Here is a 56,775-nt window from a genome sequence, read left to right on the forward strand (position 1 = left end):
ACCGCCGCCGGTTCCCGGGGGACCGCGGTTCCCGGCCCGGGGGCCTCGGCCGGATCGACGTCCCCCACGGCGACCCGGTCGCGCGGCGGGGGGGGGGGCCCCCCCCCGGCCGCCCCCCCCCCCCCCCCGCCGGGGCGGCCGGGCGCCCCGGCGCCCCCCCCCCCCCCCCCCCCCCCCCCCCCCCCCCCCCCCCCCCCCCCCGCCCCCCGCCCCCCCCGCCCCCCCCCCCCCCCCCCCCCCCCCCGCCCCGCCCCTCCACGGCGTCGGCGCGGCCGTCGGCCCCGGACGCCTCCCGGACCACGACCACGACGGCCTCGCTGGCGGGACGGATCCGCCCGGGGGTCGGCTACCGGGGAGTGGCGACCATGTACGACGCCGGAACCGGCGACGGCTCCTGCTCCTACGGTCCGAGCGGCGATCTCCTGACGGCGGCGATGAACCACACGGACTACGAGACGTCCAAGGCGTGCGGGGCCTACGTACTGGTGCGCGCGGCCGGCGGCGCGACCGTCACGGTCCGGATCACCAACGAATGCCCGACGGGCTGCGCCCCCGGGCAGCTCGACCTCAGCGCACAGGCGTTCGCCCGGCTCGCGAACCCGGTGGCCGGCCGGATCCCGGTCACGTGGAAACTGCTGAGCCCCGGCGGTTCCGCCACGGTCGCGCTCCGCTACAAGACCGGGTCCAGCCGCTATTGGTGCGCGGTCCAGGTGATCGGCCACCGGAATCCGGTGGCCCGGCTGGAACTGCGGGCCGGCGACGGATGGCGGCGGCTGCCTCGCACCGACTACAACTACTTCCTCGCCGAGGACGGCCGCGGGTGCGGGGGCACGGTCAGGATCACCGACATCTACGGTGAACGCCTGACCGTCGACGGCATCGCGGTGCGCCCCGGCACCGCGCAGACGACCCGGCTCCAGTTCGCCCGGCACTGAGGAGTGCGCCCCGGCGCACGCCGGGGCGCATCCGAGGCGAAGGCGTCCTCGCCGGGACGGCCTACTTCGCGCCCCCGCCGCAGCGCACACCCGCGGCGGGCGGCCGGGGCGGGGAGGGAACGGTGACGGAGCCGGCACCCGCGGCCACCACCGGCGCCGGCTCCGGCTCGGCGGAGGCCGGCATGCGGAGCAGCAGCAGGGCCGCGTCGTCGTGCAGCCGGCCGCCCACATGGGCCTGGAGCTCGGCGTCGAGCGCGGCGAGCGTGGAGGCCGGCTCGTCGGACACGTGCCGTGCCAGCCCTTCCGCGAGGGCGTAGAACTCCCGGCCGTGGTCGCGGGCCTCGGTGACCCCGTCGGTGTACAGCAGGAGCTGGTCGCCGTCGGCGAGCGGCAGTACCTGGAGGCTCGGGGTCTCCCCCGTCAGGGCCCGCAGCCCGAGCGGTGGTGCGGGATTGACGGGGTCGACCGACGCGACGCTCCCGGACGCGCGGACATGCAGCGGAGGCGCGTGACCGCAGTTGACGACCTCCAGCCGGCCCGGTTCCGGGTACCCGGCGACCACGGCGGTCACGAAGTCGTCGTAGCCCAGGTTGCGCGCCAGGCTCCGTTCGATCCGGGCCACGACGGTGAGGAGATCGGGCTCGTCGTAGGCCGCCTCGCGGAAGACACCGAGCACGAGCGCGGCCGTGCCCACGGCCGGCAGTCCCTTGCCCCGGACATCACCGATGATCATGCGGACCCCGTACGGCGTGGGCACCAGCGCGTAGAGGTCCCCGCCGATCCGGGCCTCGGCCGCGGCGGCGCTGTAGCGGACGGCCACCTGGAACGGTCCGACACTCGACGGTATGGGTGCGAGCAGAGCGTGCTGGGCGGCCTCCGCGACGGAGCGTACGGCCGCGAGGACCCGCTCCCGGCGCCAGCGCAGCGCGCTGGCCAGGGCGCTCGCCAGCGTGACGGCCGCCAGGGCGGACAGGACGGCCATGAGCTCGGCAGCCGGAACGCCGTCCCGGGTGCCGAGCGCCGCGCTCAGCGCCGCGGCCAGCAGACCGACGCACAGGACTCCGAACGGCCGGCTGGTGGTGGCGGCCAGCGCGGGTCCCGCGGCCAGCAGCGGCAGCCAGATCATCCCCGCTCCCCCGGCCAGGTCGACGAGCACGATGGAACCGACGACCAGTAAAGGCAGTACCGGGGTGCCGAAGGCGAGATGGGCGGCGCGCTTGCGGGCCGCCGCGCCGGAACCGGCACCTCGGTTCCGGAACGTCCGCTTCGGCCGGTGCTCGCTACCGTGCTCTCGGGCGTGAGTCATGTTCGTCCGCAGTCCTCACCTGGGTTCATCCCTGAAATGTCCGGTTGATCCAGGAAAGACGTTCGAGGCGTGATCCACAAGCACGGAGATTTCAGATAGTGAGCGACAGGCCCCTGGTCACCCGGTTCGCGGTCGGGATCAGCCGCGTCAGGACTTCGTCGAGCCGGGAAAGCCGCTCGGCGGGGAGCGAGACGCCGAGCGAGCCGAGCGTGTCCCCGCTGTAGACGGGTACGGCGACGCAGACCGTGCCGAGAGCGTACTCCTCCAGGTCCGTGACGGCCGGGGCCACCGGGGACGAGGCCAGGTGGCGCAGCAGCTGCCGTCGGCTGGTGATGGTCCGCGGGGTGAGGTCGGCGAGGGTGTGCCGGGCGAGGTAGTCGTTGCGGGACTCCTCGTCCAGCTCCCGCAGTACGGACTTGCCCAGCGCGGTGGCGTGCCCGGCGTCCTCGAAGCCGACCCACAGGTCGACCCGGGGCGCCCGGGGCCCGTCGACGATCTCGGCGACCCTGATCTCACCGTCCTCGTAGAAGGTGAGGTAGGCGGCCGAGGCGAGTTCGTCGCGCAGAGCGGCGAGCGTGGGGCGGACGCGGCTGAGCAGTTCCTGCCCGCGGCCCTGCGTCCGCAGCGTCTGCATCTTGTCGCCCAGGATGAACCCGCCGTCGTCGAGTTTGCGGATGTACCCGTCGTGGACGAGGGTCCGGAGCAGGTGATAGGCGGTGGCCAGCGGCAGCTCGGTCTCGCGCGCCAGCTGTTTGGCGGGCGCACCGTTCTCGTGCGCGCTCACCGCCTCCAGCAGGCGGAAGGCCCGCTGAACGGAGGTGATGAGTGTGGGCCCGTCGCGAGCTCCCATGCCACCAGAGTGCGCCGCGGTCACGGCACAGGCAAGGCGCCACCGGATCCGGTGATCGTCACGGTGAACGCCGGAACGTCCTCCCGGGCCTCCGGGCCACTGCCGTCGCGAGGACCGGCGGACGGGACCCGAGGCCCGCCGAGGGACGAGGCCGGGTACTCGGCGTCCTGGGCCCCCGCCGAGAGACGAAGCAGGGTGCTCGGCATCCCGGGTCCTCGCCGAGAGGCGAAGCAGGGCACTCGGTGTCCCGGGTCCTCGCGAGGGACGAAGCAGGGTGCCCGGTGTCCCGGGTCTCCGCCGAGGGATGAGGCAGGGCACTCGGCATCCCGGGTCCACTCCGAGGGGCGAGACCGGGTGCCCGGGATCCGGGGCGCCACTTCTTCTCCGCCTCGGCCACTCTTCTCCGCCTCGGCCACGGTCCACCGATTCCGGGGACCGCCGATGATCCCGGGCCCGCCCGGGGGACGGCCGCCCCGGCGGGAGCGCCGGTCCCGGGCGGGGCGTCCCGCCCGGGACCGGCGGCGGCTTCAGGAGCCGCCGGACGCGCGGCGGGTGAACCCGGTACCGCCGAGGCGGCCGAGGAGACCGGCGAGCCTCGTCGTCTCCTCCTCGGTCCACGCCGGCTCGGCGAAGACCTCCTCGGCGACCCGTTCCGCCGTGACGAGCATCTCCGCCAGGCGTTCCCGGCCGGTCTCCGTGAGGGCCGCGTAGGCGACCCGCGCGTCACGGGCGTCCGGGTCCCGTCTGACCAGGCCGATGCGCTCCAGCGGTACGAGCCCCCGGGTGACACCGGAGGCGGTCAGCCCCAGCGCCTCCGCCAGGTCCACCCGGCGCATGCGGTCTCCCGGGGCCTCGGACAGACGCAGCAGCATCGTGAAGTCGGCCAGGCTCACTCCGTGCAGTCCGCCGAGGCTCGCGTCGAACCGCTTCACCAGGGTGGCCTGCGCCCGCACCAGACGCAGTGCCGCGTCCAGCCCTCTACTCATTGACATCTCCTTGACTACTCAAGCATATGGGAAGCGGAGGCCACCTTGACGTACGCGGATCAGGGGGTGTTCTGCGCGATGGCCCGCCGCTGCCGTTTGCCGAGGGGCGCCTGGGAGAGATCCTCGGCCTGCGACTTGAGCCGCTTGAAGCCGTAGCCGCGCCCGGTGAGCCAGGCCGTCGCGGCGGCCTCGGCCCGTTCGACGGCCTCCAGGATGTCCTCTTCCGCCTCCCCCGAGTCCAGGAAGCGGAAGGTGAAGGCCGGGCGGGCGGCCACGTCGTAGCTGAGGTGCCCCTCGGGCGTGAAGGCCGCCCGAAGGACGTCGTGCTCCGCCGCGTGCGCCAGAAGATCGGCACGCTGGTCGGCGCCGAGCCCGTCGAAGACACCGCGAACGGTGATGCGGAAAGTGCGTGTGGTCATCCGACGAGCCTAACCAACGGGATCGGCCCCGTTCCACCGCGTTTCCCGGGGAACGGACCGGGGCGGGATCACCGCACCCGGTCCTCACGCCTCGGCCGGAGCGCTCAGTGGCCGTGGTGGTGGCAGTCCCAGTGGGCCTTGACCCACACGTGGTCCCAGTGACCGGGCACGTAGACCCACTGCTTCACCCAGCCGTGGCTGTGGTGACCGTGGTGCCAGGAGTCCTGGTGGACCCACTTCTTGACCCAGTGTCCGGGCACCCACTTCTTCTCCCAGTGGCCCTTCTTCCACTCGCAGCGGTCGTGGTGACCGTGGTGGTCGGCTGTCGCCACCGAAGCCGTGGACGTCGGGGCCGGTGCCGCGGCGGCAGTACCGGACATACCCAGAGCGGCCCCTCCGGCCAGCAGGCCTGTCGCGGCCGCACCGGCGAGCAGTCGCCGGGCGCTGATGCGTGTGGTCATCGGACTCACCTCCCTCGCAATGTGATGGACGTGCGCCACCGGGGGCCGCTGTCCGGGAAGTTCGTGCCGAAGCTGACGGTACGTTTCCAGGCCCTCGATGCGCGGGACATAAGGCATTCGGAGCAACAAAAGGTACGTATGAGGATAGACCTGTGTAAGTTTTCGGTACGAGTTTTCGGGAGCGGGCGAAGGGGGCGGCTCCGGCGGTGACCGGCACCGGCCCGTGACCGGCCCGCCATCGGCCCGGCACCGGAAAACACGTCGGCGCCCCGGCCCATCCGCGGGCCGGGTGGCCACGAATACACGGTGACAAGACCCTCGCGTCCGCGGGGGGCCCGCCCACCGCGTACGTGCCGAACGCCACGCTTTCCGGCCGACGCGGGCCCACCTGCGCGACACCCCGCGTGCGGCCCGTCGGCGAACGGCCCCCCTCGCGCTGCGAAGGAGACCGCCACGACGGAGAGTCGAGCCGGACGGGCCGGGCGAGAAGGAAGCAACGGACGGATTCTGTGAGCGATGCCAAGACCGGCCGGGACGGACACGGTTCGCGACGGCACCCATCGGCGGACGCGTGGCTGGACGCCCGGCTCGAGCGCGCCGCACAGGGCGACCAGGACGCGTTCGCCGACGTGTACGACACCCTCGCGCGGCCGGTCAAGGGCCTGGTCTGCCGCGTACTGCGGGACGAGGCACAGGCCGAGGAGGTGACACAGGACGTGATGGTGGAGATCTGGCGGACCGCCGACCGCTATCGCCCGGACCTCGGTACCGCCCGGGGATGGGTCCTGACCCTCGCGCACCGGCGGGCCGTCGACCGGGTCCGGCACGTCCAGGCCAGTACGGCGCGGGAGCGGCGCAGCGCCCTGCTCGCGGAGGACCGCCCCTTCGACGAGGTGGCCGAGGCCGTGGAGCGGCACGAGGAGCACGATCGCGTGCAGCGCTGTCTCGCCGACCTGGAACGGCACCAGCGCGTACCGCTGGTGCTCGCCTACTACCAGGGCATGACCTACCTGGAGGTGGCCGCCTGCCTGGCCACCCCGGCGGGCACCGTGAAGTCCAGGATGCGCACCGGGCTGCGCCTGCTCCGCAGATGTCTGGAGGAAGGGCGATGACGGCCGCCGAAGACCCCCACCAGTTCGTCGGCGCGTACGTCCTGCACGCCCTGCCGGCGGCCGAGGAAGCCTCCTTCGAGAACCATCTCGCCGGCTGCGCCGCGTGCCGGGAGGAGGTGGCGGAACTGTCCGAGGTCACGCTGCGGCTGGCCTCGGCCCAGGACGCGACCCCGTCCCCCGAACTGCGCCGGGACGTCCTCGAACGGATCGCCCGCACCCGCCAGGAGCGCGTCCCTCGCGCCGTTCCGGTCCGCCGGCGGGCACTGCGGGCGGCCCTGGCCGCGTGCCTGGCTCTCGCGGCAGCGCTCGGCGGGGTCGCCGTCTGGCAGCACACCGAGGCGGACGAGGCACGCGGCGAAGTCGCCGTGCGAAAGGCACAGGCCTCCGCCCTCACCGACCTCCTGACGGCCCGGGACGCCACGATCAGCACTCAGAAACTGAGCAACGGGGCCGACATCGGCGTCGTCGCCTCCCGCTCCCAGGGCCGGGCGGCCTTCATCGCCTCGGACCTGCCCCGCCTCGGGAACGATCAGGTCTACGAACTCTGGTACGCCGCGAAGTCCGGCGGCCTCCGCCCGGCGGGCCTGCTCCCCGGCTCCGGCGGCGGGCACGCCCAACTGCTCCACGGCTCCCTGGACGACGTCGGCGCCGTAGGCATCACGGCCGAACCGGCGGGCGGATCGCGGCAGCCGACGAGCGATCCGCTCGGCATCGTCACGGTGCCCGCCTGACGCGCCCCGGGGTCCGTGCCGGCCACCTCGGGCGACGGCCGCTCCAGGCCGCATCGATCCGGCATCGATCGACGTACCACCCGATATGACGCGGTAAAACAGGATAGTTAACTTTTGATGCAATTAGCTCTTGATCATCCTATGCTGAGGTGAGGGAGGGCTCGGGCGGCGGTCAACAGCCGGTTCCTGACCGGCGGGAAGCGGGCTTCCATGACTGAGCGGTTCAAAAGGTCGGGGCTGATCGGCGAGTTGTCCGGTGAGTTCCTCGGCACCATGATTCTCATCCTGTTCGGGTGCGGCGTGGTGGCCCAAGTGGTCGCCGGCGGCGCGCTCACGACGCCGCCGGGCGGCCTGGGGAACCACGACAGCATCGCCTGGGCCTGGGGCATCGGCGTCACCATGGGCATCTACGTCGCGGCCCGGCTGAGCGGCGCCCATCTCAACCCCGCGGTCACCGTCGCGCTGGCCACGTTCAAGGATTTCCCGTGGCGCAAGGTGGCCCCCTACGTGATGGCCCAGATCGTCGGCGCCTTCGTGGCGGCGCTGATCGTGCGCTGGAACTACACGGAGGCCCTGGCGAAGGTCGATCCCGGCCACACCATCAAGACCCAGGGCGTGTTCTCCACACTGCCCGCCAACGGCAACCCGAACCTGCCGGTCCACGAATGGGGCGCGTTCCGCGACCAGATCATCGGAACCGCCATCCTGCTCCTGGTGATCTTCGCGGTCACCGACCTGCTCAACACCCCGCCCGGCGCGAACCTGGGCCCGTTCGTCATCGGTCTGCTCGTCGTGGGCATCGGCATGGCGTGGGGAACCCTCGCGGGCTACGCGATCAACCCGGCACGTGACTTCGGTCCGCGTCTGGCCAGCTTCCTCACGGGCTACGGAGGGGCCTGGCGAGATCAGTACGGCAACTTCTACTTCTGGGTGCCGATCCTCGGTCCGCTGATCGGCGGTGTGCTCGGCGCCGCCGTCTACAAGCTCTTCATCGGCCGGTTCCTGCCGATGGCGGAGCCCGAGCCACCGGGACAGATCCCGGCTCCCCAGGACTGACACCCGCAGCAGAGGCGGCGACCCATGGCTGACTTCGTGGGCGCGGTGGACCAGGGGACCACCAGCACCCGATTCATGATCTTCGACCACGCGGGCAACGAGGTGGCGAAGCACCAACTGGAACACGCCCAGATCCTTCCGCGCTCCGGGTGGGTCGAGCACGACCCGGTGGAGATCTGGGAACGCACCAACTCGGTGATCCAGAACGCGTTGCGGCACAAGAACCTGAGCGCCGAGGACCTGGCGGCGATCGGCATCACCAACCAGCGGGAGACCACCGTGGTGTGGGACCCGCGCAACGGCCGTCCCTACTACAACGCCATCGTCTGGCAGGACACCCGGACCGATTCCATCGCCGCGGCCCTGGAGCGTGACGGCCGGGGCGACGTCATCCGCCGCAAGGCGGGGCTGCCGCCGGCGACCTACTTCTCCGGCGGCAAGATCCAGTGGATCCTGGAGAACGTCGACGGGGTCCGTGAGGCGGCGGAGCAAGGGCACGCCCTGTTCGGCAACACCGACGCCTGGGTCCTGTGGAACCTGACCGGCGGTCCCGACGGCGGTATCCACGCCACCGACGTGACCAACGCCAGCCGCACCATGCTCATGGACCTGGAGACCCTCGACTGGGACGACGAACTGCTGGGCTTCTTCGGGGTGCCGAGGGCCATGCTGCCCAGCATCAACCCCTCGTCCGACCCTGAGGCGTACGGCACGGCACGCACCTCCAGGCCACTGCGCGCCGCCGTCCCCATCACCGGGGTGCTCGGCGACCAGCAGGCGGCCACCGTCGGGCAGGTCTGCTACTCGCCCGGCGAGGCCAAGAACACGTACGGCACCGGCAACTTCCTGGTCCTCAACACCGGTACGGAACTGGTCCGTTCACAGCACGGCCTGCTGACCACCGTGGCCTACCGGTTCGGCGGCGAGCCCGCCGTCTACGCACTGGAGGGTTCCATCGCGGTCACCGGATCCGCGGTGCAGTGGCTGCGCGACCAGATGAAGATCATCACGGACGCGGCCGGGAGCGAGACGCTGGCCCGCACGGTGGAGGACAACGGCGGGATGTACTTCGTCCCGGCGTTCTCCGGCCTGTTCGCCCCGTACTGGCGTTCCGACGCCCGCGGCGCGATCGTCGGACTCGCCCGGTACAACAGCAACGCCCACCTGGCCCGGGCGACGCTGGAGGCGATCTGCTACCAGAGCCGCGACGTCGTCGAGGCGATGGAGCAGGATTCCGGAGTCCATCTCGACGTGCTCAAGGTCGACGGCGGTGTGACCGCCAACGACCTGTGCATGCAGATCCAGGCCGACGTCCTCGGCGTCCCCGTGAGCCGTCCCGTCGTCGCCGAGACCACCGCGCTCGGCGCCTCGTACGCGGCCGGTCTGGCCACCGGCTTCTGGCGGGACACCGACGAACTGCGCACCCACTGGCAGGAGTCCAGGCGCTGGGAGCCCCAATGGTCGGAGGACCGGCGCCAGCAGGGGTACGCGGACTGGAAGAGGGCGGTGGAACGCACGCTCGACTGGGCGAAGGTGGAATAGACGGACGCCGCCGGGCACACCGGTGACCGGCGGCGCCTCCTTCAGCCCCTGACTCGTATCACGTCAGGGGCCGGAGCCTTCGGGGGCTCGTTCCCGTGTGCGGTCGCGAACCCCGCCGGGCCTGCCGCCGACCGCTGTGTCCTGGACCCTTTCCGGGACGTATGCCACCGGCGGCCCGACGTTCCGTCCGCCCGGGCCACGTGCCGAATGATCACCCCCGGTCACGCGCCCACCGCCTCGGCTTCTCTATGCTCGGGGGCGAACCTTCGTATCCATGAGGAGCAGAGCAATGAGCCAGAACGTATTCTTCGAGGTCACCGCCGACGGCGCGCCGCTGGGCCGCATCGAGTTCAAGCTCTACGACGACGTCGTCCCGAAGACCGCGCAGAACTTCCGTGAGCTCGCCACCGGCCAGCACGGTTTCGGTTACGAGGGCTCGCCTTTCCATCGCGTCATCCCGGACTTCATGCTCCAGGGCGGTGACTTCACGCGGCAGGACGGCACCGGCGGCAAGAGCATCTACGGCGAGAAGTTCGCCGACGAGAACTTCAAGCTCAAGCACACCAAGCCGGGTCTGCTGTCCATGGCCAACGCGGGCGCGAACACCAACGGCTCGCAGTTCTTCATCACCACCATCGTCACGGGCTGGCTGGACGGCAAGCACGTCGTCTTCGGCGAGGTCGTCGAGGGCATGGACGTCGTGAAGGCGATCGAGGCGCTCGGCAGCGGTTCCGGCAGGACCTCCAAGAAGATCGTCATCTCCAAGAGCGGCACCGTCTGAGCGGTCCGGCAGCCGACGCCGGGTCCCTCCCGCGGACACGTGCCGGCGGGGGCGGCGGGTGACGAACCCGCCGCCCCCGCCGGACGGTCCGCCGCACAGGACCCCGCGGTCCCCGGAACCGATCGTGCCCCACGCGTCGCGGCGCCTCGAAAGAGTTCAGCCGGATTCGTGGCCGGATCCCGTACTCCAGGGGACCGGCCCGCCCGCGAGGGGTAGCCCTCCCCGGACACGCCGAAGCGCGCGAGGGTTGGGGGGAGCTGGCCCGAGTGAGTTCGAGGGGGCGGACACCGGGAAAACGCCTGTCAGCACGCGCGCAGCGGCGCAGAGCCGTCCGACGGCTGCGTGCGGAAGGGGCCTACGGGCCCGCGTTTCGTGAGGTGCTGCCCGCTCTGGCGGCGGTCGTCGTCCTCCCGTGCGCGATCGTCGCCGGCGTGGCCGTCGGTTACCGGGTCGCCGGTATCGGCGTACCGATCGGCGTTCTTGCCGTCCTGGCCGTCCTCACCCCCGCCGTCGTACGGCGGCACCGGCCGCTTGCCCGCCGCCGCCTCGGCTTCTACACACCCGAGGAACTCGCGGAGCTGGACACCCAGGGTCTGGCCCTGGCCGTCTCCCGGATGCTGCGCCGGGACGGCTGGCGGGTGCTCCCGCAGCGCAGGAGCGAGCCCCGCGTCCGGGTCCGCGCGCGGGACGGCCGGGGGCACCGTCTGGAGGTCGCCTTCCGGCCCGTGGCCGAGCCGCTGCCCGACGAGGACACGCCCTCGCGTTCGGGGCGTACCGGCGGCCCCGGCCCCCCGCTCCGTCTCGTGGTGCACCGCGGGGCCTTCACCCGGCGCGACGTCCAGTGGGCGCGACGCCAGGGCGGTGTCCGTCTGATCGACGGTCCGTGCCTGCGGCGCTGGGCGCACGGAACCCCGCTGAACGAACTGAGCGACTCCCCCTGAGCCCGTACGGACCCGTCCTCCGCCCGCCCGCGGCGCTCACCCGGCTCCGCGCCGAACTCCCGCCCCGACCCCCGGCGGACCGCCTCTCGGACCGCCGCTCCGATGACCCTCCCGGACCGCCTCCTCGACCGACGCGTACGCCCTCGGCGTCCCGCCCCGCGGTGGGTCCGGCACCGGATCCGCGCACCCCGGACGTCCGCACCACCCCCGCCCCACTCCTCACTCCGAGCCCGGGCGCAACAGCGGTTTCTCCGACAACAGACGAGGTCAGCGGCGTGGACACGTTCCGACCAGGTAGTTGGAGGAAAGCCCTTCGCACGGGCCGACGGGCCGCATAGCGTGCGAGGACCCGAGCCGTTCCCCCACACCGTCCCGCGGTCCGTGCACGCCGGGCCCGCACCCCACCTGGAGACCGGCATGTCGTACGACAGCTCCGCCCCACCGCCCGCACGACCGCCGCGGGGACACCAGAACTCGTTCGCCCAGCACGTCCCGGACCCCGCCGCGGCGGAACCCTTACGCGGCGGGGCATCACCCCGCGCCTGGACCGGGCACCACCGCGATCTGCGTATCCTGCGGCGCGCCTACCGCCGCCAGCGGCGCGTGACCACCTTCGCGGTGCTCGGCTGCTTCACTCTCTTCCTCGGCCTGACCGCCGGCTGCCCCGGCCTGATGAACCGTCCCGTCACCGGTGGTCTCTCGGCCGGCCTGGTCATCGCCCTCTCCCAGATCCCCGCCACCTGGCTCGCCGTGCTCGTCTACGAACGCACCGCCCGCCGCTACGTGGACCCCCTCGCGCGCCGGGTGAACCGGAGCGTTCCGTGGGCCGAAGCCCAGCAGGAGCAGAAGCGGTGAGCGACTTCGCCGGCTCCACGCAGTCCTGGTCCCTCGTCGCCTTCTCCATCGCCGTCACGGTCACCCTGCTGCTGTGCGTCCTGACCGGCCCCGACAGCGACGACCTCGCCGAGTTCTACACCGGCTACCGCTCGCTCTCCCCGCTGCGCAACGGACTCGCCATCGCCGGCGACTACATCTCCGCCGCGACCGTGCTGACCATCGGCGGTGTCATCGCCCTGTGCGGTTTCGACGGTGTCGTCCTCGCTCTCAGCACGCTGCTCTCCCTGCTGGTGCTGATGTTCCTGCTGGCCGAACCCCTGCGGAACACGGGGAAGTTCACCATGGGCGACGTACTGGCCCGCAGGATGCCGGGCCGCACCGTGCGGATCACGGGGTGCGGCGTCACGATCGCCGCCCTCGTGCCGATGATGCTCGTCCAACTCGCCAGCACGGGGCATCTCCTGGCGTACATCCTCGGCTTCACGGACAGCTCCATGCAGACGGGCTGCATCGTGGGGGTCGGCACCCTGATGATCACCTACGCCGCCATCGGCGGCATGCGGGGCACCGCGTTGATCCAGCTCCTGAAGATGGTCGTGCTCCTCGGCTCCGGAATCGTCGTCTCCCTGCTGATCCTCCGTCAATTCCACTGGAACCCTGGAGCGTTGTTCACCACGGCAGCGCGGCGCAGTGGCTCACCGGACGCGTTCCTGCACGGCGGACTCCAGTTCGCCGGTGGTCCGCATCCCCGGCTCGACATGATCAGTACGCAGTTCGCCATCGTGCTGGGCGGTGCCTGCCTCCCGCATGTGACCATGCGCATGTTCACCGCGAACAGCGCCCGCCAGGTGCGGCGCTCGATGTCCTGGGCGGTGTCGTCGGTGGCGTTGTTCATGCTGATGGCGGGCGTTGTCGCCATCGGGGCGATGGCCCTGATCGGCCGGGCCGGCGTCACCGCCGCCGACCCGCGCGGGCACACCGCCTATCTGCTGGGCTCTCGTGCCGCGTTCGGCCCCGTGGTGTCCCGGGCGGAGACCCTCTTGTTCACCACGGTGACCACGGCGATCTTCCTCACCCTGCTCGCCTCGGTCGCCGGCATGACCCTGGCCTGCGCCAACTCGCTGGCCCACGACGTCTTCGCGGGCCGCGGCACCGCCATGTCGTCCCAGCGGGAGACGGCTTTCGCCCGCGGCTCGGCCCTGGTCGTCGGCGCGCCCGTGATCGCCCTCGCGGTCCTCGTCCAGAACCGAAGTCTCCAGCCGCTGGCCACGATGTCCTTCTGCGTGGGCGCCTCGGCGATCGCCCCGGCCCTGGTCTACAGCCTCTTCTGGCGCCGCTACACCCGCGCCGGTCTGCTGAGCACGCTCATCGGCGGCACCCTCGCCGTCCTGGTCCTGATGCCGGGCACCAGACTGGTGTCCGGCTCCCCGACCTCCGCCTTTCCCGCCGCCGACTTCAACTGGTTCCCGTTCACCACCACGGGGCTGGTGTCCATCCCGCTGGGCTTCGCGTTCGGCTGGCTCGGCAGCATGCTGTCCGGCCGCCGGGCGGCGGACCGGGAACGCGGGGTGTACGAGCGTGTCGAGAGCCTGATTCTCGCCGGGCCGCGACCGAGGGACCGGTGACGGCGGCAGGCGGCCGCCACCGTCACCCGGGCCTTCGTCGTCAGCGGTTCACGGGCCGCTGACCACGATCTCCCGCTTGAGGATCTTGCCCGTGGGCCCCTTGGGCAGTTCGGCCGCGATCGTGACGAGGCGGGGGTACTTGTACGCGGCGACCCGCTCCTTGGCGTGCGCGCGGATCTCCTCGGCCGTGGCCCGGGCGCCGGGCCGGAGCGTGACCACGGCCGCGATCTCCTCACCGTGCAGGGGGTGCGGCATCCCGACGACGGCGGCCTCGGCGACGGCGGGGTGCTCGTACAGCACCTCCTCGATCTCGCGCGGGTAGACGTTGTATCCGCCGCGGATGATCATGTCCTTCTTGCGGTCGACGATGAAGTAGAAACCGTCCTCGTCGACGCGGGCCAGATCACCGCTGTGGAACCAGCCGTCGCGGACCGCCTCCGCGGTGGCGTCGGGCCGGTTCCAGTACCCGGTCATGACGTTCTCGCCGCGGATGGCGATCTCGCCCACTTCCCCGGGCGCGGCCGTGCCGCCGTCCTCGGCGACGAGCCGCATCTCGACCCCGCGGATGGGCATACCGATCGAGCCCGCCTTGCGCGGACGGTCCGGGTGGTTGAACGCGGCCACGGGTGACGTCTCGGACAGTCCGTACCCCTCCAGCACGGCGGCACCGAAGCGCCGCTCGAATCCGTGCAGGACCTCGACCGGAAGCGCGGCCCCGCCCGAGACGGCCAGGCGCACCAGGCCGGCGTCGAAGCCGTCGGGGAGTTCGGCGTGCAGCAGCGCCGCGTACATCGTCGGCACGCCGAGGAAGACGGTGACCTTGTCCCGGGCGATGACCTCCAGGGCGCCGCGCGGGTCGAACCGGGGCAGCAGGGTCAGCGTGGCTCCGGTCGCGACGGCCACGTTGAGCGCGCAGGTCTGGCCGAAGGCGTGGAAGAGGGGCAGGCCGCCGAAGAGCACGTCGTCCGGTCCGACCTGGAGGAGGGTCTCGGCCGTGGTGAGGGTGTTGCTCGCCAGGTTCCGGTGCGACAGTTCGGCGCCCTTGGGCGTTCCGGTGGTACCGGAGGTGTAGAGGATCAGGGCGGGATCGCCGTCGGCCCGGTCCGGGGTGTCGCGCAGGGGTTCGTGGCCGCGCAGCAGGGTGTCGAAGTCCGCGGAGCCGGCCACCAGGCAGTCGGTGCCCGTCTCCGCCGCGGCCTTGGTCACCTCGTCGGCGAACAGCGGGGACACCAGCGCGACGCGCGCTCCGCAGTCGCGCAGGGTGAAGGCGACCTCGCGGGCCTTGAGCAGCGGGTTCATCGGGACGACGACTCCGCCGGCCCGCAGGATGCCGTAGTAGAGGACCGGGAACAGCGGGACGTTGGGCATGGTCAGCGCGACACGGTCGCCCGGCAGCAGGCCGCGGTCCCGCAGCAGCGCCGCCACCCGCGCGCTGGCGTCGTCGAGTTCGGCGTAGGTGAGCGTGTCGTCGTCGTGGCGGACGGCGACGTTCTCGCCGTGGGCCGCGACGGTGGCGGCCAGAAGGGTGACGAGGTTGGTCATGCCGGGTATCTCCTTGCGTTCGTCGCGCGGGGCGCGGCGGTGCCGCGCGGTCGGATCACATCACGAAGCGTGACCCAGGGGTGGGTGTCCCGGCTGCCGGGTCCCTGCGGGAAGGCCAGCCAGAGGCGCAGCAGGTGGTGTCCGTGTTCCGGCGATCGAGGATCCTCGAAGGCCGTACGGGCGTGCATCACCCGGTGCGTGTTGAGGACGAGCAGGTCCCCGGCCCGGAGGTCGAGGTCGAGCCGGTACTCGGGGGAGCCGGCCACGGAGTCGATGAGATCGAAGAGCTCGTGGTCGGCCGGTTCCAGGCGGGGCACGTGGGGGAAGCGCTGGGCGGATTCGAGACAGGACCGGTCGTAGCGCATGCTCGGCGCGCCCGCGGGGCCGCCGTTTCGGGAGACCAGCGGGGCCACCGCGCAGGGCGGCTCACCGGGGGCGTGTTCCTCGCGGCGGTCGAAGTGGTACGTGCGGTACAGGCGCCCGGCGAGGTCGGGGCGCAGGTCCAGCACCGCGTTGTGGACCGCGGCCGCGCTGACCAGGGAGACGTGTCCGCCGGTGCTGGGCGTGCGCAGCGTCAGCAGGGCGAGGAGATCGGTGGGGTCGGTGTGGAGGGCCGGGGTCTCCCGGGTCCGGTCGTCACGTACGGCCGGGTCGCCCGGGCCGCGGCCGGTGTCCCGGACACGGCCGAGGACGAGTCCGTCGGCGCTCTGCGGTACGGGGTGCCCCAGGTGCCTGCCGATCCCCCAGAACACGGTGCTCGCGGCCGTCTCGCCGAGCCGCTCGACGGGGATGCCCCGGACGATCGCGAACCCGCGTCCGTGTTCGAGGACACCGCGGAGACGCTCCAGGTCGGCGCCGAGGCCGGGGAGCGGGAAGTCGGCGGCTGTCAGCCTCAGCAGGGTGAGGTCCCGTCGGCGCGTCTCGCGCAGGGCGGAGTCGATCTCGGCGAGCCCGGTCTCCGACAGGCGTGTCCGCCACCGCCCGGGGTCGGCGAGCTCCGGGCCCGTCCACACCGCGGGGCCCGAGCAGGGCGGGGGCGGTGTCCGGTCCGCGTCCGTCAGTCCTGTCATGTTCGCCTCCAATCCGTCGCGCGTTCACCTGCCGGGGGGAACGCCCCCTGAGCAGACCCGGCCGGTGAACGGCGTCATGCTAGGTTCCTCGACCACCGCCGTGCTTGTCGTGGCGGGACAGGAGACTTGGCTTTTCGGGACATCCCTGGAGCGTGCCCATGAGACCTCTGGTCCGCACCGCCGCCCTGAGCGGCTACGTCGAGCTGTGCCGCTCCCTCGGGATCGATCCGCAGGCACTGCTGAAGCGGGTGGGCCTGGACACCGCCGCCCTCACCGTCCAGGACCGGTGGATCTCCGGCACGGCCGCCGTCCAGGTGCTGGAACTGTCGGCGGCCGAGTCGGGCCACGAGGACTTCGGGGTCCGCCTCGCCGAGTTCCGCCGCTTCTCCACGCTCGGCCCCATCAGCCTGGTCGTCCGCGAGGAACCGGACGTGCGCAGCGCGCTGGAGATGCTGATCCGCCATCAGTACATGTACAACGAGGTGCTGCACACCCGGCTGTCCGAGGGCGACGGACTGGCCACGCTGAAGGTGGACCTGAGGCTCGGCGAGGCCATGGAGTCCCGGCAGGCGACGGAGCTGGCCGTCGCCGCCTTCCACCGCATCCTGAGCGACTTCCTGCACGCCCGCTGGCGGCCGCTGTCCGTGTGGTTCCGGCACTCGGCGCCGGCGGACACCTCGGCGCACCAGGACGCGTTCGGGCCCATCGTGGAGTTCGACCGCGAGATCGACGGGATCGTCTTCTACGCCGACGACCTCGACGCGCCGAACGCCATGGCGGACCCGCTGATGCGCGAGTACGCCCGTCAGTACTTCGACGCGATCGCCGTACCGAAGGACACCACCGCCGCGGACCGGGTGCGCGAACTGATCGAGGTCCTGCTGCCCACCGGGCGCTGCTCGGTCGAGCAGGTGGCGCGCAGCCTCGGCGTCGACCGGCGCACGGTCCACCGCCATCTGGCCGGGTCGGGCGAGACGTTCTCCTCCCTCCTCAACGTCACCCGGCGCCATCTCGCGGAACAGTTCGTGGCGAACCCCCGGCGGTCGCTGACGGAGATCTCCGACCTGCTGGGGTTCTCGTCGCTGAGCGGGTTCTCACGGTGGTTCCGCGAGCAGTTCGGATGCAGCCCCCGAGCATGGCGCGAGAGCAGGACTCCGTAGCAACTCCCTCTGGATGACGGGAGCTACGGGTGGGACCCGCACCTCGGCAGTGCGCCGCCCCGACAGAGTCCCGCGTCACGGATGTCCCCAAATGACAAATCATCTGTCTCCTGAGGGCAAGCACGTCCCTGGCCTCGGCCCTACCTTTGCACCACCGCACAGCACAACGCGGTCGGCCGTCGGAGGGAGCCGAACCACTCCCCCGGGCTCCCTCCGGACCGGCCGATCGCAGCGGGCCGCCTCGCGCCCGCTGTCACCGGTGACCCGCATCGATCCCCGCCGGACGTCCCAGGCCCGCGCAGCACGCGGTGATGCCCCCGGCGAGTGATCACTGATCCGACGAAGGAGACGGACCGTGCACTTCCACGACGACTCACTGTTCCCCGAGAACCAGGAAAAGCTCGTCATCCAGGCCGCTCCCTACGGGCCCGAATGGCTTCCCGGCGACGCCGACGACCTTCCCCTGACGATGGACGAGCATGTGCAGGCGGCCGTCGACTGCTACAACGCCGGTGCCACCGTTCTCCACATCCACGTCCGCGAGCTCGACGGCAAGGGCTCCAAGCGGCTGTCCATGTTCAACGAGCTGATCGGACGGCTGCGCGAGGCCGTGCCGGACATGGTCCTGCAGATCGGCGGGTCCATCTCGTTCGCCCCGGAGGGCGAGGGCGCGGACGCCAAGTGGCTCGACTTCGACAGCCGGCACATGCTCGCCGACCTGGACCCGAAGCCGGACCAGGTCACCATCGCGATCAACACCAGCCAGATGAACATCGTCGAGATCATGACCGACGACGATCTGGAGGGCACCTCGATCGCCAAGCCGGACTACTACAAGGCGTACCGGGACATGTACCTGGAGGCCGGTCCGGACTTCTACCTGGAGCACCTGAAGCGGCTGCACGCGAGCGGTATCCAGCCGCACTTCCAGCTCGCGACGCTGGCCCAGCTCGAAACCGTGGAGCGGCTGATCCGGTCCGGTGTCCACACAGGCCCGCTGGTCCTCAACTACGTCGCGATCGGCGGCGGTTTCGCGGGCCGCCACCCCGCCGACCTGATCGAGTTCGTCCGCCGGGTCCCCGACGGCGCCGTCCTCACCATCGAGGCCTCCATGCGCGCCGTGGCGCCCATGAACGCGATCGGCATCGCACTCGGCGTGCACGTCCGGGTGGGCAACGAGGACAACCTGTGGCGGCGCAAGGGCGAGCGCATGTCCAGTGTCGAGCAGGTCGAGCAGATGGTGCAGATCTCCCGGGCGCTCGGCCGTGACATCGCGACCGGCGCGGAGGCCAGGAAGATCTACAAGATCGGCGAGACCTACTCCAGCACCGACGAGACGCTCGCCCAGCTCGGCATGGTGCCCAACCGCCGTCCCGGACAGCGCGGCTTCATGCTGCGCGACGCCTGACCCGGCGGCGCTCCACCGCGCCACGACGCCGACCGCCGGATGCCGACCCGCGACGCGCCGGCTGCCGCGCCGATCGCCGGTGCGGCCGCCCGGCGCCCGGCCCCGCGGTGCCACCCGCCCGGCCGGGGCGGAAGCACACGCCACGGGGCCGCCGGGACCAGACCCCCCGGTTCCGGCGGCCCCCTCCTCTCCCCATCCACCCGACACGAACAACGGGAGCCCCCCAGTGGCCCACGCCATTCGATTCAAGGAGACCGGCGGTCCCGAGGTCCTGCGCTGGGAGGAGGTCGTCGTCGGCGACCCCGGCCCCGGCGAGGTCCGGATCCGCCACCACGCCGTCGGACTCAACTTCGCCGACACCTACTTCCGCACCGGGCTCTACCCCGCGCCGCTGCCCGCCGGACTCGGCGTCGAGGCGGCGGGCGTGGTCGAGGCGGTCGGCGCGGGCGTCACCGAGTTCACCGAGGGCGACCGGGTCACGTACACGGGCAGTCCGCTCGGCGCCTACAGCACCGAGCGCGTCATGCCCGTCGGCTCCCTGATCCGGCTGCCGGACGGCATCGGCTTCGAGACCGCGGCGGCGATGACCATGCGCGGTCTGACCTCCGCCTACCTGCTCCGCAGGATCCACCCCCTCAAGGCGGGTGACACGATCCTGCTGACCGCGGCCGCGGGCGGCGTCGGCCTCATCGTCTGCCAGTGGGCCAAGCTGCTCGGACTGAACGTCATCGGCACCGTCTCCACCGAGGAGAAGGCCGAGCTGGCCCGGGCGCACGGCTGCGACCACGTCATCCACTACCGGTCCGAGAACGTGGCCGAGCGGGTGCGCGAACTCACCGACGGCGCCGGGGTCCCGGTGGCCTTCGACAGCGTCGGCAGGACCACCTACGCCTCCTCGCTCGCGTCGCTGCGCCGCCGCGGCCTGCTCGTCTGCTTCGGCACGGCCTCCGGACCCGTCCCGCCCATCGACGCCATGCAACTCGCCGTCCAGGGCTCCCTGTTCGTCACCCGGCCGGCGCTCGCCGACTACATCGCGGACCCCGCGGAGCGGGCGGAACTCGCGGGCGAGCTCTTCGACCACGTCACCTCCGGCCGCATCACCATCGAGGTCAACCAGCGGTACGCCCTCGAGGACGCCGCCCAGGCACACCGCGACCTGGAAGCGGGGCAGACCACCGGATCGTCCGTCTTCGTGCTCTGAGCCCCACCGCTCCCCCTCGGTCAACTCCACACTCTCCAGGAGGAAGCACCATGGAACACACGCTCGCTCCCCCCGAGGGCGCCCCGGTCCGCGCCCACCACCGCGGCTCGATCAGGGTCGAACCGCTGACCTGTAGCATCGGCGCGGAACTGTCCGGAGTGAACCTCGGCGACGCCGCACGCGACGACGACCTCTTCGAAGAGATCAGGTCTCTGTTGCTCCAGTACAAGGTGCTGTTCCTGCGCGACCAGGACATCACGCGCGCCGAACACGTCGCGTTCGCCCAGCGCTTCGGCGCGCTGGAGGACCACCCGGTGGCGGGCAGTGACCCCGAGAACCCCGGCCTGGTGCGGATCTACAAGGACCTGGACAGCCCGGCGGAGCACTACGAGAACGCCCTGCACACCGACGGCACCTGGCGCCAGAACCCGGCGATGGGCGCGGTACTGCGCTGCATCGAGGGTCCCCCCGTCGGCGGGGACACGATCTGGGTCAACATGGCCGAGGCGTACCGCCGGCTGCCCGAGGACATCCGCACCAAGATCCGTGGCCTGCGCGCCCGGCACAGCATCGAGGCCACCTTCGGCGCCGTGATGCCCGAGGAGAAGCGGCACGCCCTCAAGGCGCAGTTCCCCGACGCGGAGCACCCGGTGGTGCGCGTCCACCCCGAGACCGGCGAGGAGATCCTCTTCGTCAACGCGTTCACCACGCACTTCGTCAACTACCACACGCCCGAGAACGTGCGGTTCGGGCAGGACTTCGCCCCCGGCGCGGGCCTCCTGCTCAACTACCTGATCGGCCAGGCCGCGATCCCGGAGTACCAGGTGCGCTGGCGCTGGACCCCGAACAGTGTCGCCATCTGGGACAACCGCTCCACCCAGCACTACGCCGTACAGGACTACTGGCCCGCCGTCCGCCGGATGGAGCGCGCGGGAATCGTCGGCGACAGACCGTTCTAGCCCCTTCCTCCAAGAGCGCCTGAGGTGATGACAATGGAATTGCACACCGCTGCTGGGCCCATCCCCGAGACGGACACGACCGCCTCGTCCGGATGGCCCGTGTCCCGACGCTACGCCTGGGTGGTCTTCGCCCTCAGTTTCGGCCTGCTGCTGTCCGACTACATGTCCCGGCAGGTCCTCAACGCCGTCTTCCCCGACCTCAAGAGCGAGTGGCTGCTCTCGGACGCGAGGCTCGGCACGCTCAGTAGCGTCGTCGCCCTCATGGTCGGCCTGCTCACGTTCCCCATGTCGCTGATGGCCGACCGCTGGGGCCGGGTGAAGAGCCTGCTGCTGGCCGCGGTGATGTGGAGCGTGGCGACCCTGGGCTGCGCGGTCTCCGCGAGCTACGACCAGATGCTCGTCGGCCGGCTCTTCGTCGGCATCGGCGAGGCGGCGTACGGAAGCGTCGGCATCGCCGTCGTCCTGAGCATCTTCCCGATCGGTCTGCGCGCCACCCTGTCCGGTGCCTTCATAGCGGGCGGCGCCTTCGGTTCGGTCCTCGGCGTGTCGATCGGCGGCGCCGTCGCCGAACACTTCGGCTGGCGCTGGGCGTTCGGCGTCATGGGCGTCTTCGGTCTGGTGCTGGCCGCGGTCTACGGGGTCGTCGTCACCGAGAAGAGACTGACGCCGAAAGCCGGTTCCACCGACACCGGGCCCGGTGGCGGACCGCAGGGCCGGCTGCGCGTGCTGCTGCCCCGGCTGTTCTCCTCCGTGTCGGTGATCAGCGCCTACGTGGGCAGCGGTCTCCAACTGTTCATCGCCGCCTCCCTGATGGCCTGGCTGCCCAGCTTCTTCAACCGCTACTACGACATGCCCACCGCCAAGGCGGGCGCGACCGCCGGGATCTTCATCCTCGTCATCGGCGTCGGCATGATCGGCGGCGGCATCGTCTCCGACCGCATCAGCCGGGCGTTCCCCATCCGCAAATGGGCGGTCGCCATCGGGTGCAGCATCGGCTCGCTCGTCCTGCTCATGACCGCCTTCCGGCTGCCGACCGGACCTCTCCAGCTCGCGGTGCTGGCGGCCGGAGCCCTGCTGTCGGCCGGCACCGCCGGTCCCGCGACCGCCATGGTGGCCAACCTGACCCCCGCCGCCATCTCCGCGACGGCCTTCGCCACCCTGACCCTCGCCAACAGCCTGCTCGGGCTGGCTCCCGGGCCCGCCGTGACGGGCGCGCTCGCCGACCACATGGGACTGCTCGGCGCCCTGCGGGTCATCCCGCTCGCCGCGCTCGCCGCCACCCTCGCGTTCCTGGTCGGCCGCCACTTCTACGAGCGTGACCTGCTCCGCCTGACGGGCGCCCCCGCCCCGGCGGCGGAGCCGGAGGACGCGGTGGTGACCGCGTGAGCACCCGGACCGACCCGGTCGTCGTGATCGTCCCGGGGCTGCGCGATCACGTCGAGGACCACTGGCAGACCCTGCTGGCGGACCGGCTGGCGGAGGCCGGGCGCACCGTGCGCACCGTCCCGCCGCTCACCGAGGACTCCCTGAGCCGCGCGGCCCGCGTGGCGGCGCTCGACAAGGTGATCTCGGAGGCCGAGGGCCCCGTCGTGCTCGTCGCGCACAGCGCCGGCGTGATCACCACGGTCCACTGGGCCGCGGGGCACACGGCACAGGTGCGCGGAGCGCTGCTCGTGACGCCGCCGGACTTCGACACCCCGCTGCCCGAGGGCTATCCGACACCCGAAGTGCTCGGCGAGCACGGCTGGACACCGGTGCCCCGGACCCCGCTGCCCTTCCCCAGCGTCGTCGCCGCCAGCGCGAACGATCCCCTCGGCACGGCCGAGCGGGTCGCCGCACTGGCCCGCGACTGGGGCGGCGCCCTGGTGGAACTCGGCGAGGTCGGCCATCTCAACCCCGCGTCCGGCTACGGCCCGTGGCCGCGCGCGGAAGAACTGCTCCGCGACGTGGAAACCGGCTGAACGCCGCGTCCAGCCCAGGAAGGCACCCGATGAACACCGACACCGACCTGCTGTGGTCCCCCGGCCGCCGCGAGTTGGAGGACTCCAACGCCGCGAGCTTCATGAACTGGGTGAGCGAAGTACGGGGACTCCACTTCTCCGACTACGCCGCGCTGTGGCGGTGGAGTTCCACCGACCTCGCGGGATTCTGGTCGGCGGTGTGGGAGTTCTACGGGCTGGACGCGGTCACCGGCTACGACGAGGTACTGGGCCGGGCGTCGATGCCGGGAGCCGACTGGTTCCCCGGCGCCCGGCTGAACTTCGCCGAACGCTGCTTCGCCCGGGCCACGGACGCCCGCCCCGCGCTCGTCTGTCTGACCGAGGGCGGCACCCCCGAGGAGACCTCCTGGCGCGAGCTGCGCCGGCAGGTCGCCGATGTCGCGGCGGCGCTGCGGCGCATGGGCGTGGAGCCCGGCGACTGCGTGGCCGGATATCTCCCCAACCTCCGCCAGACCGTGGTGGCGCTGCTCGCCACGGCCGCCGTCGGCGCCGTGTGGACGGCCTGCTCCCCCGACTTCGGCACGCCCAGCGTGCTCGCCCGGCTCCGCCAGGCACAGCCCGCCGTCCTCGTGGCGGCGGACGGATACCGCTACGGCGGCAAGACCTACGACCGGCGCCCCGAGGTCGCCGAACTCGCGGACGGGCTGCCCACCGTCCGCCACGTCCTCGCCGTCGACAACGTCTTCGACACCCCCACGGAGCCGTGGTCCGGCCGGCCCGACGTCCACCAGCACGCCTGGTCCGCGCTGCCGTCCGCGGAGGGTCCGACGGAGTTCGCCGACCTGCCCTTCGACCACCCGTTGTGGATCCTGTGGTCGTCGGGAACCACGGGGATACCGAAGGGGATCGTGCAGGGCCACGGCGGCATCGTGGTCGAACTGCTCAAGGCACTGGGCCTGGGCGTCGACCTGCGCGCCGACGACCGCTACCTCTTCATCACCTCCACCAGCTGGATGGTGTGGAACTTCCTGGTCGGAGGGCTGCTGCACGGCAGCACCGTCGTCCTGTACGACGGCAGCCCGACGTATCCCGGCATCGACGGCGCGTGGGAGATCGCCGAACGGACCGGAGCGACCGTGCTCGGCGTGGGCGCCGCCTATCTCACCGCCTCCGAGAAGGCCGACACGCGTCCCGCGGACACCTTCGGACTCGGGCGGCTGCGGACCGTCCTGCAGACCGGGTCGACCCTGCCGCCGAGCACCTGGCGCTGGGTCCACGACCGGCTGGCACCCGGAGTGCGGCTCCAGTCCATCTGCGGCGGCACGGACGTCTGCTCCGTACTCGCGGGAAGCACCCCGCTGCTGCCCGTCCGCGTCGGCCGCATCCAGGCGCCCTCCCTCGGCGTCGCCCTGGCCTCCTGGGACCCCGAGGGACGGCCGCTGACGGGCGAACAGGGCGAGCTGGTGGTGACCGCGCCGCTGCCGTCCATGCCGCTGCGCTTCGTCGGCGACCCGGACGGCGCCCGCTACCGGGCCAGCTACTTCGACACCTACCCCGGGGTGTGGCGGCACGGCGACTGGGTCACCATCGACCCGGACCTGTCGGTCGTCGTCGCGGGCCGCTCCGACTCCACCCTGAACCGCTCGGGTGTGCGCATGGGTTCCGCCGACATCTACGCCGTCGTCGACCAGCTCCCGGAGATCGCCGACAGTCTCGTCATCGGGGTGGAACAGCCCGACGGCGCCTACTTCATGCCGCTGTTCGTCGTACCCGCCGAGGGAACCGCGCTCGATGACGGTCTGCGCCGGCACATCGCCACGGCCATCAGGAGCCGGCTGTCCCCGCGCCATGTGCCCGACGTGATCGTGCCGGTCCCCGCCGTCCCGCGCACCCTCACCGGCAAGAAGCTCGAGGTCCCGGTCAAGCGCGTCCTCCAGGGCGCCCGCCCCGGCGAGGTCAGCAGCGAGGGGTCCATCACGCACCCGGAGATGCTGGCGTGGTTCGCGGAGTTCGCGGCCACCGGCGCAGGGGGCGCCGGGCGCCATTCGTGATCAACAACCGGTCACCGGTGATCAACCATCTGTCATCCCGTACGCCTTTCGATGCTCCTTCCGCCAGTCCCGAAACAACCCGGCCGCGCGTCGCGGACGGTCCGTAGGGTCCGAGTCACCGGCCGGTCGGGAACTCCTCCGTCCGCGCGGTGACCCGAAGGAGACATCGGTATGGCAAATGTGGAGATCTCCCTCAAGGAGACGATGACGTCGATCGAGGGCTCGCTGGGCGTGGCCCTCGTCGACTACACGAGCGGCATGGCCCTGGGCACGCTGGGGGGCGGCAAGGACCTCGACCTGAACGTCGCCGCGGCCGGCAACACCGACGTGGTCCGGGCCAAGGTGCGCACGATGGAACACCTCGGGCTCAAGAGCAAGATCGAGGACGTGCTCATCACGCTCGAGAACCAGTACCACGTGATCCGGCCGCTCACGGGCCGCAACGGCAACGGACTGTTCCTGTACCTCGTGCTGAACAAGGCGACCTCGAACCTGGCCATGGCCCGCCACCAGCTCGCACGCATCGAATCCGAACTAGAGGTGTAGACAGCCACGCTCTCCGCGCCTTCGCATGCCCACGACTTGAAGACTTCTTCAATTGGGTACATCCAGATCGACTCAATCACGTGGGCATGCGGAGGAGGAGCCGCCAGGATCGGTCCTTACGGCACCGCTCGCGGCGGGCGCTCGGAAGCCACCGCACCAGCCGAGCAGCGGAGAGCCACCGCACCAGCCGGAGCAACAGACCGTCCCAGGCGGCAGGGAGCGAACGATTTTGACCAGGCAGGTTCCCCTCTACCAGGCCAAGGCCGAGTTCTTCCGCATGCTCGGACACCCGGTGCGCATCCGGGTCCTGGAACTGCTGCAGAGCGGACCCGTCTCGGTACGCGACCTGCTCAGCGAGATCGAGGTCGAACCCTCCAACCTCTCGCAGCAGCTGGCCGTGCTGCGCCGCTCGGGGATCGTGGTGTCGATCCGCGAGGGATCGACCGTCAGTTACGCCCTGGCGGGCGGCGATGTCGCCGAGCTGCTGCGCGCCGCCCGCCGCATCCTCACCGAACTGCTCGCCGGGCAGACCGAGTTGCTGGCCGAGCTGCGTCAGGCGGACGTCGGCACGGGCCTGCCCCCCGGTCCGCGCGAGCCGGACCTCGTCGTCACCCGGTCCGTACGGCCCTCACCCGCGGTCCGGGGACACTGACGCCCGGGACAGCCGCCTGACGGTCCGTCAGGCCCACCCCCTGCGCGCGGCGTGCCAGCCGAGCTGGACACGGCTCTCCACGCCCGCCCGCGTCATGAGTTCACCGATGCGCCGCTGCACCGTGCGGCGGGAGACGCCGAGGCGCGCACCGACCGCCTGGTCGGTGAGTCCCGCGAGGACCAGGGCGAGCATCCTGGCGTCGAACGCGTCTACGGCGTCCGCGCGTTGCTCGGCGACGCCGTCGCCCGTCGTGTGCGGCGACAGCGGGTACGCCTGCTCCCAGGCCAGTTCGAAATAGGCGACCAGCGCGTCCAGCAGGCCGCCGACGTGCACCAGCACCGATGCGGCCGCGATGTTGCGGCCGCTGAACAGGGAAGCATCGCCAGTTCGTGGTCCGCGATCATGAGTTTGACCGGCACGGCGTCGGCGACCCTGACCTGCTGTCCGGCTTCGAGCGCCCCGAGGGCCTGCGCCAGCGCTCCGGGCTCGGTCAGCGCCTCCCGGTGCAGGATCGTCCGGTAGAGCACGCCACGCCGGACACCGGCCCCCTCCGCGACGTTGTCGCTGCGCGACACGACGGTCTGTTCGGGCACCATCATCGCCCGCACTTGTTGCCGGGCGGACTCCTGGAGCTGTCTGAACCGGTGGCGAACCGCGTCGATGTCGCTGATCACTTCCACCGCGCCGCCCTCGGCACCCGTGCGGTGCTGCTCCGCGAGAGTGAGCACCGCGTGCTCCGCCGCACTCAACTCGTCACGGCGCCGCCGGAGTTCCCCGCCCAGCGCCACCGCGGGGGGTGCCGCGAGATACCTGGTGACCGCGCCCTCGCTCGCCAGACGCACGACGAGACCGCGCCCGGCCAGATCGGTGAGGACTTCACGCACCTCGGACTCGGGGCGGCCACCGTCGGCGGCCAGTTCGTGGACGGCAGCCCGTCCCCGGGCCACCAGGAGGCGGTAGATCTCCTCCTCGGCCGGACCGAGACCGAGCGCGGCGAGCATGGGCCACTCCTTGAAGTCGGCGTGGTGACGCCGGACGGGACGGGGGCTGCGAAAACCCGTGGCCTGCCCGAACTCACGGTTCTTCCAAGGTCTACTTCAAGCCGTGGGCCCGTGTCACCTCCCGCGTGACGCTGTTGCCCGCATCGTCCCAAGTGCGGGCCTCGGGAGACACGGATCACTGGTGGGAGGCGTCGAATCGGGCGGTCCAGTGGCCGGTGGCCGCAGGGTCCGGGCGTCCCGTGCGCCGATGACGGCCGTCGCCGTAGGAGACGGGCCCGCGGGGGTGTCCGCGGCGACCGCTCTCCACGGCCCCCGGGCCCGCTCCGGAGGGCATTGTCAGTGGTGGCAGGCAGGATGACGGGTATGACAACACCTGTTGCAGTGATCGTGGACGCCGTCGCCTACGCGCAGGCGGTCGAGGACGCGTTGAAGGCGTCGGCCGCCTACTACGAGGGCGGTACGTCCGTGCTGGACGACGACGCGTACGACCGGCTCGTGCGCGGCATCGCCGCCTGGGAGGCCGAGCATCCCGATCAGGTGCTGCCCGACTCGCCGACCGGGAAGGTCGCGGGCGGTGCCGTCGAGGGGGACGTCCCGCACACGGTGCCGATGCTGAGCCTGGACAATGTCTTCTCGCCCGAGGAGTTCACCGCCTGGACGGCGTCGCTGGCCCGGCGGACCGGTCACGAGGTGGAGCGGTACAGCGTCGAACCGAAGCTCGACGGCCTGGCCATCGCGGCGCGCTACCACGAGGGCCGGCTCACCCGGCTGATCACCCGTGGGGACGGCACGGCCGGTGAGGACGTGTCGCACGCGATCGGGACGATCGAGGGCCTGCCCGGCGAACTCGCGGAGCCCCTCACGCTGGAGGTACGCGGCGAAGTCCTCATGACGACGGCGCAGTTCGAGCACGCCAACGAGGTGCGCACCGCGCACGGCGGGCAGCCGTTCGCGAACCCGCGCAACGCCGCGGCGGGCACGCTGCGCGCCAGGGAACGCGCCTACACGGTGCCGATGACCTTCTTCGGCTACGGCCTGCTGCCGGTGCCCGGCACCGGGGCCGAGGAGGCCGCGCGGCTGGGCGAGCTCGCGCACAGCGAACTGATGGCGCGGGCGGCCGAGCTGGGTGTGAACACCACCGCGAGCACGGCCGTCCCCGGGATCACGGCGGCGACCGCCGAGCAGGTCCTGGCCCGCGTCCAGGAGATCGGGGCGCTGCGCGCCGAGCTGCCGTTCGGGATCGACGGGATCGTCGTCAAGGCCGACCTGGCGGCCGACCAGCGGGCCGCCGGGTCGGGTTCCCGCGCGCCGCGCTGGGCGATCGCGTACAAGCTCCCGGCCGTCGAGAAGATCACCCGGCTGCTGGCGGTCGAGTGGAACGTGGGCCGCACCGGCATCATCGCCCCGCGCGGCGTGCTGGAGCCGGTCGAGATCGACGGCTCGACCATCACGTACGCCACCCTCCACAACCCGGCGGACATCACGCGCCGCGATCTGCGGCTGGGCGACCACGTGATGGTCCACCGCGCCGGTGACGTCATCCCGCGGATCGAAGCGCCCGTCGCCCATCTGCGCACCGGCGAGGAACAGCCCGTCGTCTTCCCCGAGACGTGCCCGAACTGCGGATCCGCCATCGACACCAGCGAGCAGCGGTGGCGCTGCGAGCAGGGCCGCAACTGCCATCTCGTCGCCGCGCTCTCGTACGCGGCGGGCCGCGACCAGCTCGACATCGAGGGCCTCGGCCACACACGGGTCGTCCAGCTCGTGGAAAGCGGTCTGGTCGCCGATCTCGCCGGGCTGTTCAGCCTGACCCGCGAGCAGCTCCTCGGCCTGGAGCGGATGGGTGAGACCAGCACCGACAACCTCCTCACGGCGATCGAGACGGCCAAGGGCAGACCGCTGTCCCGGGTGCTGTGCGCGCTCGGTGTCCGCGGCACCGGCCGTTCCATGTCCCGGCGCATCGCCCGGTACTTCGCGACGATGGAGCACATACGCGCGGCGGATGCGGAAACGATGCAGCGGGTCGAGGGCATCGGCACGGAGAAGGCCCCCTCGATCGTCGCGGAGCTGGCCGAACTGGCCCCGCTCATCGACAGGCTCGTCGCCGCCGGGGTCAACATGACCGAGCCCGGGGCCACCCCGCCCGCCGCACCCGGCGAGGGCGGCGAGGGCGGCCCGGACGCGGAGGAGGGCGGGAGCGCCGGCGGGCCGCTGGCCGGGATGACGGTGGTGGTCACGGGTGCGATGACCGGGGCCCTGGAGCCGCTCAGCCGCAACCAGATGAACGAGCTCATCGAGCGGGCCGGCGGCCGTTCCTCCTCCAGCGTGTCGAAGAAGACGACCCTGGTCGTGGCGGGCGAGGGCGCCGGGTCCAAGCGTGCCAAGGCCGAGACCCTGGGGGTCAGACTCGCGGCGCCGGAGGAGTTCGCCGAACTCGTCGCCGACTACCTCGCCTGATCGCTCCGCTCACTCGGCACGACGATCCGCCGGGCCAGTACCCGGCCCGGCCAGGTCCCGGACAGGAATCGCTCGGCGGGGGTGAACCCCTGGCGCTCGTAGAACGCGACCAGTTCGCCCCCGCCGCCCGCCCAGCAGTCGACCCGCAGCAGTTCGACTCCGGCCCGCCGCGTCTCCTCGACGGCGTGGGCCAGGAGCGCGGCCCCGATGCCGCGGCCGGCGTACCGTCGGTCGGACACCAGCAGCCGGACGTACCGCTCGGGTTCCGCGGCGGGCTCGATCGGCATCTGCGGGCTGGGCCCGGTGTCGAGGACCAGGGCCCCGACGGGTGTTCCGCCGGCCTCCGCGACGAAGGGCGCGTTCTCGGTCATGTACCGCCGGACGCGCTCCGCCCCGTTCGCCGTCCCCGAGTACGGGGTCGTGCCCCACTGCTCGGTGTTGCCCCGGGCGTTCATCCAGACCACCGCTCCATCGAGCATGTCCAGAACGGCGGGCGCGTCGGCCGGGCCGCCCGGCCGGATCCGTATCGGCTGCGAGATGTCCCACTGGGTGCTGTTCACGGCGGAAGCCTAGGCCGCACGGGTGACCCGCCCCGGGGCAGGTCGCCGAAAGGATCACCGCCGACCGTCATCCGCCGGGATCCAGGCGGATCCTAGACGCACGAAGGGCACAGCCCTCGATAGGTGACCTCCACGGCGGCCACGGTGAACCCGAATCGTTCCGTCGCCGGAAGGTCGGCCAGCGGGTCGCCGGTCGGGTGGACGTCACGGACGGTGCCGCAGGCGGAGCACACCAGATGCTGGTGCGGCCGGTGCGCGTTGGGGTCGTAGCGCTTGGCGCGGCCGTCGGTCGAGACCTCGATGACCTCGCCGAGCGAGACCAGTTCCCCCAGCGCGTTGTAGACGGTCGCCCGGGAGATCTCGGGCAGCCGTTCGGCCGCACGGGCATGCACCTCGTCGGCCGTGAGATGCACATGATCACCGTCGAGGACCTCCGCAACGACGCGCCGCTGGGAAGTCATCCGCCAGCCACGTCCTCGCAGTCGCTCCAGCAGGTCACTCATATCGGTTCACCTTTTCAGGATCGGTGGGAACCCGCAGTTTATCGGTGTGCATCCTGGGTCCGATCGAATATGGGTCTGGTGTTCTTCTTGACTTGGACTCTGTCCATCGTAGGATCGGTTTTGGCACTGGCCAAGGGACAAGAAGACTTCGGTACGAGCAGGAGAGACACAGATGTCGGGACCACCGCCGTGGAACCACGCGGCGCCGGCCTGCGCGTGACGGCCGCCGTGACACGCAGCCCGGGACCCTCCCGGACCCCGGGACCGCCTCGGCGGCGACGCGATCGCCGCCGGGACGGGCGACCCGGCGCCGCACCTGCCCGTACGCCGCGCACAGCCCTCCGTCCGCCCGCCGTGGCGGGATGCGTACCCCGTATCGGACCGGTCCAGCCGGTCCGGCGCGAGCCGCGTACGGCGTCCCCGCTCCCGGCCACGCGGCCGGTCATCCCCTTCGCCCGTTATCGTCCGAAAAGAACAGCCTCCCCGTCGGCTCCGTCGACGGTTCCGGGGCCGCCCGCCGGGGCCCCGCCCCGGCCGCTCCCCCCACCCGCAGTCGCTGAGCACCGAGATCGGCCCATCCGGAAGGATTCCCATGTCTGAGAACCACGACGCGATCGTCACCGACGCGAAAACCGAGGCCTCGGGCGGCTGCCCGGTCGCACACGACCGCGCTCCGCACCCGACCCAGGGCGGCGGAAACCGACAGTGGTGGCCGGAGCGCCTCAACCTGAAGATCCTCGCCAAGAACCCGGCCGTGGCCAACCCGCTCGGCGAGGACTTCGACTACGCGGCGGCCTTCGAGGCCCTCGACCTCGCCGCGGTGAAGCAGGACATCGCCGAGGTGCTCACGACCTCGCAGGACTGGTGGCCCGCCGACTTCGGCAACTACGGCCCCTTCATGATCCGTATGGCGTGGCACAGCGCGGGCACCTACCGCATCAGCGACGGCCGCGGCGGTGCCGGTGCCGGCCAGCAGCGCTTCGCCCCCCTCAACAGCTGGCCGGACAACGGCAACCTGGACAAGGCCCGCCGTCTGCTGTGGCCCGTCAAGAAGAAGTACGGCCAGAGCCTCTCCTGGGCCGACCTCATGATCCTCACCGGCAACGTCGCCCTGGAGCAGATGGGCTTCGACACCTTCGGCTTCGCCGGCGGCCGCGAGGACGTGTGGGAGTCCGAGGAGGACGTGTACTGGGGTCCCGAGAGCGTCTGGCTCGACGACCAGCGCTACACCGGCGACCGTGAGCTGGAGAACCCGCTCGGCGCCGTCCAGATGGGCCTCATCTACGTCAACCCCGAGGGCCCGAACGGCAACCCGGACCCGCTCGCCGCGGCCCGCGACATCCGGGAGACGTTCCGCCGGATGGCGATGAACGACGAGGAGACGGTCGCCCTGATCGCGGGCGGTCACACCTTCGGCAAGACCCACGGCGCCGGCCCGGCGGAGAGCGTCGGCGACGACCCCGAGGCCGCCCCCATCGAGGCGCAGGGCCTGGGCTGGAAGAACACGTACGGCACCGGAAAGGGCGCCGACGCCATCACCTCCGGCCTGGAGGTCACCTGGACCACCACGCCCACCCAGTGGAGCAACGGCTTCTTCGACAACCTCTTCGGCTACGAGTGGGAGCTGACCCAGAGCCCCGCGGGCGCCAACCAGTGGAAGCCGAAGGACGGCGCGGGCGAGGGCACCGTCCCCGCCGCGCACGACCCGGCCAAGAAGATCGCTCCCTCGATGCTCACGACGGACCTGTCGCTGCGCTTCGACCCGATCTACGGTCCGATCTCCCGCCGCTTCCACGAGAACCCCGCCGAGTTCGCGGACGCCTTCGCGCGGGCCTGGTACAAGCTGACCCACCGTGACATGGGACCGAAGTCCCTCTACCTCGGCCCGGAGGTCCCGGAGGAGACGCTGCTGTGGCAGGACCCGCTGCCGGAGGCGGAGGGCGAGGTCATCGGAGCCGACGACATCAGCGCCCTCAAGGCGAAGATCCTCGGCTCGGACCTGACGGTCGCTCAGCTCGCCTTCACCGCGTGGGCGTCGGCCTCGACGTTCCGCGGCAGCGACAAGCGCGGCGGCGCCAACGGCGGCCGCATCCGTCTGGAGCCGCAGCGCGGCTGGGAGGCCAACGACCCCGACACGCTGGCGACGGTGCTGCGCACGCTGGAGGGTGTCCAGCGCGACTTCAACTCCGGTGACAAGCACGTCTCGCTGGCCGACCTGATCGTCCTCGGCGGCGTCGCCGCGGTCGAGAAGGCCGCCAAGGACGCCGGTCACGACGTCCAGGTGCCCTTCACCCCGGGCCGTGTGGACGCGACGGACGAGCACACCGACGCGGAGTCCTTCGCCGCGCTGGAGCCGGTCTCGGACGGCTTCCGCAACTACCTCGGCAAGGGCAACCGGCTGCCGGCCGAGTACCTGCTGCTCGACCGCGCGAACCTGCTGACCCTGAGCGCGCCTGAACTCACCGTCCTCGTCGGCGGTCTGCGTGTCCTGGGCGCCAACCACGGCCAGTCCTCGCACGGTGTCCTCACCGCGACCCCCGGCAAGCTCACCAACGACTTCTTCGTCAACCTGCTCGACCTGGGCACGACGTGGAAGGCGACGTCGGAGGACGCGACCACCTTCGAGGGCCGCGACGACGCCACCGGCGAGGTCAAGTGGACCGGCACGCGTGCCGACCTCGTCTTCGGCTCGAACTCCGAACTGCGCGCGCTCGCCGAGGTCTACGCGAGCGACGACGCCCAGGCCAAGTTCGTCAAGGACTTCGTCGCCGCCTGGGACAAGGTCATGAACCTGGACCGGTTCGACCTCGTCTGACGCCTTGAGTACGGGCCGGTCCTCGCGGGGGCCGGCCCGTACGCGTTCCCCGGCGGGAGAGGCCGCGGTGTTCCCGGCCGCGCCCGTCCCGCCGCCGGGGGCGGTGGCGTTCTAGGCTGAAGGTCATGAGCTCACACTTTGACGTGGTGGTCCTGGGCGCCGGCCCGGGAGGATATGTCGCGGCGATCCGGGCCGCCCAGCTCGGACTCAGCACGGCGATCATCGAGGAGAAGTACTGGGGCGGTGTGTGCCTCAACGTGGGGTGCATCCCGTCGAAGGCGCTGCTGCGCAACGCGGAGCTCGCCCACATCTTCACCCAGGAGGCCAAGACCTTCGGTATCCAGGTGAACGGGGAGGTGAGCTTCGACTACGGAGCGGCCTTCACCCGCAGTCGCAAGGTGGCCGACGGACGCGTCAAGGGCGTCCACTACCTGATGAAGAAGAACAAGATCACCCAGTACAGCGGCCGTGGCACCTTCCGCGACGACCACACGCTCGACGTCGCCCTGGCCGACGGCGGCACGGAGACGGTCACCTTCGGCAACTGCATCGTCGCCGCCGGCGCCACCACCAAGCTGCTCCCCGGGACCTCACTGAGCGAGCGTGTGGTGACGTACGAGGAACAGATCCTGTCGGACACCCTCCCGGACAGCATCGTCATCGCGGGCGCCGGCGCCATCGGCGTGGAGTTCGCCTACGTGCTCCACAACTACGGCGTCCAGGTCACCCTCGTCGAATTCCTCGACCGGATCGTCCCGTTGGAGGACGAGGAGGTCTCCGCCGAACTGGCCCGCCGCTACAAGCGGCTCGGCATCAACGTGCTGACCTCCACGCGTGTCGAGGCGATCGACGACTCCGGGGACAGGGTCAAGGTCATGGTGACCACGGGCGGGCAGCGGCAGACGCTGGAAGCCGGCAAGGTGCTCCAGGCGATCGGGTTCCAGCCGCGCGTGCAGGGCTACGGGCTGGAGAACACCGGCGTGAAGCTCACCGACCGCGGTGCGATCGACATCGACGGCCGGTGCCGTACCAGCGTGCCGCACATCTACGCCATCGGAGACGTGACGGCGAAGCTGATGCTGGCCCACGCCGCCGAGTCGATGGGCATCGTCGCCGCGGAGACGATCGCGGACGCGGAGACCATGGAACTCGACTACGTCATGATCCCGCGGGCGACCTACTGCCAGCCGCAGATCGCCAGTTTCGGCTGGACCGAGGCACAGGCACGCGAGAGGGGCTTCGACGTCAAGGTGGCGAAGTTCCCGTTCACGGCGAACGGAAAGGCCCACGGCCTGGGCGAGACGGCGGGATTCGTCAAGATCCTCAGTGACGCGCGCTACGGCGAACTCCTCGGCGCCCATCTGATCGGCCCCGAAGTCACCGAACTGCTGCCGGAGTTGACGCTCGCTCAGCAGTGGGACCTGACGGTCCACGAGGTCGCGCGCAATGTGCACGGGCACCCGACACTCGGCGAGGCGGTCAAGGAGGCCGTACACGGGCTGGCCGGCCACATGATCAACATGTGACGGGTGAACGCCGCCGCACTCCTTCCCGGCCCGCAGCGTGGCGAGCCGGGAAGGGGTGCGGCAGCGTCTCCGGGACTTCACCGGGACCTATCCGGGACGGTGGCCCAGCAGCCGGCGTGGGCACGGATCCCGAGTTGGGCCTCGCCGGGCCGGGCCGGCCGCGTGTACGGCCACCGCTCTACGCCGGTACTCCCTCGCCACGGTCACCGTCACAATGTCACGAACCTGTCCGAAGACCGCTCCCACTCGGTGCGATCAGGCGGTGGCACCGCTCCCATGAGGCACGATCACCGGGACATTCCGAATCCCGGGGGACTTCTCATGGCTCGCACAGCTCGTTCACGCCGTACCACCGCCGCACTCGCCGCTCTGTCGATCGGCGTCCTGGCCCTGACCGCATGCAACGGTGACGCCGAGAGCGACGTGGCCACCCCGGGCACGCACGCGAGCCCTTCCGCCACGGGTACGGACGAGGGCACCGAGACGCCCTCGTCGGCCGACCCGGGTGACGGTGGCGGCAGCGGGAAGCCCTCCGGCAGCCCCAGCACCCCGCCGTCGTCGCCGAAGCCCGGGGCCGACGACGACCAGGACGGAGGTGTCGGCATGTGCGAGACCGCCGACCTCACCTACAAAGTCACCGTCGCGTCCAGGCCTGTCAACCACGCCTTGCTGACCGCCGGCAACAAGGGCAGCGACCCCTGCCTGCTGCCGGCGAACGAGCTGGTGATCACGATTCCGGGACTCGACGGCGCCGCCGGGCACATGGGACCCGAAGGCAAGGACTGGATTCTGAAGCCCGGCGAGAGCGCGTATGCCGGGATCATGTTCTCGCGCGCCGACACCGCGGGGGGCAAGAGCGCCGACAAGGTGGAGGTGGCACTCACCGCTTCCGAGAGCCCGACGACCGTTCCGGTCGGCGGTGGCCCCATCACGGTCAACGACAGCCAGGTCACCAGCTTCTTCGGTACCGCCGAGGACGCGCTGACCTACTGAGCTCTTTCAGCGTGGCCGCTGATCGGGTGACGGGCTCGACGTCCGCGACGCACGAGGCTCCTGTGCCGCTGGGGGAGGTGTTCGAAGCCTCAACCCCCAGGCGCAGGAGCCGCGTCGGTTCCGCACCCTGCCGCACTCGGCCTGCCCCACCCCCTGGTCGAGTGGGCCACCGTGCTCATCGTCACCCGTGAGGGTGACCGCCGCCGCAGGCTCCCGGCTCGCCGCCGGGTTCCGCATCGGCCGAACCGCCGCGCGGACGACGCACCCGGCCGGGGCGGCGAGGCGTATCAGGCCTCCTTCACGGGTTCGAGGGGGTGCGGTCGGTCAGTACGTCCGCGGTCAGGGTGAGGTGCTCGGCCAGCAGGCCGACCGCGGTGTCGGCGTCGCGGGCCAGCGCCGCCTCTTCCAGCCGGCGGTGTTCGTCGGCGCCGTCCCGGTCGGGGTCGCGGTGCGCCGACCAGCGGCGAGCCAGCTCGCTCGCGGTCCACATCCGGTCGAAGGTCTCCAGCAGGACGGGGTTGCCGCAGCCCTCCAGCAGGGTGCGGTGGAAAGCCCTGTGGACTTCGGCCCATGCGCCGCTGTAGTACTCGCCCCCCTCCGGCACGTACGCCGGGGTGCGGACCAGACGGTGGTGCGCGGCTCGTACACGGGCCTCCCAGTCGACGTCGCCGCGCTCGATGGACATACGCAGCATGACCGGTTCGATGGTCCGGCGGGCTTCCGCGATCTCCTGCCAGCGGCGGTCGGAGAAGGACGGGACCGCGAAACCGCGGTTGGGCAGCCGGTCGGCGAGACCCTCGCCGACCACCCGCACGAGCGCCTCGCGCACGACGGCCAGGCTCACGCCCTGCTCCTTGGCGAGGTCCTGCGGTTTGAGGGCGTCGCCGGGGGCGTAGGTGCCGCGCATGATCGCGTCCCGCAGGTGCGCGTAGACCTGCTCGGAGAGCATCTGCTTCCCCGGCGAGGTCGAGGTGTGGGCCGTCTGGGTCATGCCGTCAGCATAGACGATCCAGAAAATAATCGATTATTGGTGTTATCGTCGATCTGCTGGTCGCCGAAGACGACGGCGGTACCTCTACCCGACGCCGTCAACCCTCCGCCGACCGCATCACCACCCCTCAGTACGGCACGAAAGGAACGACGCGATGAGCAGCAACGACCCGTTCGCCCGCCTCCCCGAGGCGGCCTCCTTCACCGTCACCAGCACCACCCTCACCGACGGCGCCGCCTGGTCGCCCGAGCAGTTCTCCGGCATCTTCGGCGTCCCTGGCGGAAAGGACGTCTCCCCGCAGCTGTCCTGGAGCGGCGCCCCGGAAGGCACCAAGAGTTACGCCGTCACTCTCTACGACCCCGACGCCCCCACCGGGTCCGGTTTCTGGCACTGGGCGGTCGCCGACATCCCCGCCACCGTCACCGAGCTGCCCGAGGGTGCCGGCGACGACACCGGCTCGGGCCTGCCCGAGGGTGCCTTCCAGCTGCCCAACGACGCCCGCGCAGCCCGTTTCATCGGCGCCGCCCCGCCGGCCGGGCACGGCCCGCACCGCTACTTCACCGTGGTGCACGCCCTCGACGTCGCCTCCATCGGCGTCGCGGCCGACGCCACCCCGGCCGTCCTCGGCTTCACCATGGCCGGTCACATCCTCGGCCGCGCGGTCCTGACCGCCACCGCCGAAACCCCCGCCTGACGGGCAGCACGCCCCGACTCGTCGACACCACGGAGACACGTCTCCGCACCATCCTCGACGTGACAGGTCACCGCGCCGACCGGTCTCTCGATCGACATGTGACGGGTGAATGCCGCCGCACTCCTTCCGACCCGCGGCGCAGCGAGCCGGGAAGGAGCGCGGCGGCATCTCCGGGACTTGACCCGCCATCAGCCGACCGCACTCCCGACAACGCCTCTGACCAGGCCGGACAGCGAAAAGCCGCTGGAGTACTAAATCGCTGGTGTGCCACCCGATGACGCTTGTACATTGGGATCGCGACCGCGCCTCCGATGCGCCCGGCTGCGGCTACTTCCTTCTGAAACCAAGTAACGCCGCCGCCACCTTTGATCTCGGCAGGCGCGGGCGCGTTCGCCCCGTCGGGGCGTCTTCGCCCCGAAGGCCTTCTGGCCGGGGCCGTCCAAGTCCTTTGAATCCGGGGGGATTCACTGCCTCGTCACACCCTGCGCGTCTCCAAGATCTGGTCCGAGATGCTCGTGGCCCCGCACATCTCGGCCACCGCCCGCACCCTGTCCCCACCACGGCTCGGTCACGAGTGCGCGCCGGACCTCCGCACCTACGAGGGCGGCCCGGCCTTCGTCCGGGAACCCCGCGAGGAACTCTTCCTGCTCGCGGTCGGCAACTTCGTCTCCCAGCGCACCTTTTACGAGAGCGGTGCGGAGCGGGACGACCGGTACGCCCGCCTCGTCGGTGAACTCGCTCTCCAGGACCCCGAGTGGACGGCCGGCCTGCTGCGCTGGCTTCGCGGCGAGGGCAACATGCGCACGGCGTCCCTGGTCGGCGCCGCCGCGTACGTGCGGGCCCGGCTCAGGGCCGGGGAGTCCGGGGGCCCGTCCAACCGGTCCGTGATCGACTCGGTGCTCCAGCGCGCCGACGAGCCCGGCGAACTGCTCGCCCACTGGATCTCGGCGTACGGGCGGAACGTGCCGCAGCCGGTGAAACGGGGCATCGCCGACGGCGTACGCCGTCTGTACACGTCTCGGTCCCTGCTCAAGTACGACACCGCGTCCAAGGGTCTGCGCTTCGGCGACGTGCTCAACCTGGTGCACGCCTCCCCCGACCCGGACAAGCCCTGGCAGGGTGCGCTCTTCCGGTACGCCCTGGACCGCCGCCACCACCCGGAACAGGCGGTTCCGCCGTCCTCCGACCGTCTGCTGACCGCCCACCGGACCCTGATGGAGGCGCCTGCGGACGAGCGGCGCGCCTTGGTGACCGGGCCGGGCGGCTCCGAGCGGCTGGCCGCGGCGGGCATGACGTGGGAGATGCTGGCGGGTTGGCTCCACGGACCGATGGACGCCGCCGTGTGGGAGGCCGTGATCCCCACGATGGCGCCGATGGCGCTCCTGCGGAACCTGCGGAACTTCGACGAGGCGGGAGTCTCGGACGACGTCGCGGCCCAGGTCGCCGCCCGTCTCTCGAACGCCTCCGAGGTGGCCCGGTCCCGGCAGTTCCCCTTCCGCTATCTGGCCGCCCACCAGCACGCCCCGTCGCAGCGCTGGGCGGCCGCGCTGGAACAGGCACTGACCCACTCCCTGGCCAACGTACCGCCGCTGCCCGGCCGGACCCTGATCCTGGTGGACCGGTCCGGCTCGATGTTCTACGACACCGTCTCCGAGCGGTCCAAGCTGACCCGGGCGGACGCGGCGGCCGTGTTCGGCACCGCGCTGGCCATGCGTGCCGAGCAGGCGGATCTGGTGGAGTTCGGCTCGAGCAGCGCGCGGGTCCTGTTCGAGGCGGGTGAGCCGGTGCTCGAGGTGCTGAAACGGTTCCACGACATGGGCGGCACCCACACCGCGGAGGCGGTGCGGACCCATTACCGGGGGCACGACCGGGTCCTGATCGTCACCGACGAGCAGGCCGCCCCCTGCCTCTGCCACGGGGACCCGGCCCGGCCGGTCCCGCCCGGCATCCCGGTCTACACCTGGAACCTCGCGGGATACCGGCCCGCCCACGGCCCGGCGGGCCCCCGCCGGCACACCTTCGGCGGCCTCACGGACGCCGCGTTCCGGATGGCCGGCCTCATCGAGGCCGGCCGCGAGGCCGCGTGGCCGTGGACCGCCGAACCGGCGTGATCCGTACGGTCGCCCCGCGGCCGGTGGACCGGGTGCGCCACCGGCCGCGGCGCGGCACGCGGGGTGGCACGCGGGGTGGCCGGCCCCCGGTGCGGCGCCGACGACCACGACTCCTCCCACACACCGATCGCCGGGGTTCGCCGTCGACGGCCGACGCGATGTCGCGGTCATGAGTAGGAGTACTCATGACGCCCGCCGGGCTGCGGGAAAGGATCGGGGAATGACGACGCCAAGGAAGACGAGAGTCCGGCTCGGGATGCTGACGTCAGCGGTGTTGGTCCTGTCGGCGACAGCGTGCGGAACGCAGCGGGCAGGGGATGCCGCCGACACGTACCCGAGTTCGCGTCCGACGCCGACCGGCATGGCGACGCCGAGCACACCGGTGGACTTCACCTGTCCGGGCGAGAGCCCCGAGCCGGCGGAGTCCACGTCCGCCGCCATCCCCGGCCCGACCGAGTCACCGGCCGACCACTACGCCGAGAACCACGGCTTCAGGGTTCCCTTTCCGCTCCACGGCCGGAACCGCTGCGACGGGCTGACCGTCGTCGGACACGTCAAGGACGCGCTCGAACCGCTGCGCCGGCGTGGCGACTTCGCCCCGGACAGCGTCCGCGACGCGCTCACCGGTCTCGGCTACTCCGCCGAGAAGGTACGGGCGTACCGGAACGGGTCCGCCGAGGTCGGCTTCCTCATCGACATCGGCGTCTCTCCCTGGTGTGTGGAGGGCACGATGAGCAGTGGCTCCACCGAGGCGGACGCTTTCGGCGGCTACCCCGACGGCAGCAACTGTGAGCCCCCGAGCGGCGGCCACTGACCAGAGCCCGCGATACAGGTGGACCGCGGTGGCTGTCCCGCTCGGATCCCGACCCCCCGACCCCAACTACCCTCGGTTGCACCGCTCGTTCGACGGACCTCAGGTCGCGGCCCCGGCTCGACGCCCCGTAAGTCGGGGGCGGGCGCCGCGCCGAGGTACGTACTGTGGCGGCGTGTCCTTCTTCGCCTTGTACGACGCCGAACACTTCTACGGCGAGCCGGAACCTGTGCCCGGGGCGCGCGTGTCCTTCGTTCCCGACAAGCTGTTCGCCGCCCGTGAGCGCCGTACCGTGCTGCCGGCGGACCGACAGCCGGCCGGCGACGAGGGACTGATGGTGAACGGGATCGCCGCCGATGTCCCGCTGTGGCCGTCCAGCCTGTGGCGCGTGACCGATCTCGAACCGATGCGGCCGCTACCGGGCCACAGGTGGTTGCGCTGCCGGGCCTTCACGGTCGTGGAGCAGGTGCCCGCGTGGCTGGTCGCCGGACCTCACGGGGACGCCGTGGAATGGGTGATCGCCCGGACACGAACGTTGACCGGCGCCCAGGCTGACGCCCTTGCCGCGCTGTCGGACGAAGGCGAAGAGCCTCTGACACGAACGCTGTGGGCTCGCTGGTCGCGAGACCCCCACACCGGTTCTCCGGTCGGATGCGCCCTGACGACTCTCAGCAAGGTGGTCACTGAGGCCGCTCACCGGGTGGGCCCGCAGTTGTTCGGCCGGGACGAGGAGGACGGGGTCGAGGTGCTCAGCGATCCGGCCTGGCTGCGGGCCTTCGGCGCGGCGTACGCGGCCGCGCTGGCGCTCGGAGCACCCGAGCTGCTCACGCCCCGGGAGAACGCGGTGCTCGCCCGCCGCTGGACCACCGTGTTCGGCTCACCCGACCTGCCCCCACACGCCTCACCGCCGTCCACCGAACGGACACCCGGGCAACAAGATGCTCGGCGCATCTAATGTGCGAGGTGCGCCGACCGATCGAGGGGAGCCCGACATGACCGAGGTGCCGACCGAGTCGGACGTCAGTGGCACGGGCGCGGTGGTGGCGCTCCGTGACGTGAGCGTCCACCGTCACACCAGCGGCCAGGTGATCCTCTCGGACATCGGCTGGACGGTACGGGCCGGTGAGCACTGGGCCCTGCTCGGAGCCAACGGCGCGGGCAAGACGACCCTGCTGCGGCTGCTGGGCGCGCTGATGCATCCGACGACGGGAAGCGTCGAGGTGCTCGGCCGCCGGCTCGGCCGGATCGACGTGCGCGAGCTGCGCGCCCGTATCGGCCATGTGAGTACGGCCCAGCGCGTACCGCAGGACCTCGACGCCCACTCCGTCGTCCTGACGGGCCACACCGGCACGGTCCAGCCGCTGTGGCGGATGTACGACGCCGAGGTGCGCCGACGCGGCCACGAACTGCTCGCCGAGCTGGACATCAAGGAGCTGGCCGACCGGCCGTACGGGGTCTGCTCGGGCGGGCAGCGGGCCCGTGTCCTGATCGCCAGGGCGCTGATGGCGGAGCCGGCCCTGCTGCTGCTCGACGAGCCGTTCAACGCCCTGGACCTGCCCTCCCGCGAGGACCTCGTCGAGGCCATGCGGCGGCTGGCCGAGAGCCGCCCGGAGCTGGCCACCGTGACGGTCACCCACCATCTGGAGGAGCTGTCCCCGGCCGTCGGCCACACCCTGCTCCTGCGCGAGGGACGCGTCCTCGCGCAGGGCACCGTCGAGGACACCCTGACCGATTCCTGGATGACCACCTGCTTCGGACGGCGGATCAGCGTGGTCCGGCACGGCGGGCGATGGGCGGCCTATTCCGGCTCCCACCAGGGTAGTTGACAGCGGTACGAAGCAACTCGCGGCGCGGGAAAGGAAAGTGACGGGCGTCATGGCCGCCCAGTGAGTGCGGACAACGCGTGCGGCCGCCCCCGGCGAAGTCCCCGGCGTGAGCGCATCCGCACGGCGGGGCGCACCGGCCGAGGGAGTGTGCCCTGTACGCGCCCCCGCCCGTACGGCGAAAATGCGCCTGTCGACGGCGATTTCGCCAAGACACCGAGTACCCCGCCGCCAAGTCACCAGGAAAGCAGGTCGGCTGTCGTGCTGTTGCGTCTGCCCACGTCCGTGTCCGAAGCACAGGAGTACATGACCGAAGGGGCTGTGCCCATCGGCGGCGCCACACTGGTGTGGGCCACCTGGCAGCGGGACGGGTTCCCCGACCGGTCCATGTCGCTGCGCGAGCTCCCGGAGGCCAACACGATCGAGCCCGAGGCCCTGGGCGCGGCCGTGGTGCTCAGCCGCATAGACGACCGCGTGCCGGAGGTGCTGCGCCGGGCGGCCGCCGGCGTGGGGACCGGCGCCGTACGCCGGACGGCCACGGTGGGCGGCAACATCGTCGGCAGCACGCTGCGTTGTCTGCTGCCCGCGGCCCTCGTCCTGGACGCCCGCGCGGTGATCCTGGAACCGGAGGGCGTCACCGAGACCGACCTGGCCGAGGTGCTCGCCAAGCGTCACCTGCTCCTGAGCCTGCGCTGGCGCACACCGGTCACCAGCAACTACGTCAAGGCCGCGGCCGAACCGGGCGGGCCGTCGCCGCTCGTCGTCGCCGCCGCCCTGCACCGCGTCGACGACGGCCGGACCCTCCTTCGCGTCGCGGTCCGTTCCGAGGACGAGGTGTTCAGCGAGAGCGCCGAGTGCCACGGCGACGCCGCCGACGCCGAGGACCTTCTGCGCACCCTGCGGAACGGTTCCCTCGGCCGGCTTCCGGCCTCGGCGGGAGAACTCGTCGGCCGACAGGTGACCGACCTGCTGGCGCGTACCGCCGACCGCTAGAGGTACTCGTCGTCTCCCGCCTTCGTGGAAGACGGGGGACAAAGACGCGCTCTCCCCGAGCCCCTGCCGGCAGGGGCCCGGGGCCCGGGAATTCAACAGGTGCCGGTCAGTTGTACCGATCCGGGGACGGAGACGCACGCGCGCCCGTCCCCGGTGGGCCGCCGTCCCGGGTTTCCGGCCCCCTGAGCGGCATGTCCGCCCGACGCGGGTGCAGGGGCCGCGTTCGCACGGGTCCCCGGCATCGGCCGCCGGACCGCGTCCCTAATTCATCAACGTGGAAATCGCACGGCCGACTCCCGACTCTGGGTCCAGGCACCGGGAACCTCCCGGACCACTCGGACGAAGGACGGAGCACATGCCCTCCACCCGCACCCCTGCCGCCGGTTCCCCGCCGGCCGTACGACACAACCTGGTCCTGGTGGTCACCTGCGTCGCCCTCGGCGCGGTGGTCGCCGCCATGGCGTCGCTCAATGTGGCGCTGCCCGATCTCGCCCGCGAGACACATGCCACCCAGACACAGCTGTCCTGGATCATCGACGCCTACAGCCTGGTCTTCGCCTCGCTGCTGCTGCCGGCCGGAGCCCTGGGAGACCGTTTCGGCCGCAGGCGGGCCCTGCTCGCGGGACTGGCGATCTTCGGCGCCGGATCCGCCGCCGCCTCGCTGACCACCGAGCCCTCGGCGCTCATCGTTTTGCGGGGCGTCCTCGGAGTGGGGGCGGCGCTGGTCATGCCGGCCACGCTGTCGACCATCACGACCACGTTCCCGCGCGCCCAGCGGGCACGGGCCGTGAGCGTCTGGGCGGCGGTCGCCGGAGCCAGTGCCCTGGTGGGACTGTTCGCTTCCGGGGCACTGCTGGAGAGCTGGTCATGGCGATCGGTGTTCCTGCTGAACGTCGCCCTGGCCCTGCTCGCCCTGGTCGGCACGCTGCTGTTCGTGCCCGAGTCCGCGGAACCGCGGCAGCCCCGGCTCGACGTCGGTGGCGCCGTCCTCGCCGTGGCGGGCCTGGTCACGCTGGTCTACTCGGTCATCGAGGCGCCGACCCGCGGGTGGGCCGACCCGGTCACGCTCGCCGGGATCGGGCTGGGCCTGGCCGTGCTGGCGGGGTTCGTCGTCTTCGAACTGCGCCGCGAGAACCCGCTGCTCGACCCCAGGCTCTTCCGCAACCGCCACTTCGCCGCGGGCTCGCTGTCGATCATGCTTCAGTTCTTCGTGTTCTTCGGGTTCGTCTTCGTGATGATGCAGTACCTGCAACTGGTGCGGGGCGACAGCGCCCTGATGGCGGCGACCGCGATGCTGCCCATGGCCGTGACCATGGTGCCGGTCTCCCGCGCCGCCCCTGTGCTGGTCGGCCGGTTCGGCTTCCGGGGGCCCTGGGTGGCCGGTCTCGCCGGTGTCGCGGCAGGCATGGGGATCCTTTCCCGGCTCGACGCGTCCAGCCCGTACTGGATCGTCGCGGCCGGTCTCGTGCCGCTGGGTGCGGGCATGGGCCTGGCCATGACACCGGCCACGACCGCCATCACGGACGCCCTGCCGCGCTCGCTGCAGAACGTCGGTTCGGCCGTGAACGACCTGGCACGCGAGCTCGGCGGCGCCCTGGGGATCGCCGTCCTCGGCAGCCTGCTCAGCGCCGCCTACCGCGACCACCTGAGCAGCCTGCCCGGCCTGCCGCAGCACGTGGCGGACGCGGCGCGCTCCTCGCCGGCCGCCGCCCACGCCATCGGCGGCCCTGTCTCCGGCCGGGCGACGGCCGCGTTCGTCGACGGCATGCACCTGGCGCTCCTCGGTGCCGCCGCGGCCGCCGTTCTCGCCGCCGTCGCCGTCGCGGCCCTGCTGCGTTCGGCTCCGGGGCAAGAAGCCTCCGCCGAGGACGACGAGGTTCCGGACACCGCCGACGCGCGGGAGCAGTCCGCGCGGGAGCAGCCCTCGTACCTCTGAACCGCCGCAGAGAACTCCGGACCGGCGCCTCGCCTTGTGCGAGGCGCCGGTCTTCGTCGCGTCGGGCCCACCGGCACGACGGAACGGGGAGGACGGTCGATCAGGGGCGCGGCATCGGCCGTGACTGGGTGTCGGGACGGCCCGGGCCACGCAGGGCCTGCCGCAGTTGCGGGCTCATGAAACGGACCAGGTCGTCGGTCGTCATGGAGACGACGGGCTCCAGCCGCAGCAGATAGCGGGTGGCGATCAGCCCGGCCACCACGGTGGTGAACGCGGCGGCACGTTGCCGGGCGTCGCGTCCCGGCACGAGGCCCGCGATCCGGTCGACGATCTCGCGTTCGAGCGCCTCCTTCACCAGCGAGCCGAGGGAGTCGTCGTCGATCGCGGTCTTCATCATCGCGAGCAGGGGCGGACCCGTCACGGGGTCGTCCCAGACGGCGACGACCTGACGGACGACCCGTTCGGGGAACGTGCTGAGCTCACCCTCCTGCACGACCCGCGCGAGGAGTTCGGCCGGGTTGGCACCCAGCGCCAGGGCGGCACCGAACAGCCCCTTCTTGGACCCGAAGTAGTAGCTGATCAGGGCGAGATCGACGTCGGCCTCGCCGGCGACGGACCGGAGGGTCACCGCGTGATAGCCGTCCTCGAGGAAGCGCCGCCGAGCGACGGCCAGGATCGCGGCCCGGGTGTCCGGGCTTCCCGGTCTGCGTCCGCGCTGTGAACCGGGTTTATTCATCACGGACGAATTCTATGGCGCCGCCGAACACGTCGCGGGGCGCTCGGACACGTCGCGGTGCGTACCCGTGTGTCGCGCGTACCCGTGTATCGCGCGTTCCCGTGTGTCGCGGTGCGTTGTCATGTGTCGCGGTGCGTTTCCTTCTGTCGCGGTGCGTTCCGATGCGTCGCCCTGTGTACCGATGTCTGCCACTTCTTACGAAATGGCATCGTTAATCCGTATGAGTGGTACATCACACACCGAGGCCGTAGCGTCGAGGCAGAGCCGACACGCTGACGGCCACATGACAGAGCGTCCCGCATGGAGCTGATATGCGCAGAAACTCGATCCGGACCGCGTTCACCGTCTGCGCGGCCGCGTCGCTCGCAGCGGTGATGGGTACCGCTTCCGCCGCCCCCGCGACCTCGCACACCACGCACGCCACGCACGCCACGCAGCAGCGACAGGCGCCCCCTGTGCTCGTGGACTGCTTCTGGCATCCGGATGTGCGCCCCGCCGAGTTCATCCTGGCCTGCGGCGACGGCAACAGCCGGCTCGTCTCGCTCCACTGGTCCCACTGGAACCAGAACTCCGCGGTCGCCCGCGGCGTCAACATGGTGAACGACTGCAAGCCGTACTGCGCGGCGGGCAAGTTCCACTCGTACCCGGTCGTCGTCCGCCTGGACCACCCGCAGCCGTGGAAGAAGAAGCCGCAAGTGCAGCACTACACGCGGATGACACTGACCTACACCCACGACCACCCGGACGGATACGCGCAGAAGGTCAGCTACCCGCTGTGGGACTGACGCCGGCCGTTCGCCGACCCGGCGTCTCGGACTGACGGCCCCGCCCGAGGCCGTTCCAAGAGGTCACCCGGGAACCGACACGCGTGCCGGACTCACCGTACGGTGTTCACCGCCGACTCGCCGATGGTGAACACCGTACGGAACCCCGCAGCCACAGAAACAGGTACAAAATGGGGCGTGTGGGTATCCGGCGCATGTCAGTGGACCGTCTCGTGGAGCAACCGTCGGGCCGCGGTCTGGTGGCGATCCCGCTCGCGTTGATCGTCGTGATCACCGTGGTGGACATCCGCTCCCCCACCGACGTCCATCTGGGCCCCCTGCTGGTCATCGCGCCGACCCTCACGGCCTCGCTGGCGGGCCCCGCGCTGACGGCCCTGGTCGGCGTGCTGGCCGTCGCCGCCCAGGTGGTCATCGCCATCCTGCACGGCGGACTCGGCACCACCAACCACATCGCGCAGCTCATCGCCCTGGTGGTGCTCTCGGCGCTGGTGGTGTTCGTGTGTCATGTACGGGAGCGGCGAGCCCGGGAGCTGGTGCGGGCGCGCTCGGTCGCCGAGACCGCGCAACGCGTGCTGCTGCGCCCCCCGCCGCGCAAGATCGGTCCGCTGCGCGTGGCCTGGCTGTATCTGGCCGCCGAGGACGACACCCAGATCGGCGGCGACCTGTTCGCGGTCACCCGGGCCGCCGACGCGTCCACCCGCGTCATCATCGGGGACGTCCGGGGCAAGGGGCTGGCCGCCATCGGCGAGGCCTCGGTGGTGCTGGGCGCCTTCCGCGAGGGCGCCCACCGGTACGCCACGCTCCCCGAACTGACGGCGGCCCTCGAGGTGAGCGTGTGCCGGGACCTGGACGAGGTGGCCGACACCGAGCACGACCCGGGCGAACACTTCATCACGGCGCTCGTTCTCGACATCCCCGACGACGGCGCGCAGGTCGAAATGATCAACTGTGGTCATCCCCCGCCGCTGCTCCTGCGTGACAACCGGATCACCGTCCTGCACGCACGGCATCCCGTGCCCCCGCTGGGCATGTGCGAGCTGCCCGCCACCAGCCACCACTCCGATCCCTTCGCCTTCGAGGCCGGCGACTTCCTGCTGCTGTACACCGACGGCGTGATCGAGGCCCGCTCCCCGGACGGCGCCTTCTACCCCTTGGCCGACCGGGTGGCCACCCTCACCGCCTCCAACCCCGACGTCCTGCTGCGACAGATCCACGACGATCTCGTCCGGCACGTCGGTGACCAGCCCGGCGACGACGCCGCCTTCCTCGTCATCGAACGCACCCCCGCGCACCACCTCCGCCTCTCGCACCGCACCCCGGACGGCCACCACCGGCTTCCCACCGACGGATCGCCGCCTCCCGCGCAACTCTGAAGGCACGGCGCCCGAGGCGACACCGCGCTTCTCGCGCCAGTGCCGTGCCCGTGCCCGACTGGCGAGGCCGACCGCCGCGTGGCCACGATGGTGGGAGATCGACTCGACGCAGGGGGCTCACCCAGGGAGGCTCCCGTGGCCCACACCTTCGGAACCGACGTCGTGGTGGCGGGTGCGGGCCCGGTGGGTCTCACGGCGGCCGCGGAGCTGCGCAGGCGCGGGGTCCGCTGCCGTATCGTCGACCGGCTTCCGGCTCGGCTCCCGTACGCGAAGGCGGTGGGCATCCAGCCGCGCACGCTGGAGATCTGGGACCACATGGGGCTCACCCGCACGGTCCTGGAGGCGGCGGTACCGATGTACGGGCAGCTCGCCTACGTCAACGGCACCGAACAGGCCCGGATCGACCTCGTCCTGCCGCCCGAGGTGCCGTACGGCTTCGCCGCCCTGCCGCAGTACGAGACCGAGCGCATCCTCGACACGTATCTCGCACGGCTCGGTACCGGGATCGAGCGGGGCACGGAACTGGTCGCGTTCAGCCAGGACGCCGACGGTGTGACGGTCGCCCTGCGGTCGGCGTCCGGAGCCGAGGAAGAGGTCAGGGCGCGCTATCTGGTGGGCTGCGACGGCGCGCACAGCATCGTGCGCAAGAAACTGGGACTCACCTTCGAGGGCAGCGCGTTCCCGGAGGAGTACATGCTCGGTGATGTGGAGGTGGACTGGGACCTGCCGCGGGGCTACGGCGTCCGCGCCATGCACCGGAACGGCGACGGCGAGGTGGACGACGCGCTGGTGTGCATCCCGTTGCCCGGCCGGAACCGGTACCGGATGTCCATGATGGTCCCGCCCGCACTCTCCACGGCGGGGCGGAACGACGGGCCGGCCGACGGCGTCGTCCACGGCCTGGAGGGCGGACACGCGCCCGCGCTCTCCGACATCCAGACCGTGCTGGACCGGTTGTCCCCCCGTCCCACGACCGCCTCCCGTCTGCGCTGGTCCTCTGTCTTCCGCATCAGTCACCGGATCGTCGACCGCTACGGCGACGGCCGGGTCTTCGTCGCGGGCGACGCGGCGCACATCCACCCCCCGACCGGTGCCCAGGGCATGAACACGGGTATCCAGGACGCCTGGAACCTGGCCTGGAAACTCGTCCTCGCCATCGAGGGCGGCGCGCGCCACGATCTGGCGGCGAGTTACGACGCCGAGCGGCGGCCCGTCGGTGAGGAAGTCGTCGAGCGCACGGTCCGCCACGCGACCCGGGGCGTCCAGGCCGACCCGGCCGACCCGGCGACCGTGATGCTGCGCGAGGCACAGCTCCTCGTCGGCTACCGCGGCAGCCCGCTCGTGGGCACGGCCGAAGAGGGCCCCGGACCCCAGCCGGGCGACCGGGCACCCGACTGCACCGGCCTCGCGGCGCACATCGCCACCTTCCCGCTGCGCCTCCACGACCTCCTGCGCGATCGCGGGCACGTTCTGCTGGTGTACGGGGACGGCGAGCAGATCGGTCAACTCGCGCAAGTGGCGGGTGAGTTCTCCGGAGGGCGGGTCGGTACCTGTGTGATCCGGCCCGCCGGGAGCAGCACGAACACCTCGGGCTCTCCGGCGTACGTCGACACGCTCGGCGAGTTCGCCCGTCTCTACGGCGTCTCCGACGCAGTGACCGCCTTCGTGGTCCGCCCGGACGGATACATCGGAGCCCGCCTCTGTCCGCCGACGGCGGCGCAGCTGACGGCCCACCTCGCCCGTACCTTCGCCCCGGCCGACTCCGGCACCCGGTAGCGGTACCGGCCCCTCGGGGCCCGTCAGTCACCGCACGGCAGACGGGAGCTGCCGGACAGGCATCATCGCTCAGGCCTCAGACCTCAGGCCTCCGGCTTCAAACCTCCGGCCTCAGCGGGCGGGATCATTCCATCAGTTGGGCCGCGAGGGTCGCGCCGAGCTCCCAGCACGCCTCGATGTCGGCCTTGCCCGGCTCGCCGGTCACCTTCACCGCCTCGGCGGCACGGCGCCAACCGAGGCCCGTCGTCACGGACTCGATGCCGCGCACCGCCCCCGTGACGTCGTTTCCGCCGTGCACGTAATAGCCGAAGGGGCGCGCGGCCGTCGTGTCCAGGCACGGGTAGTAGACCTGGTCGAAGAAATGCTTCAGCGCGCCCGACATGTAGCCGAGGTTGGCCGGGGTGCCGAGCAGATAACCGTCGGCGGCCAGCACATCCGAGGCGGTCGCCTCCAGCGCCGCCCGCCTCACCACCCGGACGCCCTCGATCCCGGGCGCCGTCGCGCCGGAGACCACGGCTTCGAACATGGCCTGGCAGTTGGGCGAGGGCGTGTGATGCACGATCAGCAGAGTAGGCACACCCCGCACCCTGCCGCGCCGCCCGCCGTCGCCGCAAGCACCACCGGGCCGAGCCGACGGCCGACTTGGACGGGGAGCCCCCGACTCCGCTCCCGTGCCTCCGGCTCCCCGCCGCAGGCTCCGGCATCCGGGCGCCGACACCGTCCGTCACGGGTGACGCACGGCCGGGAGGCGGCGGCCCGCCCGGCTGCACGATCGGGCGCGCGGTGCAAGGCTGGAAGTAATCCGGAGCGGTTGGAGCCCGGCTGTTTCGGCACACCGCGACCGAAGGGTGATCCGATGACCAGCCGCAAGAAGAAGGACGGCCAGCACACCTCCGGGGCCGGAACAGCAGCCGCTCCCGCCTCACGATCCGGCTCCGCCGGGGTCGAGCAGGACGTGGACGAGCTGGTCACACGCGGCCTGGAGGCACTGGACGAGTACGCCGACTACACCCAGGAACAGATCGATCACATAGTGAAGAAGGCCAGTCTGGCCGCGCTCGCCGAGCACACCCGACTCGCCATGATGGCGGTCGAGGAGACCAGGCGCGGCGTCTTCGAGGACAAGGCCGTCAAGAACATCTTCGCCTGCGAGAACATCACCCACTCGATGAAGGGCGTGAAGACCGTCGGCGTGATCCGCCGCGACGACATCGACGGGATCATAGAGATCGCCGAGCCCGTCGGGGTGATCGCGGGCGTCACGCCCGTCACCAACCCCACGTCCACCACCATCTTCAAGGCCCTGATGGCGCTGAAGACCCGCAATCCGATCATCTTCGGCTTCCACCCGGCCGCGCAGAACTGCTCCGCCGAGGCCGCCCGGATCGTCCGGGACGCGGCCGTGCGTGCGGGTGCCCCCGCCCACTGCGTGCAGTGGATCGAGCGGCCCTCCAAGGAGGCCACCAGCGCCCTGATGAACCACCCCGGAGTGGCGTCGATCCTGGCGACGGGCGGCAACGCGATGGTCCGGGCCGCCTACAGCTGCGGCAAGCCGGCGCTGGGCGTCGGAGCCGGGAACGTACCCGCCTACATCGAGAAGAGCGCCCAGATACGGCGTGCGGTCAACGACGTGGTGCTCTCCAAGACCTACGACTACGGCATGGTGTGCGCCTCGGAGCAGGCCGTGATCCTGGACCAGGAGATCCGTGACGAGGCGATCGGGGAGTTCCGCAAACTCAAGGCGTACACGGTCAACGACCAGGAGAAGGCGCTGCTGGAGGCGTACCTCTTCGGTGTCGGCGCCGAGCAGCAGGGCGGACGCGACTGCGCGGGCGCCCAGTTGAACGCCGACATCGTCGGGCAGAGCGCGGTCGCCATCGCCGAGGGAGCCGGCTTCGAGGTGCCCAAGGACACCTCGGTGCTCCTGGTCGAGGTCTCCGAGGTCGGTGTAGAGGAGCCGCTGACCCGGGAGAAGCTCTGCCCGGTGCTGGCCGTGCTGACCGTGGACAGCCGGGCCGACGGGGTGCGGCTGGCCACCGAGATGGTGGAGTTCAACGGTCTGGGCCACTCGGCCGCCGTCCACACCGAGGACGCGGCGTTCGCCGAGGAGTACGGGCATGCCGTCAAGGCCTGCCGGGTGATCTGGAACGCGCCCACCTCGCAGGGCGGAATCGGTGACGTCTACAACGCGTTCATGCCGTCCCTGACCCTGGGCTGCGGCTCGTACGGCAGCAACTCGGTCTCCGGGAACGTCACCGCGCTCAACCTGATCAACATCAAGCGGATCGGGCGGCGGAACAACAACATGCAGTGGTTCAAGGTGCCGCCGAAGATCTACTTCGAGCGCGATTCCATCAAGTACCTGGCCGATGTGCGCGGCTCCCGCAAGTTCGTCATCGTCACCGACAAGACGATGGTGGAGATCGGGCACCTGGAGCGGATCCGCAACGTCCTGAGCCGCCGCAGCGAGATCCCCGAGATCCGGGTGATCGACAACGTCGAGCCCAACCCGAGCCTGGACACCGTGCAGAAGGGCGCCGAGATGATGCGTCACTTCGAGCCGGACACCATCATCGCGCTCGGCGGCGGCTCGCCGATGGACGCCGCCAAGGTGATGTGGCTGATGTACGAGCATCCGGAGCTGGAGTTCGCCGACCTGAAGGAGAAGTTCTTCGACATCCGCAAGCGTGCCTTCACCTTCCCCGACCTGGGGGAGAAGGCCAGGCTGGTGTGCATCCCGACCACCTCGGGCACCGGCAGTGAGGTGACCCCCTTCGCGGTGATCACCGACACCGCCACCGGCCAGAAGTACCCGCTGGCCGACTACGCGCTGACCCCGAGCGTGGCGATCTGCGACCCGGCGCTGACCCTGGACCTGCCCAGGAGCGTCGCCGCCGACTCGGGATTCGACGCGCTGACCCACTGCCTGGAGACCTACGTCTCGGTGTACGCCAACGACTTCACCGACGGACTGGCGCTGCAGGGCATCAGGCTGATCTTCGACAACCTGGAGAAGGCCGTCAACGAGGGCGCGGCCAACCCGGTCGCCCGGGGCAAGATGCACAACGCCGGCACGATCGCCGGCATGGCCTTCGGGTCCGCGTTCCTCGGCGTGGTGCACGCGATGGCGCACACCCTGGGCGCGACCTTCCACGTCGCCCACGGCCGCACCAACGCGCTGCTGCTGCCGCACGTGGTCCGCTACAACGGATCGGCGCCCACCAAGGTCACGAGCTGGCCGAAGTACCACAGCTACGTCGCCCCCGAGCGCTACCAGGACATCGCCCGGATGCTGGACCTGCCCGCCGACACGCCGGAGGAGGGTGTGGAGTCCCTGGCCCACGCGCTGGAGGAACTGCGCGAGAAGGTCGGCATCCCGCGGTCGTTCAAGGACGCCGGGGTCGACGAGGCGGCGTTCCTGGACGCCCTGCCCGAGCAGGCGATGAACGCCTACGAGGACCAGTGCGCGCCCGCCAACCCGAGGCTGCCGATGCTGGCCGACATGCAGGAACTGATGCGCCGCGCCTACTACGGCGACCCGGTGTGAGCCCCCGTACGAACGCCAAGGCCCCGATCGACCGAGAAGGAGTCGTCCACCGATGACCACGCAGCAGCAGCGGCCCGTCCGGAGCGCCTGGGACGGCTTCCGGGGAGGTCTGTGGCGCGACGAGATCAACGTACGGGACTTCATCCAGCAGAACTACACCCCGTACGAAGGTGACAACTCCTTCCTGGCCGGTCCCACCGAGCGCACCACGGCCGTGTGGAAGAAGATCACCGATCTGTTCCCGGAGGAGCGCGCCAAGGGCGTGCTGGACGTGTCGTACGACGTCCCGTCCACCATCACCGCCCACCCGCCGGGCTTCATCGACCAGGACACGGAGCTGATCGTCGGTCTCCAGACCGACGCCCCCCTGAAGCGGGCGATCATGCCCTTCGGCGGCTGGCGGATGGTGGCCGGGGCGCTGGAGACCTACGGCTACCCGGTCTCGCCCGAGCTGGAGAAGGTCTTCACCCAGTACCGCAAGACCCACAACGCCGGGGTGTTCGACGCGTACACCCCGGACATCCGGGCGGCCCGGAAGGCGGGCATCGTCACGGGCCTGCCCGACGCCTACGGCCGGGGCCGCATCATCGGCGACTACCGGCGGGTCCCGCTGTACGGCGTGGACCGTCTGATCGAGGCCAAGCGGGAGGAGAAGTCCGGTCTGGACGCCATGCCCCGCGACGCCTCACGCATGGAGGAGGTGATCCGCGAACGCGAGGAGATCTCCGAGCAGATCCGCGCGCTGGGCGAGCTGAAGGAGATGGCCGCCTCCTACGGATCCGACATCTCGGGCCCGGCGAGCACCGGCCGCGAGGCCGTGCAGTGGCTGTACTTCGCCTACCTCGCGGCGGTCAAGGAGCAGAACGGCGCGGCGATGTCCCTCGGCCGCACCTCGACGTTCCTCGACGCCTACCTCCAGCGGGACATCGACGCCGGGATCCTCGACGAGAGCGCGGCGCAGGAGATCGTCGACGACTTCATCATCAAGCTGCGGATCGTGCGTTTCCTGCGCACCCCGGAGTACGACGAGCTGTTCTCCGGCGACCCGACCTGGGTCACGGAGTCCATCGGCGGCATCGGCTCGGACGGCCGCACCCTGGTCACCCGGACCTCCTTCCGCTACCTGCAGACCCTGTACAACCTGGGGCCCGCGCCCGAGCCGAACATGACGGTGTTCTGGTCGCCGGCGCTTCCGCAGGGCTTCAAGGAGTTCTGCGCGCAGGTCTCGATCGACACCTCCAGCCTCCAGTACGAGTCCGACGAACTGATGCGCCCGCGCTTCGGGGACGACACCGCCATCGCCTGCTGTGTCTCGGCGATGGAGGTCGGCAAACAGATGCAGTTCTTCGGCGCCCGGGTCAATCTCGCCAAGACACTGCTGTACGCCATCAACGGCGGCCGCGACGAGCTGTCGGGCGCCCAGGTCGGTCCGGCCACCGGGCCGGTCACCGGCGAGACGCTGGACTACGACGAGGTGCTGGGCCGGCTCGACCGGCAGATGGAGTGGCTGGCCCAGACGTACGTCCACGCCCTGAACGTCATCCACTACATGCACGACAGGTACGCCTACGAGCGGCTGGAGATGGCGCTCCACGACCGTGACATCCGGCGCACCATGGCATGCGGCATCGCCGGGCTCTCGGTCGCCGCGGACTCCCTGTCGGCGATCAAGCACGCCCGGGTCGCTCCGGTGCGGGACGAGACGGGGCTGGCCGTGGACTTCCGCATCGAGGGCGAGTACCCGGCGTACGGCAACAACGACGAGCGGGCCGACTCGATCGCGGTGTGGCTGGTCGAGGAGTTCATGCGCAAGGTGCGCAAGCACCCCACCTACCGGGGCGCCGAGCACACGCAGTCGGTGCTCACCATCACCTCGAACGTGGTGTACGGGAAGAAGACCGGCAACACCCCCGACGGCCGCCGCGCGGGCGAGCCGTTCTCGCCGGGCGCCAACCCGATGAACGGCCGTGACACCCACGGTTACGTCGCCAGCGCGCTGTCGGTGGCCAAGCTGCCGTACGAGCAGGCGGAGGACGGGGTCTCGCTCACGAACACGATCACCCCGGACGCGCTGGGCCGCACCCCCGAGGACCGGATCCGCAATCTGGCGGGAGTCCTGGACGGCTTCGTCACCTCCCAGGGCTTCCACATGAACGTCAACGTGCTCAACCGGAACACGCTGATGGACGCGATGGAGCATCCGGAGAAGTACCCGCAGCTCACCGTCCGGGTCAGTGGTTACGCGGTCAACTTCGTACGGCTGACGCGCGAGCAGCAGCTCGACGTGCTGGGCCGCACCTTCCACGGGTCGCTGTAGCCGTCCGCCTCCCGGGGGAGCGCGGACCGCCCGCCGCGCTCCCCCGGAACCGTCACGACGTCAGGAGGCCCCGTCATGTCCCTGATCCAGCCGGGAAACGCTCTCCCGCCCATCCTCTCCGGCGGCCCCGACAGGCCGGTCGAGGAGGCCGTCCCCCGGCGCGGCACCGGTCCGGTCACCGGAGCGGTGCACTCCTGGGACCTGTCCACCGGTGTCGACGGTCCCGGCACCCGTTTCGTCGTCTTCGTCGCCGGCTGCCCGCTGGCCTGTCTGTACTGCCACAATCCCGACACCCTGCGGATGAGCAACGGCAAGCGGGCCACGACCGACGAGGTCGTCGCGGAGGCGGCCAGGTACGTGCAGTTCATCCGCGCCGCGGGCGGCGGCTTCACCGTCAGCGGAGGCGAACCGATGCTCCAGCCGGACTTCGTCGGCGAGATCCTGCGCCGCTGCCACGACGACCTGGGCCTGCACACCGCCCTGGACACCTCCGGCTTCCTCGACGCCCGCGCCACCGACGCCTTTCTGGACAGCGTCGACCTGGTGCTCCTGGACATCAAGTCCTGGGACCGCGAGCTCTACATGCGCCTCACCAGCCGTCAGCTGGAGCCGACCCTGGTCTTCGCCCGTCGCCTGGCCGCACTCGGCAAGGAGGTCTGGGTCCGCTTCGTCCTGGTCCCGGGTCTGACCGATCCCCCGGAGAACGTGGCGGGAGTCGCCGCCTTCACGGCGTCCCTGGGCAACGTCACCCGTGTCGACATCCTGCCCTTCCACAAGCTCGGCTCCGACAAGTGGGCGGGACTGGGCATGGACTTCACCCTCGCCGCCACCCCCGTCCCGAGCGCCGCCCAGATCGCCGAAGCCCGCTCCGTCTTCGCCTCGTACGGCCTGAACGCGGTATGACCCGCTGAACTGC

General features: G+C 71.3%; 49 protein-coding genes. 35 read left to right on the top strand and 14 right to left on the bottom strand.

Annotation, left to right across the window (positions count from 1 at the left end; genetic code table 11):
- Positions 1–365 precede the first annotated feature (365 nt).
- A complete protein-coding gene (locus ACFYW9_RS31755) occupies positions 366–935 on the top strand; it encodes an expansin EXLX1 family cellulose-binding protein (RefSeq protein WP_389157635.1) in 570 nt (189 codons plus the stop codon).
- 61 nt (positions 936–996) lie between these two features.
- Here the strand turns inward: ACFYW9_RS31755 and ACFYW9_RS31760 are convergent, their stop codons facing one another.
- The 5 genes from ACFYW9_RS31760 to ACFYW9_RS31780 form a co-directional block, all read right to left on the bottom strand.
- Positions 997–2,241: a PP2C family protein-serine/threonine phosphatase gene (locus tag ACFYW9_RS31760; protein ID WP_389157638.1), complete on the bottom strand. Its 1,245-nt coding sequence runs from the start codon at positions 2,239–2,241 to the stop codon at positions 997–999.
- 91 nt (positions 2,242–2,332) lie between these two features.
- Complete coding sequence (locus tag ACFYW9_RS31765) at positions 2,333–3,091, bottom strand: IclR family transcriptional regulator C-terminal domain-containing protein (RefSeq protein ID WP_351863542.1); 759 nt, start codon at positions 3,089–3,091, stop codon at positions 2,333–2,335.
- A gap of 527 nt (positions 3,092–3,618) precedes the next feature.
- A complete protein-coding gene (locus tag ACFYW9_RS31770) occupies positions 3,619–4,077 on the bottom strand; it encodes a MarR family winged helix-turn-helix transcriptional regulator (protein ID WP_389157643.1) in 459 nt (152 codons plus the stop codon).
- Positions 4,078–4,136: 59 nt separating this feature from the next.
- Positions 4,137–4,496, bottom strand: coding sequence for a DUF6204 family protein (locus ACFYW9_RS31775; RefSeq protein WP_389157648.1), 360 nt, complete (start codon positions 4,494–4,496; stop codon positions 4,137–4,139).
- 104 nt (positions 4,497–4,600) lie between these two features.
- Positions 4,601–4,957, bottom strand: a complete 357-nt coding sequence (locus tag ACFYW9_RS31780) for a hypothetical protein (protein ID WP_326789901.1) — start codon at positions 4,955–4,957, stop codon at positions 4,601–4,603.
- Positions 4,958–5,466: 509 nt separating this feature from the next.
- Here ACFYW9_RS31780 and sigK point away from each other — a divergent pair.
- The 8 genes from sigK (at position 5,467) to ACFYW9_RS31820 (ending at position 13,582) form a co-directional block, all read left to right on the top strand.
- Positions 5,467–6,069, top strand: coding sequence for an ECF RNA polymerase sigma factor SigK (sigK, locus tag ACFYW9_RS31785; protein ID WP_389157651.1), 603 nt, complete (start codon positions 5,467–5,469; stop codon positions 6,067–6,069).
- On the top strand, positions 6,066–6,800 hold the full coding sequence (locus ACFYW9_RS31790; RefSeq protein WP_389157655.1) for an anti-sigma factor domain-containing protein: 735 nt from the start codon (positions 6,066–6,068) through the stop codon (positions 6,798–6,800). Before sigK ends, ACFYW9_RS31790 begins: the two co-directional genes overlap by 4 nt.
- Positions 6,801–7,010: 210 nt before the next feature.
- Positions 7,011–7,856, top strand: a complete 846-nt coding sequence (locus ACFYW9_RS31795; protein ID WP_351863552.1) for an MIP/aquaporin family protein — start codon at positions 7,011–7,013, stop codon at positions 7,854–7,856.
- 24 nt (positions 7,857–7,880) lie between these two features.
- Entirely contained in the window at positions 7,881–9,398 is a 1,518-nt protein-coding gene (gene glpK, locus ACFYW9_RS31800; RefSeq protein WP_389157659.1) for a glycerol kinase GlpK, read from the top strand.
- Between the two features lie 289 nt (positions 9,399–9,687).
- Positions 9,688–10,179 (top strand): peptidylprolyl isomerase, encoded by a 492-nt coding sequence (locus tag ACFYW9_RS31805; RefSeq protein WP_389157662.1) that lies wholly within the window; start codon positions 9,688–9,690, stop codon positions 10,177–10,179.
- A gap of 377 nt (positions 10,180–10,556) precedes the next feature.
- Positions 10,557–11,120, top strand: coding sequence for a hypothetical protein (locus ACFYW9_RS31810; RefSeq protein ID WP_389157667.1), 564 nt, complete (start codon positions 10,557–10,559; stop codon positions 11,118–11,120).
- A gap of 417 nt (positions 11,121–11,537) precedes the next feature.
- The gene (locus tag ACFYW9_RS31815; RefSeq protein ID WP_389157670.1) at positions 11,538–11,975 is read left to right on the top strand and encodes a DUF485 domain-containing protein; all 438 of its coding nucleotides are present in this window, start codon (positions 11,538–11,540) and stop codon (positions 11,973–11,975) included.
- Positions 11,972–13,582 carry a cation acetate symporter gene (locus tag ACFYW9_RS31820; RefSeq protein ID WP_351866488.1) on the top strand — a complete coding sequence of 537 codons (1,611 nt, stop codon included), beginning with the start codon at positions 11,972–11,974 and terminating at the stop codon, positions 13,580–13,582. Before ACFYW9_RS31815 ends, ACFYW9_RS31820 begins: the two co-directional genes overlap by 4 nt.
- Positions 13,583–13,630: 48 nt before the next feature.
- Here ACFYW9_RS31820 and ACFYW9_RS31825 read toward each other — a convergent pair whose 3' ends face one another.
- Together ACFYW9_RS31825 and ACFYW9_RS31830 are read right to left on the bottom strand one after the other, a co-directional pair.
- A complete protein-coding gene (locus ACFYW9_RS31825) occupies positions 13,631–15,124 on the bottom strand; it encodes a long-chain fatty acid--CoA ligase (protein WP_351866491.1) in 1,494 nt (497 codons plus the stop codon).
- Positions 15,121–16,194, bottom strand: a complete 1,074-nt coding sequence (locus tag ACFYW9_RS31830) for a TauD/TfdA family dioxygenase (protein WP_389157675.1) — start codon at positions 16,192–16,194, stop codon at positions 15,121–15,123. The genes ACFYW9_RS31825 and ACFYW9_RS31830 overlap by 4 nt, the downstream gene beginning before the upstream one ends.
- Before the next feature lie 158 nt (positions 16,195–16,352).
- On the opposite strand from ACFYW9_RS31830, the gene ACFYW9_RS31835 reads away from it, so the two are divergent.
- The 9 genes from ACFYW9_RS31835 (at position 16,353) to ACFYW9_RS31875 (ending at position 26,111) form a co-directional block, all read left to right on the top strand.
- The gene (locus tag ACFYW9_RS31835; RefSeq protein WP_351866496.1) at positions 16,353–17,354 is read left to right on the top strand and encodes an AraC family transcriptional regulator; all 1,002 of its coding nucleotides are present in this window, start codon (positions 16,353–16,355) and stop codon (positions 17,352–17,354) included.
- A 355-nt stretch (positions 17,355–17,709) separates the two neighbouring features.
- Positions 17,710–18,762 (top strand): 3-keto-5-aminohexanoate cleavage protein, encoded by a 1,053-nt coding sequence (locus tag ACFYW9_RS31840; RefSeq protein ID WP_351866499.1) that lies wholly within the window; start codon positions 17,710–17,712, stop codon positions 18,760–18,762.
- Positions 18,763–18,988: 226 nt separating this feature from the next.
- A complete protein-coding gene (locus ACFYW9_RS31845) occupies positions 18,989–19,963 on the top strand; it encodes a quinone oxidoreductase (protein WP_351866502.1) in 975 nt (324 codons plus the stop codon).
- A gap of 50 nt (positions 19,964–20,013) precedes the next feature.
- Positions 20,014–20,922: a TauD/TfdA family dioxygenase gene (locus ACFYW9_RS31850; protein WP_351866505.1), complete on the top strand. Its 909-nt coding sequence runs from the start codon at positions 20,014–20,016 to the stop codon at positions 20,920–20,922.
- A gap of 33 nt (positions 20,923–20,955) precedes the next feature.
- Positions 20,956–22,308 (top strand): MFS transporter, encoded by a 1,353-nt coding sequence (locus ACFYW9_RS31855; protein ID WP_389157681.1) that lies wholly within the window; start codon positions 20,956–20,958, stop codon positions 22,306–22,308.
- Entirely contained in the window at positions 22,305–22,883 is a 579-nt protein-coding gene (locus ACFYW9_RS31860) for an RBBP9/YdeN family alpha/beta hydrolase (RefSeq protein WP_389157684.1), read from the top strand. The genes ACFYW9_RS31855 and ACFYW9_RS31860 overlap by 4 nt, the downstream gene beginning before the upstream one ends.
- 29 nt (positions 22,884–22,912) lie before the next feature.
- Positions 22,913–24,913, top strand: a complete 2,001-nt coding sequence (locus ACFYW9_RS31865) for an acetoacetate--CoA ligase (protein WP_389157687.1) — start codon at positions 22,913–22,915, stop codon at positions 24,911–24,913.
- Between the two features lie 171 nt (positions 24,914–25,084).
- Positions 25,085–25,459 carry a hypothetical protein gene (locus ACFYW9_RS31870; RefSeq protein ID WP_328664489.1) on the top strand — a complete coding sequence of 125 codons (375 nt, stop codon included), beginning with the start codon at positions 25,085–25,087 and terminating at the stop codon, positions 25,457–25,459.
- Positions 25,460–25,736: 277 nt separating this feature from the next.
- Positions 25,737–26,111 (top strand): ArsR/SmtB family transcription factor, encoded by a 375-nt coding sequence (locus tag ACFYW9_RS31875; protein WP_389157841.1) that lies wholly within the window; start codon positions 25,737–25,739, stop codon positions 26,109–26,111.
- A gap of 27 nt (positions 26,112–26,138) precedes the next feature.
- Here the strand turns inward: ACFYW9_RS31875 and ACFYW9_RS31880 are convergent, their stop codons facing one another.
- A complete protein-coding gene (locus tag ACFYW9_RS31880) occupies positions 26,139–26,303 on the bottom strand; it encodes a helix-turn-helix domain-containing protein (RefSeq protein WP_389157691.1) in 165 nt (54 codons plus the stop codon).
- 17 nt (positions 26,304–26,320) lie between these two features.
- On the bottom strand, positions 26,321–27,112 hold the full coding sequence (locus ACFYW9_RS31885) for a TrmB family transcriptional regulator (RefSeq protein ID WP_389157694.1): 792 nt from the start codon (positions 27,110–27,112) through the stop codon (positions 26,321–26,323).
- A 354-nt stretch (positions 27,113–27,466) separates the two neighbouring features.
- On the opposite strand from ACFYW9_RS31885, the gene ligA reads away from it, so the two are divergent.
- A complete protein-coding gene (gene ligA, locus ACFYW9_RS31890) occupies positions 27,467–29,569 on the top strand; it encodes an NAD-dependent DNA ligase LigA (RefSeq protein WP_389157697.1) in 2,103 nt (700 codons plus the stop codon).
- On the opposite strand, the gene ACFYW9_RS31895 is transcribed toward ligA, so the two are convergent.
- Together ACFYW9_RS31895 and ACFYW9_RS31900 are read right to left on the bottom strand one after the other, a co-directional pair.
- Positions 29,557–30,048, bottom strand: a complete 492-nt coding sequence (locus ACFYW9_RS31895; RefSeq protein WP_389157844.1) for a GNAT family N-acetyltransferase — start codon at positions 30,046–30,048, stop codon at positions 29,557–29,559. The genes ligA and ACFYW9_RS31895 overlap by 13 nt on opposite strands.
- Positions 30,049–30,221: 173 nt before the next feature.
- The gene (locus ACFYW9_RS31900; RefSeq protein ID WP_351866527.1) at positions 30,222–30,632 is read right to left on the bottom strand and encodes a Fur family transcriptional regulator; all 411 of its coding nucleotides are present in this window, start codon (positions 30,630–30,632) and stop codon (positions 30,222–30,224) included.
- Positions 30,633–31,224: 592 nt separating this feature from the next.
- On the opposite strand from ACFYW9_RS31900, the gene katG reads away from it, so the two are divergent.
- The 3 genes from katG (at position 31,225) to ACFYW9_RS31915 (ending at position 35,966) form a co-directional block, all read left to right on the top strand.
- Positions 31,225–33,447 (top strand): catalase/peroxidase HPI, encoded by a 2,223-nt coding sequence (gene katG / locus ACFYW9_RS31905; protein WP_389157702.1) that lies wholly within the window; start codon positions 31,225–31,227, stop codon positions 33,445–33,447.
- Positions 33,448–33,572: 125 nt separating this feature from the next.
- Positions 33,573–34,973, top strand: a complete 1,401-nt coding sequence (gene lpdA, locus ACFYW9_RS31910) for a dihydrolipoyl dehydrogenase (protein ID WP_389157705.1) — start codon at positions 33,573–33,575, stop codon at positions 34,971–34,973.
- A gap of 321 nt (positions 34,974–35,294) precedes the next feature.
- On the top strand, positions 35,295–35,966 hold the full coding sequence (locus ACFYW9_RS31915; protein ID WP_389157708.1) for a DUF4232 domain-containing protein: 672 nt from the start codon (positions 35,295–35,297) through the stop codon (positions 35,964–35,966).
- A gap of 298 nt (positions 35,967–36,264) precedes the next feature.
- Here ACFYW9_RS31915 and ACFYW9_RS31920 read toward each other — a convergent pair whose 3' ends face one another.
- Complete coding sequence (locus ACFYW9_RS31920; RefSeq protein ID WP_389157711.1) at positions 36,265–36,957, bottom strand: GntR family transcriptional regulator; 693 nt, start codon at positions 36,955–36,957, stop codon at positions 36,265–36,267.
- 154 nt (positions 36,958–37,111) lie between these two features.
- Here ACFYW9_RS31920 and ACFYW9_RS31925 point away from each other — a divergent pair, with 154 nt between their 5' ends.
- The 7 genes from ACFYW9_RS31925 to ACFYW9_RS31955 all read left to right on the top strand — a co-directional run bounded on the left by ACFYW9_RS31925 (position 37,112) and on the right by ACFYW9_RS31955 (position 45,325).
- The gene (locus tag ACFYW9_RS31925) at positions 37,112–37,651 is read left to right on the top strand and encodes a YbhB/YbcL family Raf kinase inhibitor-like protein (RefSeq protein WP_389157714.1); all 540 of its coding nucleotides are present in this window, start codon (positions 37,112–37,114) and stop codon (positions 37,649–37,651) included.
- Between the two features lie 509 nt (positions 37,652–38,160).
- Positions 38,161–39,762, top strand: coding sequence for a TROVE domain-containing protein (locus ACFYW9_RS31930; RefSeq protein ID WP_389157717.1), 1,602 nt, complete (start codon positions 38,161–38,163; stop codon positions 39,760–39,762).
- Positions 39,763–40,123: 361 nt separating this feature from the next.
- Positions 40,124–40,576, top strand: a complete 453-nt coding sequence (locus tag ACFYW9_RS31935; RefSeq protein WP_389157720.1) for a hypothetical protein — start codon at positions 40,124–40,126, stop codon at positions 40,574–40,576.
- A gap of 172 nt (positions 40,577–40,748) precedes the next feature.
- The gene (locus ACFYW9_RS31940; RefSeq protein ID WP_389157723.1) at positions 40,749–41,528 is read left to right on the top strand and encodes a hypothetical protein; all 780 of its coding nucleotides are present in this window, start codon (positions 40,749–40,751) and stop codon (positions 41,526–41,528) included.
- A gap of 37 nt (positions 41,529–41,565) precedes the next feature.
- Positions 41,566–42,399 (top strand): ABC transporter ATP-binding protein, encoded by an 834-nt coding sequence (locus tag ACFYW9_RS31945; RefSeq protein WP_389157726.1) that lies wholly within the window; start codon positions 41,566–41,568, stop codon positions 42,397–42,399.
- 258 nt (positions 42,400–42,657) lie between these two features.
- Positions 42,658–43,389 (top strand): FAD binding domain-containing protein, encoded by a 732-nt coding sequence (locus tag ACFYW9_RS31950; RefSeq protein ID WP_389157729.1) that lies wholly within the window; start codon positions 42,658–42,660, stop codon positions 43,387–43,389.
- Positions 43,390–43,744: 355 nt separating this feature from the next.
- Positions 43,745–45,325 (top strand): MFS transporter, encoded by a 1,581-nt coding sequence (locus ACFYW9_RS31955; RefSeq protein WP_389157733.1) that lies wholly within the window; start codon positions 43,745–43,747, stop codon positions 45,323–45,325.
- A gap of 100 nt (positions 45,326–45,425) precedes the next feature.
- Here the strand turns inward: ACFYW9_RS31955 and ACFYW9_RS31960 are convergent, their stop codons facing one another.
- A complete protein-coding gene (locus tag ACFYW9_RS31960; protein ID WP_389157847.1) occupies positions 45,426–46,061 on the bottom strand; it encodes a TetR family transcriptional regulator in 636 nt (211 codons plus the stop codon).
- A gap of 311 nt (positions 46,062–46,372) precedes the next feature.
- On the opposite strand from ACFYW9_RS31960, the gene ACFYW9_RS31965 reads away from it, so the two are divergent.
- The 3 genes from ACFYW9_RS31965 to ACFYW9_RS31975 all read left to right on the top strand — a co-directional run bounded on the left by ACFYW9_RS31965 (position 46,373) and on the right by ACFYW9_RS31975 (position 49,995).
- Positions 46,373–46,846 carry a hypothetical protein gene (locus ACFYW9_RS31965; RefSeq protein WP_351866621.1) on the top strand — a complete coding sequence of 158 codons (474 nt, stop codon included), beginning with the start codon at positions 46,373–46,375 and terminating at the stop codon, positions 46,844–46,846.
- Between the two features lie 194 nt (positions 46,847–47,040).
- Positions 47,041–48,219 carry a PP2C family protein-serine/threonine phosphatase gene (locus tag ACFYW9_RS31970; protein ID WP_389157738.1) on the top strand — a complete coding sequence of 393 codons (1,179 nt, stop codon included), beginning with the start codon at positions 47,041–47,043 and terminating at the stop codon, positions 48,217–48,219.
- A gap of 135 nt (positions 48,220–48,354) precedes the next feature.
- Positions 48,355–49,995, top strand: a complete 1,641-nt coding sequence (locus ACFYW9_RS31975) for an FAD-dependent monooxygenase (RefSeq protein ID WP_389157741.1) — start codon at positions 48,355–48,357, stop codon at positions 49,993–49,995.
- 124 nt (positions 49,996–50,119) lie between these two features.
- Here ACFYW9_RS31975 and ACFYW9_RS31980 read toward each other — a convergent pair whose 3' ends face one another.
- The gene (locus ACFYW9_RS31980; RefSeq protein WP_351866630.1) at positions 50,120–50,572 is read right to left on the bottom strand and encodes a flavodoxin family protein; all 453 of its coding nucleotides are present in this window, start codon (positions 50,570–50,572) and stop codon (positions 50,120–50,122) included.
- Between the two features lie 279 nt (positions 50,573–50,851).
- On the opposite strand from ACFYW9_RS31980, the gene adhE reads away from it, so the two are divergent.
- The 3 genes from adhE (at position 50,852) to pflA (ending at position 56,762) form a co-directional block, all read left to right on the top strand.
- Positions 50,852–53,542, top strand: a complete 2,691-nt coding sequence (gene adhE, locus ACFYW9_RS31985; RefSeq protein ID WP_389157744.1) for a bifunctional acetaldehyde-CoA/alcohol dehydrogenase — start codon at positions 50,852–50,854, stop codon at positions 53,540–53,542.
- A 52-nt stretch (positions 53,543–53,594) separates the two neighbouring features.
- A complete protein-coding gene (gene pflB / locus ACFYW9_RS31990) occupies positions 53,595–55,859 on the top strand; it encodes a formate C-acetyltransferase (RefSeq protein WP_389157747.1) in 2,265 nt (754 codons plus the stop codon).
- Between the two features lie 75 nt (positions 55,860–55,934).
- On the top strand, positions 55,935–56,762 hold the full coding sequence (gene pflA / locus ACFYW9_RS31995) for a pyruvate formate-lyase-activating protein (RefSeq protein ID WP_389157750.1): 828 nt from the start codon (positions 55,935–55,937) through the stop codon (positions 56,760–56,762).
- Positions 56,763–56,775: the final 13 nt, after the last annotated feature.

Source organism: Streptomyces sp. NPDC002698, assembly GCF_042888945.1.
GTDB lineage: Bacteria > Actinomycetota > Actinomycetes > Streptomycetales > Streptomycetaceae > Streptomyces.

What these genes read in the sequence shown, in the direction of transcription:
- ACFYW9_RS31775 (WP_389157648.1), bottom strand. Translation starts at nt 4,496, where the DNA reads ATGACCACACGCACTTTCCGCATCACCGTTCGCGGTGTCTTCGACGGG.
- ACFYW9_RS31885 (WP_389157694.1), bottom strand. Translation starts at nt 27,112, where the DNA reads ATGCTCGCCGCGCTCGGTCTCGGTCCGGCCGAGGAGGAGATCTACCGC.
- ACFYW9_RS31920 (WP_389157711.1), bottom strand. Translation starts at nt 36,957, where the DNA reads ATGACCCAGACGGCCCACACCTCGACCTCGCCGGGGAAGCAGATGCTC.
- ACFYW9_RS31925 (WP_389157714.1), top strand. Translation starts at nt 37,112, where the DNA reads ATGAGCAGCAACGACCCGTTCGCCCGCCTCCCCGAGGCGGCCTCCTTC.
- ACFYW9_RS31755 (WP_389157635.1), top strand. Translation starts at nt 366, where the DNA reads ATGTACGACGCCGGAACCGGCGACGGCTCCTGCTCCTACGGTCCGAGC.
- ACFYW9_RS31805 (WP_389157662.1), top strand. Translation starts at nt 9,688, where the DNA reads ATGAGCCAGAACGTATTCTTCGAGGTCACCGCCGACGGCGCGCCGCTG.
- ACFYW9_RS31870 (WP_328664489.1), top strand. Translation starts at nt 25,085, where the DNA reads ATGGCAAATGTGGAGATCTCCCTCAAGGAGACGATGACGTCGATCGAG.
- ACFYW9_RS31965 (WP_351866621.1), top strand. Translation starts at nt 46,373, where the DNA reads ATGCGCAGAAACTCGATCCGGACCGCGTTCACCGTCTGCGCGGCCGCG.
- ACFYW9_RS31970 (WP_389157738.1), top strand. Translation starts at nt 47,041, where the DNA reads ATGTCAGTGGACCGTCTCGTGGAGCAACCGTCGGGCCGCGGTCTGGTG.
- ligA (WP_389157697.1), top strand. Translation starts at nt 27,467, where the DNA reads ATGACGGGTATGACAACACCTGTTGCAGTGATCGTGGACGCCGTCGCC.
- ACFYW9_RS31945 (WP_389157726.1), top strand. Translation starts at nt 41,566, where the DNA reads ATGACCGAGGTGCCGACCGAGTCGGACGTCAGTGGCACGGGCGCGGTG.
- ACFYW9_RS31815 (WP_389157670.1), top strand. Translation starts at nt 11,538, where the DNA reads ATGTCGTACGACAGCTCCGCCCCACCGCCCGCACGACCGCCGCGGGGA.
- ACFYW9_RS31835 (WP_351866496.1), top strand. Translation starts at nt 16,353, where the DNA reads ATGAGACCTCTGGTCCGCACCGCCGCCCTGAGCGGCTACGTCGAGCTG.
- ACFYW9_RS31830 (WP_389157675.1), bottom strand. Translation starts at nt 16,194, where the DNA reads ATGACAGGACTGACGGACGCGGACCGGACACCGCCCCCGCCCTGCTCG.
- lpdA (WP_389157705.1), top strand. Translation starts at nt 33,573, where the DNA reads ATGAGCTCACACTTTGACGTGGTGGTCCTGGGCGCCGGCCCGGGAGGA.
- ACFYW9_RS31875 (WP_389157841.1), top strand. Translation starts at nt 25,737, where the DNA reads ATGCTCGGACACCCGGTGCGCATCCGGGTCCTGGAACTGCTGCAGAGC.
- ACFYW9_RS31935 (WP_389157720.1), top strand. Translation starts at nt 40,124, where the DNA reads ATGGCGACGCCGAGCACACCGGTGGACTTCACCTGTCCGGGCGAGAGC.
- ACFYW9_RS31795 (WP_351863552.1), top strand. Translation starts at nt 7,011, where the DNA reads ATGACTGAGCGGTTCAAAAGGTCGGGGCTGATCGGCGAGTTGTCCGGT.
- ACFYW9_RS31900 (WP_351866527.1), bottom strand. Translation starts at nt 30,632, where the DNA reads ATGAGTGACCTGCTGGAGCGACTGCGAGGACGTGGCTGGCGGATGACT.
- ACFYW9_RS31780 (WP_326789901.1), bottom strand. Translation starts at nt 4,957, where the DNA reads ATGACCACACGCATCAGCGCCCGGCGACTGCTCGCCGGTGCGGCCGCG.
- ACFYW9_RS31770 (WP_389157643.1), bottom strand. Translation starts at nt 4,077, where the DNA reads ATGAGTAGAGGGCTGGACGCGGCACTGCGTCTGGTGCGGGCGCAGGCC.
- ACFYW9_RS31760 (WP_389157638.1), bottom strand. Translation starts at nt 2,241, where the DNA reads ATGACTCACGCCCGAGAGCACGGTAGCGAGCACCGGCCGAAGCGGACG.
- ACFYW9_RS31955 (WP_389157733.1), top strand. Translation starts at nt 43,745, where the DNA reads ATGCCCTCCACCCGCACCCCTGCCGCCGGTTCCCCGCCGGCCGTACGA.
- ACFYW9_RS31825 (WP_351866491.1), bottom strand. Translation starts at nt 15,124, where the DNA reads ATGACCAACCTCGTCACCCTTCTGGCCGCCACCGTCGCGGCCCACGGC.
- katG (WP_389157702.1), top strand. Translation starts at nt 31,225, where the DNA reads ATGTCTGAGAACCACGACGCGATCGTCACCGACGCGAAAACCGAGGCC.
- pflB (WP_389157747.1), top strand. Translation starts at nt 53,595, where the DNA reads ATGACCACGCAGCAGCAGCGGCCCGTCCGGAGCGCCTGGGACGGCTTC.
- ACFYW9_RS31895 (WP_389157844.1), bottom strand. Translation starts at nt 30,048, where the DNA reads ATGCTCGATGGAGCGGTGGTCTGGATGAACGCCCGGGGCAACACCGAG.
- ACFYW9_RS31880 (WP_389157691.1), bottom strand. Translation starts at nt 26,303, where the DNA reads ATGCTCGCCCTGGTCCTCGCGGGACTCACCGACCAGGCGGTCGGTGCG.
- ACFYW9_RS31790 (WP_389157655.1), top strand. Translation starts at nt 6,066, where the DNA reads ATGACGGCCGCCGAAGACCCCCACCAGTTCGTCGGCGCGTACGTCCTG.
- ACFYW9_RS31960 (WP_389157847.1), bottom strand. Translation starts at nt 46,061, where the DNA reads ATGAATAAACCCGGTTCACAGCGCGGACGCAGACCGGGAAGCCCGGAC.
- pflA (WP_389157750.1), top strand. Translation starts at nt 55,935, where the DNA reads ATGTCCCTGATCCAGCCGGGAAACGCTCTCCCGCCCATCCTCTCCGGC.
- ACFYW9_RS31855 (WP_389157681.1), top strand. Translation starts at nt 20,956, where the DNA reads ATGGAATTGCACACCGCTGCTGGGCCCATCCCCGAGACGGACACGACC.
- adhE (WP_389157744.1), top strand. Translation starts at nt 50,852, where the DNA reads ATGACCAGCCGCAAGAAGAAGGACGGCCAGCACACCTCCGGGGCCGGA.
- glpK (WP_389157659.1), top strand. Translation starts at nt 7,881, where the DNA reads ATGGCTGACTTCGTGGGCGCGGTGGACCAGGGGACCACCAGCACCCGA.
- ACFYW9_RS31850 (WP_351866505.1), top strand. Translation starts at nt 20,014, where the DNA reads ATGGAACACACGCTCGCTCCCCCCGAGGGCGCCCCGGTCCGCGCCCAC.
- ACFYW9_RS31915 (WP_389157708.1), top strand. Translation starts at nt 35,295, where the DNA reads ATGGCTCGCACAGCTCGTTCACGCCGTACCACCGCCGCACTCGCCGCT.
- ACFYW9_RS31865 (WP_389157687.1), top strand. Translation starts at nt 22,913, where the DNA reads ATGAACACCGACACCGACCTGCTGTGGTCCCCCGGCCGCCGCGAGTTG.
- ACFYW9_RS31930 (WP_389157717.1), top strand. Translation starts at nt 38,161, where the DNA reads ATGCTCGTGGCCCCGCACATCTCGGCCACCGCCCGCACCCTGTCCCCA.
- ACFYW9_RS31765 (WP_351863542.1), bottom strand. Translation starts at nt 3,091, where the DNA reads ATGGGAGCTCGCGACGGGCCCACACTCATCACCTCCGTTCAGCGGGCC.